We start from the raw sequence: 56,537 nt of genomic DNA, 5'->3' as shown, positions 1-56,537 counted from the left end.
CCAGGATGCCGTCGATGCTCGGGTCATCATTAAGGCTGTCGATCAGGTCGCGCAGCTCAGTCTGGCTGGTGCTGGCCGGCAGATCGTAGGCCCGGGACAGGAAACCGACTTCTTCACAGTCTTTGCGTTTGTGCGAGACATACACCTGAGAGGCGGGGTCGCTGCCTACCAGGATCACCGCCAGGCCAGGGGTGCGAAGGCCCTGCTGGCGACGCTCGGCGACACGTTGGGCGATCTGCTGGCGCAGGCTAGCGGCGATCGCTTTGCCGTCGATTAGTTGTGCGGTCATGACGCTTGGTTAACCATCGGAAATGATTGAAAAAGGACGCGCATTCTCGCATGACAAGCCGGGCGGGCAAAGGCGGCTGGTCAGCAATTTCCCGTAACTCCTTTATCTCACTGAATTTTTTACGTTTTACTGTTGACGGCAGTGAAAGCTGTATATAACATTCGCCCCGCTTGTCGAGCACAGCCAAGTGCCCGTAGCTCAGCTGGATAGAGCATCCGCCTTCTAAGCGGATGGTCGCAGGTTCGAGTCCTGCCGGGCACGCCAATAGGCTGTTTGGCACAAGTAACGCAATATGGTGGGCGTAGCTCAGTTGGTAGAGCACAGGATTGTGACTCCTGTTGTCGTGGGTTCGATCCCCATCGTCCACCCCATATTCGAAAAGACGCCAGACCTCAAAGTCTGGCGTCTTTGCTTCAAAGCCTGTTACGCGGACGTGGTGGAATTGGTAGACACACTGGATTTAGGTTCCAGCGCCGCAAGGCGTGAGAGTTCGAGTCTCTCCGTCCGCACCACCTTATATAGTTTCCCTCCCGTTTTCCTGCCCGCTTCTCAGTGTGGTGACTTCTTCAGTTTGACCCACTAGAATGCATGCCCTTGATTCTGGGGCCGGAAACGGCCGGCTAACGTCTGTGCAACGAGGAATATCCATGCAAGTTTCTGTTGAAAACACTTCCGCTCTTGAGCGTCGCATGACCATTGGCGTTCCGGCTGAGCGCATCGAGGCCGAAGTCAACAAGCGTCTGCAACAGACCGCCCTTAAAGCCAAGATCCCAGGCTTCCGTCCGGGCAAGGTGCCGATGAGCGTGATTCGTCAGCGTTATGAAGCTGACGCTCGTCAGGAAGCGCTGGGCAACGTGATCCAGGCCTCTTTCTACGAAGCCATTGTCGAGCAGAAGCTGAACCCGGCCGGCGCTCCTGCGGTGCAGCCGAAGGTGTTCGAGAAGGGCAAGGATCTGGAATACGTCGCTACTTTCGAAGTGTTCCCGGAGTTTCAGGTCGCTGGCTTTGAAGGCATTGCTATCGAGCGTCTGCAGGCTGATGTGGCTGATGCGGACCTCGACAACATGCTGGAAATTCTGCGCAAGCAAAACACTCGCTTCGAGAAAGCCGAGCGTGATGCCCAGGACGGCGACCAGTTGAACATCGATTTCGTCGGCAAGGTCGACGGCGAAGCATTCGCAGGTGGTTCGGCCAAGGGTACCCAGCTGGTGCTGGGCTCCAATCGCATGATCCCGGGTTTCGAAACCGGTCTGGTCGGCGCCAAAGCCGGTGAAGAGCGCGTGCTCAGCCTGACTTTCCCGGCTGATTATCAGAATCTGGATCTGGCTGGTAAAGAAGCCGAGTTCACGGTCACCGTCAACAGCATCTCTGAGCCCAAGCTGCCGGAGCTGAATGACGACTTCTTCGCCTTGTTCGGCATTAAAGAAGGCGGCCTGGAAGGCTTTCGCACTGAAGTTCGCAAGAACATGGAGCGCGAACTGCGCCAGGCCATCAAATCCAAGGTGAAGAACCAGGTGATGGAAGGCTTGCTGGCCGGCAATCCGATCGAAGTGCCGAAGGCCCTGCTGAGCAATGAAGTCGATCGTCTGCGTGTGCAGGCTGTCCAGCAGTTCGGCGGCAACATCAAGCCGGATCAACTGCCGGCTGAGCTGTTCGAAGAGCAAGCCAAGCGCCGTGTGGTGTTGGGTTTGATCGTCGCTGAAGTGGTCAAGCAGTTCGAACTGAAGCCTGACGAAGCCCGCGTGCGTGAGCTGATTCAAGAGATGGCCTCGGCTTACCAAGAGCCTGAACAAGTCGTGTCCTGGTACTACAAGAACGACCAGCAACTGAACGAAGTGCGTTCGGTTGTACTGGAAGAACAAGTTGTAGATACTGTTCTGCAGAAGGCCAATGTGACCGATAAGCAGGTCTCTTACGAAGAAGCGGTCAAGCCGGCGGAAGCCCCGCAAGCAGCCTGACCCCTACCTTTAGTTCGAGCAACCATAAGCCAGCCTTCGTGCTGGCTTATGTGTATTTGAGACATGACTAGCTAGGGAGCGATCGGAATACATGTCCCGTAATCCTTTTATGCAGCAAATGCCCGACATCCAGGCCGCAGGCGGCTTGGTGCCCATGGTGATCGAGCAGTCCGCCCGTGGCGAGCGCGCCTACGACATCTATTCGCGCCTGTTGAAGGAGCGAGTGATTTTCCTGATTGGCCCGGTAGAAGACTACATGGCCAATCTGGTGGCGGCGCAGCTCTTGTTCCTCGAAGCGGAGAACCCGGACAAGGACATTCATCTCTATATCAACTCGCCGGGTGGTTCGGTGACTGCGGGCATGTCGATCTACGACACCATGCAATTCATCAAGCCAGATGTCTCCACCATCTGCATCGGCCAAGCCTGCAGCATGGGGGCATTGTTGCTGGCGGGCGGCGCGGCAGGTAAGCGCTATTGCCTGCCGCATTCGCGCATGATGATTCACCAGCCGCTGGGTGGTTTCCAGGGGCAGGCGTCGGACATCGAGATCCACGCCCGCGAGATCCTGACCATTCGTGATCGCCTGAACAAGATTCTGGCGGATCACACTGGTCAGCCGATCGACGTTATTGCTCGCGACACTGATCGTGACAATTTCATGAGCGGCGATGATGCGGTCAAATATCGTCTTATCGATCAGGTGCTTAGCAAGCGTCAGTTGGCTGGCTAAATAATCAGTCATGTTGCGGCCTGCAATGCGCGGCCGCGTTGCGGGCTTGAAAATGCCCGCATTTGCCCTCATCTTGTGTTTCAAGCCTACCGGATTGGATTGATCGAATGACTGACACCCGCAACGGCGAGGACAACGGCAAGTTGCTTTATTGCTCCTTCTGCGGCAAAAGCCAGCACGAAGTGCGCAAATTAATTGCCGGCCCCTCGGTCTTCATCTGCGACGAGTGCGTCGACCTGTGCAACGACATCATCCGTGAGGAGGTGCAAGAAGCCCAGGCCGAGAGCAGCGCGCATAAACTTCCTGCGCCTAAGGAAATCAGCACCATCCTCGATCAGTACGTGATTGGTCAGGAGCGGGCGAAAAAGGTTTTGGCGGTAGCGGTATACAACCACTACAAGCGTCTCAACCAGCGCGACAAGAAAGACGATGTCGAGCTGGGCAAGAGCAACATTCTGCTGATAGGCCCGACTGGCTCGGGTAAAACCCTACTGGCCGAGACTTTGGCGCGCTTGCTGAACGTACCGTTCACGATCGCTGATGCCACCACGCTGACTGAAGCGGGTTATGTCGGTGAGGATGTCGAGAACATCATTCAGAAACTGTTGCAGAAGTGCGATTACGATGTTGAGAAGGCCCAAATGGGCATTGTCTACATCGACGAAATCGACAAGATTTCGCGTAAATCGGATAACCCCTCAATCACCCGTGATGTATCGGGCGAGGGCGTGCAGCAGGCTTTGTTGAAGTTGATCGAGGGCACTGTAGCCTCGGTTCCACCGCAAGGTGGACGCAAGCATCCGCAGCAGGAATTCCTGCAGGTTGATACGCGCAACATTCTGTTTATCTGCGGTGGTGCATTCTCTGGGCTGGAAAAAGTCATCCAGGGCCGCTCAACCAAGGGTGGCATCGGCTTCAATGCCGAGGTGCGCAGCATCGATCTGGGTAAAAAAGTGGGCGAATCCTTGCGTCAGGTCGAGCCTGATGACCTGGTGAAGTTTGGTCTGATTCCGGAGTTCGTTGGTCGCTTGCCGGTCATCGCGACTCTCGATGAGCTGGATGAGGCTGCATTGATGCAGATCCTTACCGAGCCGAAGAACGCTCTGACCAAGCAGTACGCCAAGCTGTTCGAGATGGAAGGCGTAGATCTGGAGTTTCGTCCGGATGCGCTGAAGTCTGTGGCTCATCGTGCGCTGGAGCGTAAGACTGGTGCTCGCGGGCTGCGTTCGATCCTTGAAGGCGTGTTGCTCGACACCATGTACGAGATTCCCTCGCAGTCCGAGGTTAGCAAGGTGGTGATCGATGAGAGCGTTATCGCCGGCACGTCCAAGCCGCTACTGATTTACGAAAACAGCGAGCCGCCAGCCAAGGCGGTGCCTGAGGCGTGATCAACTCTGTGACTTGAGTGCAAAGGGGCCTACGGGCCCCTTTGTATTTCCTGCTGCAGTGCTTGTTTTTTCTCAGGGCTGCCCCCATCTTAGGGCCAAGGGTATTCCCATCTGTTTACGGCCGAATGGCCGCCGTAGAGCCGAAATCATGAAGACAACCGTCGAATTGCCTCTCTTGCCGTTGCGCGATGTTGTGGTCTACCCACACATGGTTATCCCGCTATTCGTGGGGCGTGAGAAATCTATCGAAGCCCTGGAAGCCGCAATGACTGGCGATAAGCAGATTCTTCTGCTTGCGCAGAAAAATCCGGCCGACGACGACCCGGTTGAGGATGCGTTGTACCGTGTCGGGACCGTTGCTACCGTGCTGCAGTTGTTGAAGCTGCCGGATGGTACCGTCAAGGTCCTGGTGGAGGGCGAGCAGCGCGGTTCCATCGAGCGCTTTATCGAAGTGGACGGCCATTGCCGCGCCGAGGTTGCGCTGATTGAGGAAGTTGACGCAGCTGAGCGTGAGTCGGAGGTCTTTACCCGTAGCTTGCTCAGTCAATTTGAGCAGTATGTGCAGTTGGGGAAGAAGGTGCCAGCCGAGGTGCTCTCCTCGCTGAACAGTATCGATGAGCCAAGTCGCCTGGTCGATACTATGGCGGCGCATATGGCGCTGAAAATCGAGCAGAAGCAGGAAATTCTGGAAATCACCGATTTGTCGCTGCGGGTCGAGCATGTGCTGGCATTGTTGGATGCGGAGATTGACCTGTTGCAGGTTGAGAAGCGCATCCGCGGCCGTGTGAAGAAACAGATGGAGCGCAGTCAGCGCGAGTACTACCTGAATGAGCAGATGAAGGCCATTCAGAAAGAGTTGGGTGATAGCGAAGAGGGGCATAACGAACTCGACGAGCTGAAAAAGCGCATCGAAGACGCCGGCTTGACCAAAGAAGCGTACACCAAGGCGCAGGCCGAATTGAATAAGCTCAAGCAGATGTCGCCGATGTCTGCTGAGGCGACCGTGGTGCGGTCTTATATCGATTGGCTGGTAAATGTGCCGTGGAAGGCCGAAAGCAAGGTGCGTCTTGACCTGGCTAAGGCTGAGGACATCCTCGATGCCGATCACTATGGCCTGGAGGAGGTTAAGGAGCGCATTCTCGAATATCTCGCCGTGCAGAAGCGGGTAAAGAAAGTCAAAGGCCCGGTGCTGTGCTTGGTGGGTCCACCAGGTGTTGGTAAGACTTCGCTGGCTGAGTCGATCGCCCATGCCACCAATCGTAAGTTCGTACGCATGGCCTTGGGTGGCGTGCGTGACGAAGCGGAAATTCGCGGTCATCGGCGTACTTATATCGGTTCCATGCCGGGTCGTTTGATTCAAAAGATGACCAAGGTTGGTGTTCGCAACCCGCTCTTTTTGCTCGATGAGATCGACAAAATGGGCCAAGACATGCGTGGCGATCCCGCTTCGGCATTGTTGGAGGTGCTCGATCCTGAGCAGAATCACAATTTCAATGACCATTATCTGGAAGTTGATTACGACCTCTCGGATGTGATGTTCCTTTGCACTGCAAACTCCATGAATATTCCCGCCCCTTTGCTGGATCGTATGGAGGTGATCCGTCTGCCGGGCTACACCGAAGACGAGAAGATCAATATCGCGGTCAAATATCTGGCGCCCAAGCAGACACAGGCCAATGGCCTGAAAAAGGGTGAACTGGAATTTGAGGATGCGGCAATCCGCGACATGATTCGCTACTACACCCGTGAAGCGGGGGTGCGTAGTCTCGAGCGGCAGATCGCTAAGGTTTGTCGTAAGGCGGTCAAGGAGCACGTCCGCGAGAAGCGTTTCAAGGTGTTGGTAACGGCTGATTCGCTGGAGCACTTCCTCGGCGTGAGCAAATATCGCTATGGATTGGCCGAGCAACAAGACCAAATTGGCCAGGTTACTGGTTTGGCGTGGACCCAGGTAGGTGGTGAGTTGTTGACCATCGAAGCGGCTGTTGTGCCGGGTAAAGGACAGCTGATCAAGACCGGTTCGCTGGGTGATGTCATGGTTGAATCCATCACCGCCGCGCTCACTGTTGTGCGTAGCCGGGCGAAAAGTCTGGGAGTCGCCCTGGACTTCCATGAGAAGCGTGACATCCATATCCATATGCCCGAAGGCGCAACGCCAAAAGATGGGCCCAGCGCAGGCGTAGGCATGTGCACGGCCCTGGTTTCAGCGTTAACGCAGATACCTGTGCGTGCAGATGTGGCCATGACCGGTGAGATCACTCTTCGCGGCCAAGTTCTGGCTATCGGCGGCTTAAAAGAAAAACTGCTGGCGGCGCATCGCGGTGGAATCAAGATCGTGATTATTCCGGAAGAAAACGTGCGCGATCTGAAAGAAATTCCAGAAAATATTAAGCAAGACCTGCAGATTAAACCGGTTAAATGGATTGACGAGGTCCTGCAAATTGCGCTGCAATACGCCCCGGAGCCCTTGCCTGATGCGGCTCCAGAGATGGTTGCAAAGGATGACAAGCGCGAGACTGATTCCAAGGAGCGAATTAGCACGCATTAGCCGGGGGGCTTCCTTGACACATTTTTAGAGCCCTTGTTATAAAGCGGCTCTTCTTGTGTCAGCAGGCCACCCAGCACCCGCTTTGCTTTCACCCAAAATTAAGAAATAAACTCAAACAGAAATAAGGGGACTTAGAGTGAACAAGTCGGAACTGATTGATGCTATCGCCGCATCTGCTGATATCCCGAAAGCTGTCGCCGGCCGTGCGCTGGACGCAGTAATCGAATCCGTCACTGGCGCTCTGAAGGCTGGTGATTCTGTAGTACTGGTTGGCTTCGGTACCTTTGCTGTTAAAGAGCGTGCAGCTCGCACTGGCCGCAATCCGCAGACTGGTAAGCCGATCAGCATTGCTGCTGCTAAGATCCCAGGTTTCAAAGCTGGTAAAGCTCTGAAAGACGCCGTTAACTAAGCGTCTTTTGGGCCTTTGCCCATCCAGGTCAGGGTCACTCCTGATCAGGCAGCGGAGCGGTAGTTCAGTCGGTTAGAATACCGGCCTGTCACGCCGGGGGTCGCGGGTTCGAGTCCCGTCCGCTCCGCCAGTTACGAGAAGGCGCATCCTCGGGTGCGCCTTTCTTCTATCCGGATTCTACCCACGCGCCACGGCCGCTTATTTCAGTACGGTCGTTTCTGGGGGACGCATGCTGCAGAACATCAGGGACAATTCACAAGGCTGGATTGCCAAGACCATTATCGGTGTCATCGTCGCCTTGATGGCGCTGACGGGCTTCGACGCTATCTTCAATGCCACGGGTAACCGCCAGAGTGCCGCCGACGTTAATGGCGAAGAAATCAGCCAGAACGAGCTGAGTCAGGCGGTGGAAATGCAACGCCGTCAGTTGATGCAAAAGCTTGGTAAAGATTTTGATGCCTCGTTGCTTGACGACAAGTTATTACGCGAAGCGGCCCTCAAGGGGCTGATTGACCGTAAGCTGTTGCTGCAAGGTGCTAAAAATTCAGATTTTGCCTTCTCGCAAGCGGCTATCGATCAACTGATTCTGCAAACGCCGGAGTTTCAGGTGGATGGCAAGTTCAGCTCGGATCGCTTCGACCAAGTCATTCGCCAGATGGGCCATACCCGTCTGCAGTTCCGCCAGATGCTCGAGCAGGAAATGCTGATCGGCCAACTGCGTGCCGGCCTGGCTGGTAGCGGTTTCGTGACCGACGATGAAGTTCTGGCCTTTGCCCGCCTAGAGAAGCAGACCCGCGATTTCGCTACCCTGACCCTCAAGGCTGATGCCGAAGCGGTGAAGCTCACCGATGATGAGATCAAGGCCTACTACGACGAGAACGCCAACCAGTTCATGAGCCCCGAGCAAGTGGTGCTCGACTACATTGAGCTGAAAAAGGAGGCCTTCTTCGACAAGGTTGAAGTCAAAGACGAAGACCTGCAGGCGCTCTATCAGAAGGAAATTTCCAACCTGGCTGAGCAGCGTCAAGCTGCGCACATCCTCGTTGAGGTCAACGATAAGCAGAGTGACGAGCAGGCCAAGGCGAAGATCGAAGAAGTTAAAAAGCGTCTGGCCCAAGGTGAGGATTTCGCGGCGCTGGCCAAAGAGTTCTCCCAAGATCCGGGCTCTGCCGCCAATGGCGGTGACCTGGGTTATGCCGGCCCGGGCGTCTACGATCCAGCCTTCGAAGAGGCACTCTATGCCTTGCAGAAGAACGAAGTATCCGCTCCAGTGCGCAGCACATACGGCTGGCATCTGATCAGGCTGCTGGGCGTGCAGGCTCCGGAAGTCCCGAGCTTCGCCAGTTTGAAAGATAAGCTGGCGCGTGAGCTGAAAGCGCAGCAAGTTGAGCAGCGCTTTGTCGAAGTGACCAAGGAGTTGGAAGACTCTGCATTCGAGGCCTCCGACCTGGCACAGCCTGCGCAAGAGCAAGGGCTGGTAGTCAAGACCAGCGCAGCTTTCGGTCGTGAGGGGGGCGAAGGTCTGACGGCTAACCGCCAGGTCATTCAGGCGGCGTTCAGCCCTGAAGTGCTGGAAGAGGGCGCCAATAGTGGGGCTATCGAGCTAGATCCCGATACGGTGGTGATCTTGCGCGCCAAAGAGCACAAAAAGCCTCAACAGTTGCCGCTCGAGCAGGTTGCCGCCAGTATTCGCGAGCACTTGGCTAAGGTGCGTGCGAGTGAGGCGGTCGAAACCAAGGGTCAGGCCTTGCTCAGCGGTTTGCGCGACGGTAAAACGCCGGTGGCGCAGGCCCAGGACGGTCAGGCCTGGAAGGTCGTGGAAGCGGCGACGCGCAGCCAGGAGGGCGTTGAGCCTGTCGTGCTGCAAGCGCTGTTCCGCATGCCGAAACCCGAGGGCGCCGACAAGCCCAACTTTGCCGGTGTGACGCTGGGCAATGGTGATTACGTGGTATTGCAACTCAAGGGTATCAGTGAGCCGGAAGAGGCCTTGAGCGACGAGGAGAAGGGCATGTATCGCCGCTTCCTGGCTTCGCGCAGTGGCCAGCAGGATTTCGCTGCCTTCCGCAGCCAGCTGGAAGCCAAGGCGAAGATCGAACGCTTCTAAGCGCGCGTTCGTTGCCCAAGAAAAAGGCCGCTCACTGAGCGGCCTTTTTCGTTTGCAGCGTTTATCAGTCTTCGATAGTGCCCATGGCGGTGGTGTTGAAGCCACCGTCCACGTACATGATTTCGCCGCTGATGCCCGACGCCAGGTCAGAGCAGAGGAAGGCGCCGGCATTGCCGACTTCTTCGATGGTCACGTTACGGCGCATCGGAGTCTGCGCCTCGTTGGCGGCGAGCATCTTGCGGAAGCTCTTGATGCCGGAAGCAGCCAGGGTGCGGATCGGGCCGGCCGAGACGGCGTTGACGCGGGTGCCTTCCGGGCCAAGGCTGCCGGCCAGGTAGCGTACACCGGCTTCCAGGCTGGCTTTGGCCATGCCCATGACGTTGTAGTTCGGCATGGTGCGCTCGGCGCCCAGGTAGGACAGGGTCAGCAGGCTGCCGTTGCGGCCTTTCATCATTTCGCGGCCGGCCTTGGCCAGGGCGACGAAGCTGTAGGCGCTGATGTCGTGAGCGATGCGAAAGCCCTCACGGGTGGTGACTTCGGTGAAGTCGCCGTTCAGTTGGTCGCCTGGGGCGAAACCGACCGAGTGGACGATGACGTCCAGGCCGTCCCACTTCTTGCTCAGTGCTTCGAAGACCTTGGCGATCTCTTCGTCGCTGGCCACGTCACAGGGGAAGCACAGCTCGGCGCTGGAACCCCAGCCTGCGGCGAACTCTTCGACACGACCTTTGAGTTTGTCGTTCTGGTAGGTGAAGGCGAGTTCTGCGCCCTCGCGATGCATGGCGGCAGCGATGCCGGATGCGATGGACAGTTTACTGGCGACACCGACGATCAGTACGCGCTTACCGGCGAGAAAACCCATGTGTTATTCCTCTTCCTGCTTTCAAGGATTAATCGGCAGCCACTGGCGCCATAAAAGCGGCTTCCAGCAACTGCTGTGTATAAATGTGCTGTGGCGCGGCGAAGATAGCCTCTGCCGGCCCCTGTTCAACTACCTGACCCTGCTTGACCACCATCAAGTGGTGGCTGAGCGCCTTGACCACCGCCAAGTCATGGCTGATGAACAGGTAAGTCAGGTTGTACTTGCTCTGCAAGGATCGCAGTAGCTCCACCACCTGGCGCTGGACCGTGCGGTCGAGCGCCGAAGTAGGTTCGTCCAGCAAGATCAGCGCCGGTTTCAGCACCAGTGCTCGAGCAATGGCAATCCGCTGCCGTTGCCCGCCGGAAAACTCATGGGGGTAGCGGTGCCGGGTTTCCGGATCCAGACCCACCTCCAGGAGCGCGTCGATTATTGCCTGTTCCTGCTCAGTTTCAGTGCCCATCTTATGGATGCGCAATCCTTCTCCGACAATTTGGCCCACCGACATGCGTGGGCTGAGGCTGCCGAAGGGGTCCTGGAACACCACCTGCATCTGCCGCCGTAGTGGGCGAACCTCGTGCTGCGACAGACCGTTCAAGGTCTGGCCCTGAAAGCGGATGGCGCCCTGACTGCCAAGCAGCCGCAAGATGGCCAAGCCCAGGGTGGATTTACCAGAACCGCTTTCACCGACGATGCCCAGGGTTTGGCCCTGAGGCAGGCTGAAATTGATGCCGTCCACCGCCTTCACGTAATCGACTGTGCGGCGCAGTAGCCCTTTCTTGATCGGGAACCACACCCGCAGGTCATCGACTTCTAACAGTGGTGCGCCGGCAGGGTTGGCTGCAGGCCCGCCGCTGGGCTCGGCGCCAAGCAATTCCTGGGTATAGGGATGCTGTGGCGCATGGAACAGTTCGTCACATGACGCCTGTTCGACGATCCGACCGCGCTGCATGACACATACCCGATGCGCAATTCGCCTGACCAGATTGAGGTCGTGGGTGATTAACAGCAGTGCCATGCCCAGACGGGCCTGCAATTGCTTGAGCAGTTCGAGGATTTTCAACTGCACGGTGACGTCCAGCGCAGTAGTCGGCTCATCGGCAATCAGCAGTTCCGGCTCGTTGGCCAGGGCCATGGCGATCATCACGCGTTGCCGTTGACCGCCTGAGAGCTCGTGGGGGAAGGCCATGAGGCGCTTGTGTGGCTCAGGAATGCCGACCAGCTCCAGCAGCTCCAGGGTGCGCTTGGTGGCGGCCTTGCCGCTCAGGCCCTTGTGCAGGGCGAGCACCTCGTTGACCTGCTTCTCGATGCTATGCAGTGGATTGAGCGAGGTCATCGGCTCTTGAAAGATCATGGCGATGCGGTTGCCACGAATGCCGCGAAGCTTGTTCTCGTTGAGCTTGAGCAGGTCGTCACCGGCGTAGTGGATGCTGCCGGCAGGGTGACGGGCCAGCGGGTAGGGCAGTAAGCGCAGGATCGAATGGGCGGTGACCGACTTGCCCGAGCCACTCTCGCCGACCAGCGCCAGGGTTTCGCCGCGACGAATATCGAAGCTAACGCCTTCCACCACCCGCTGCACGTCCTCGCCCATGACGAACTCGACGGCCAGATCGCGCACTTCAATCAAATTTTCGGCTCGCAGATTCTCGGCCATCTTATTTCCTCGGGTCGAAGGCATCGCGTGCGGCCTCGCCGATAAACACCAATAAGGTCAGCATCAGTCCCAGCACGGCAAAGGCGCTGATCCCCAGCCAGGGAGCCTGCATATTGGATTTGCCCTGGGCGACCAATTCGCCCAGCGAGGGCGAGCCGGGGGGCAGACCGAAGCCAAGGAAATCCAGGGCGGTCAGGGTGCCGATGGCGCCGGTGAGGATGAACGGCATAAAGGTCATGGTCGAGATCATGGCGTTCGGCAGGATGTGCCGGAACATGATGGCGCCGTTCTGCATCCCTAGCGCGCGGGCCGCACGGACATATTCCAGGTTGCGCCCACGGAGGAACTCGGCGCGTACCACATCGACCAGGCTCATCCAGGAGAACAGCAGCATGATGCCCAGCAGCCACCAGAAGTTCGGCTGCACGAAGCTGGCGAGGATGATCAGCAGATAAAGCACCGGCAGCCCCGACCAGACTTCGAGGAAGCGCTGGCCGAGCAGGTCGACCCAGCCGCCATAGAAGCCCTGCAGGGCGCCGGCAATCACGCCGATGATCGAGCTGAGGAGGGTCAGCGTGAGGGCGAACAGCACCGAGATACGGAAGCCGTAGATCACCCGGGCGAGCACGTCGCGGCCTTGATCGTCGGTGCCCAGCAGGTTCTGTGCCGAGGGTGGCGCCGGGGCCGGCACCTTCAAGTCGTAATTGATGCTCGAATAGCCGAAGGGGATCGGCGGCCACAGGATCCAGCCGTCCTTCTCGGCGATCAGCTCACTGATATACGGGCTCTTGTAGTTGGCTTCCAGCGGGAATTCGCCACCGAAAGCGGTCTCCGGGTAGCGCTTGAGGACCGGGAAGTACCACTCGCCGGCGTAATGCACCGCCAGCGGTTTGTCGTTGGCGATCAGCTCGGCACCGAGGCTGAGGACAAACAGTCCGAGGAACAGCCAGAGTGACCACCAGCCGCGCTTGTGGGCCTTGAGGCGTGCGAAGCGGCGTTGATTGAGTGGAGACAGCTTGAGCGTGATGGCCATCTCAACCCTCCCGGTTTTCGAAGTCGATGCGCGGATCGACCAGGGTGTAGGTGATGTCGCCGATCAGTTTCACGATCAGTCCCAGCAAGGTGAAGATGAAGAGGGTGCCGAATACCACCGGATAGTCGCGGTTCAGCGCCGACTCGAAGCTCAAGAGGCCGAGGCCGTCGAGGGAGAAGATCACCTCGATCAGCAGCGAACCGGTGAAAAACATGCCGAGAAAGGCCGAGGGGAAGCCGGCGATGATCAGCAGCATGGCATTGCGGAACACATGGCCGTAGAGTACGCGGCGCTCGGAGAGGCCCTTGGCGCGGGCGGTAACCACATACTGCTTGTTGATCTCGTCGAGGAAGCAGTTCTTGGTCAGCAGGGTGAGGGTGGCGAAGTTGCCGATCACCAAAGCGGTTACCGGCAGCACCAGGTGCCAGAAATAGTCGAGGATTTTGCCGCCGAGGCTGAGTTCGTCGAAGTTGTTCGAGGTCAGCCCCCTGAGCGGGAACCAGTCGAAATAGCTGCCGCCGGCGAATAGCACGATCAACAGGATGGCAAACAGGAAGGCCGGGACCGCATAACCGACGATGATCGCCGAGCTGGTCCAGACGTCGAAGCTGCTGCCGTGGTGGGTGGCCTTGGCGATCCCCAGCGGGATGGACACCAGGTACATGATCAGGGTGCTCCACAGCCCGATGGAGATGGACACCGGCATCTTCTCGATGATCAGGTCGGTGACCTTGGCATCGCGGAAGAAGCTCTCACCGAAGTCCAGTTGCGCGTAGCTTTTTAGCATCAGCCAGAAACGCTCGGGGGCCGGTTTATCGAAGCCGTACATGCGCTCGATCTCATGCACCAGTTCGGGGTCCAGGCCCTGAGCGCCGCGATAGTTGGCGCCGGCTACGGCCACTTCCGCGCCGCCGCCAGCGATGCGGCTGGTGGCGCCTTCGAACCCCTCGAGCTTGGCGATCATCTGCTCCACCGGGCCGCCGGGCGCGGCCTGGATGATGATGAAGTTGATCAGCAGGATGCCAAACAGGGTGGGAATGATCAGTAGCAGCCGGCGCAGAATATAGGCGAGCATTTATTCGGCTTCCTCGGGCGCTGGTTGGGGCTGCGCTTGCGACTGTGGCGGGCCAGGATCGGCTGTTTCGCTGCTTTGCCACCAGGTCATCAGGCCGTAGTCGTAGCGGGGCGTGGTGGCTGGGCGGCCAAACTTATTCCAGTGGGCGACACGCCAGGTATCGACGTAGTAGTTGGGTATCACGTAGTGGCCCCACAGCAACACGCGATCCAAGGCGCGCGTGTGCTTGATCAGGCTCTGCCGGGAGTCGGCACGGATGACCCCCTCGACCAGTTGGTCGATCGCCGGATCGCGCAGACCGATGAAGTTGCGGCTGCCGGGGCTGTCGGCGCTGCTGGAGTGCCAGAATTCGCGCTGTTCGTTGCCCGGCGAGTTGGACTGCCCCCAGGTGGCGTTGGTCATGTCGAAGTCGCGTGAGCGCAGGCGGTTGACGAACTGCGAGGCGTCGACCCGGCGGATCTGCATGTCGATGCCCAGTTCGGCCAGGTTGCGCATGAACGGCAGCAGGATGCGCTCCATGTTGGTCTGGTAGAGCATGAACTCGAATGTCAGCGGTTTGCCGTCCGGGCCGACCATCTTGTCATTTTCGATGCGGTAGCCGGCGTCCAGCAGCAGTTGATAGGCCTTACGCTTCTGTTCCCGAATGATGCCGTCGCCAGTGTTGACCGGCGGCTGGTAGACCTGGCTGAAGACTTCCGGCGGAATCTGCGCGCGCAAGGGTTCGAGAATCTTCAGCTCTTCGGCGTCCGGCAGGGCATGGGCGGCCATTTCCGAGTTTTCGAAGTAACTGCTGTTGCGTTTGTAGGAGCCGAAGAACAGCTGTTTATTCGACCACTCGAAGTCGAACAGCAGGCCGATCGCTTCGCGCACGCGGCGATCCTGGAACAGCGGCCGGCGGATATTGAAGGCAAAGGCCTGCATGCCCACCGAGTTGTGGTTGGCAATGTCTTCTTTGATGATGCGGCCGTCGCGCAGGGCTGGGCTGTCGTAACCGGTCGCCCAGTCCTTGGCGGAATACTCCAGATTCATGTCGAACTGACCGGCCTTGAAGGCCTCCAGGGCCACGGACGTGTCGCGGTAGTAGTCGACGACTATGGCGTCGAAGTTGTAATAGCCACGGTTGACCGGTAGATCCTTGCCCCACCAGTCTTTCACCCGTTCGAAGCGGAGGGTGCGCCCCGCGGCAACGGAGGTAATCCGGTAAGGTCCGCTGCCGAGTGGTGGTTCGAGATTGGACTTGGAGAAGTCGCGGGTGACCCACCAATGTTTAGGCAAGATCTGCAGCTGGCCAAGAATCAGCGGCAGTTCACGGTTACCGGCATGCTTGAAGTCGAAGCGCACGCGCCGCGGGCTTTCGGCGACCACCTTGGCGACGTCCGCATAGTAATTGCGGTACTGCGGGTCGCCGTTCTTGAGTAGGGTCTCAAAGGTAAAGATCACATCCTCGGCCGTGACCGGGGTGCCATCGTTGAAGCGGGCTTTCGGGTGCAGATAGAAGCGCACATGGCTGCCATCTGCCGCCTTCTCGATTTTTTCGGCGAGCAGACCGTACTCGGTAAAGGGCTCGTCCGGTGAGTGATAGGTCAGGCTGTCGTAGATCAGGCCGAGCTGATCCGCCGCAACCCCCTTGGGGATGAAGGCGTTGAGGCTGTCGAAGCCACCGTTACCGGCGAGTCGCAGGGTGCCGCCTTTCGTTGCCTCCGGGTTTACATAAGCGAAGTGCTTGAAGTCGGCCGGGTACTTGGCCGGCTCGTCATACAGGGTAATGGCATGTTTCGGCGCCGCCTGGCCGAGGCTGGCCAGGCTCAAGAGCAGGACGCCGCTGCTATGCAGCAGGGTGCGCAAAGTGCTCGTCATTGGGCGTTCTCCGTAGGCTTCAGCCACCAGGCGCGCAAACCCAAGGTGTAGGGCGGCGTGGTGACGAAGGCGAACCGGTTGCGGTACGCCAGGCGATGATAGTTGAGGTACCAATTGGGAATGCTGTAGTGCTGCGAGAGCAGGACGCGATCCAGGGCACGAGCAGCCGCCACCTGTTCGTCGCGGGACTGCGCGGCCAGCAGTTGCTCGAGCATGCTGTCGATTACCGGGTGGGCGACACCGGCGTAGTTTTTGCTGCCTTTGACACCGACCTGGCTGGAATGGAAATACTGCCATTGCTCCAGGCCGGGGCTGAGGGTTTGCGCCAGGGTCATCAGAATCATGTCGAAATCGAATTGGTCCAGGCGCTGTTTGTACTGGGCGCGATCCACGGTGCGCAGATTGGCCTGAATGCCAATGCTGGCGAGGTTCTCGGTATAGGGCTGGAGGATGCGCTCAAGGTTCGGGTTGACCAGCAAAATCTCAAAGCGCAGTGGTTCACCACGACTGTTCAGCAGGCGTTGCCCGGAGGGTTTCCAGCCGGCTTCGGCTAATAGACCCAGCGCGCGGCGCAGGGTTTCCCGCGGGATGCCGCGCCCATCGGTTTGCGGCACGCTGAAGGGCTCGGTAAACAGGCTTGCGGGCAATTGCTTGCGGTAGGGCGAGAGCAGCAGCCATTCGCGCCCCTCGGGTTTGCCGACAGCGGCGAACTCGCTGTTCGGGTAGTAGCTCTTGGCGCGTGTGTAGGCGTCGTTGAACAGCGTGCGGTTGGTCCACTCGAAATCGAACATCAAGCCCATGGCCTCACGTACCTTGCCCTCGGCAAAGGTGGCGCGGCGACTGTTCATGAACAGCCCCTGGGTCTGTGTCGGGATTTGATGGGGGATCTCGGCGCGGATCACCTCACCGCGCATGACGGCGGGGAAACGGTAGCCGTTGGCCCAGTTTTTTGCCTGGTGCTCGATGTAGAAATCGAATTCGCCGGCCTTGAAGGCCTCGAACGCGACATCGCTGTCCCGGTAGAACTCCACCTCGACCCGGTCAAAATTGTACTTGCCGCGGTTGGCCGGCAACTTCTCACCCCACCAGTCTTTCACCCGTTCGAACAGCAGTTGGCGACCGGGTAGCACTTTGGTGATTTTGTACGGTCCGCTACCCAGTGGCGGTTCGAAGGTGGTGGCTTTGAAGTCTCGGTCTTTCCAGTAGTGCTGCGGTAATACCGGTAGCTCGCCGAGGCGCAGGATCAGCAGGGGATTACCGGCCCGTTTGAAGACGAAGCGGATGCGCTGACGGCCGAGGATATCGACCCGCTGCACTTCCTGCAGCTTGGTGCGGTACTGCGGATGCCCCTCCTTGAGTAGCCGGCGGTAGGAGAACGCGACGTCGTAGGCGGTGATCTGCTTGCCGTCATGAAAGCGCGCTTCAGGACGCAGGTTGAACACTACCCAGCTGCGATCCTCGCTGTATTCCACCGACTGGGCAATCAAGCCATAACTGGAGGCTGGTTCATCACCGGAGGGGTCGTATTGCCCGGTGCCGGCCATCAACGGTTCGTTCAACTCCGTCACCCCATACTGCTGGAAATTGGGCGTGGACGATGGGCTGCTGCCCTTGAACGTGTAGGAGTTGAGCGTATCGAAGGTGCCGAAGGCCATTACCCGGATGGTGCCGGCTTTGGGCGCATCTGGGTTGACCCAGTCGAAATGGGTAAAACTGGCGGGATACTTGAGTGCACCGAACTGGGCATAACCGTGGCTTTCGCTGAGGGTTGCGAAAGCGGGAAAGCTCGTGGCCAGACTGAGGAACAGCAAGAGGAGGGGACGCATCAGGCGAGGGATCCGATCCGTGGCGGCTTTGGGCTTCTTGGTAGGTACAGTAACAGCTTGTATCCGCAGGAAAAAGAGTAAGCCCCGCGGCAGGGGAAATGGGCACTAAGGCGACAGTGGATTGCGCCGTTGCTGGCGGGGCCGCGGCAGATCAGCGAGCTGTATGCCGACAGTCGGGTTTCCGGGCGAGCGCCCAAACATGAGCAGTTCATGGCTTTTCAGCGGGCCACTCGGCTGACTGGGCGCTGCCTGGAGGCGCTGAGTCAGCGTTAGCGGCCGCTGAGATAGAGGGTAATAGTCTGGCCGGGTGTGAGCTCGTGACTGGTGCGGGGGTTCCAGGTTCTCAGGTGTTGCATCTCAACTTTGAAGCGTTTGGCGATCAGGTACATCGAGTCGCCTTTCTGCACCTTGTAGTAGGTGATCGCTTCACGCCCTTTGCTTGCAGGCCCTTTGCTGGTGCTAGGCGTCGCCGCTTTGTTGCCTTGCAACGCGAGCGTCTGTCCGGCCTTCAGTCCGTTGGCGGAGAGCGTGTTCCAGCGCTGCAGGTCTTTGACCTCGACATTGTTGGCTTTGGCGATTTGCCACAGGTTGTCGCCGTTCTTGACGCGGTAGCTGCGCGGCGCTTCTTCGCGGCGGGCGCTGTTCTGGAATAGCGGTTGTGTAGGTTTCACCCCTGGTTGTGCGGGAATACTGAGAACCTGGCCGACGCGCAGGTGATTGCCCGGCAACTGGTTAATCTCCTTGAGGGTGTTCACCGTCAGGTGATAGCGGTTGGCGATGCCATGCAGGCTGTCGCCGGTGCGCACCCGGTATTCCTGCCAGTCCACCAGCTCTTGCGGTTTCATCATGGACAGGTTGGCGGCCAGCAGTTCGGCTTTTTCCGTGGGCACCAGCAGTTGTTGTGGGCCATCCAGGGTGATGCGCTTCTTGAAGGCTGGGTTGAGCTGGTACAGCTCATCCTCGTCGACATCGGCCATGGCGGCGACGCGTGACAGATCCATGCGTTGCTTGATCTCGACCACCTCGAAATACGGCTCGTTGGCGATCGGGTCGAGGTCGATGCCGTAAGCGTCGGGCGCCATGACCAGCTGTGACAAGGCCAGCAGCTTGGGCACGTAGTCCTGGGTTTCCTTGGGCAGTGGCAGGTTCCAGTAGTCGGTCGGCAGGCCGAGTCTCTGGTTGCGCTCAATGGCCCGGCTGACGGTGCCTTCGCCGGCGTTATAGGCGGCGAGGGCAAGTAGCCAATCGCCGTTAAACATCTCATGTAGGCGCGAGAGGTAATTCATCGCCGCGTTGGTCGAGGCGGTGATGTCGCGGCGGCCGTCGTACCAACTGGTCTGCTGCAGGTTGAAGTGGCGGCCGGTGGACGGGATGAACTGCCAGAGGCCGGCAGCATCGCTGCGCGAATAGGCGAAGGGGTTGTAAGAGCTTTCGATGACCGGCAGCAAGGCCAGTTCGAGCGGCATGTTGCGCTCTTCCAGGCGTTCGACCACATAGTGGATATACAGGCTGCCCCGGCCGCTGGCGCTTTCAAGGTAGGAGGGCTTGCTGGCGAACCACAGGCGCTGCTGCTCGATGCGCGGGTTGATGCCGATCTCGTCCTGTAGCTTGAAGCCGGCGCGCATCCGATCCCAGATGTCCTGGGGTTTTTCAGGTTCAGGCGTGTCCGTCAGCCATTGCGAATGTGGTTGCGGTTGCAGCTCGACCGCCAGATCGGTGTCGCGGCCGGGGTCATCATCGCGGCTACTGCCCAGGTTCTGACAGCCGGCGAGGGCCGCCGCGCAGACCACCACAAGCGTTCGTGCGGCCCGTGCCAATGCGTCTAAATCGAGAGTCTTGCGCGCTGATGACGACATTGGCTAGGAGGTTATTCCAGGCGAAAAGGTCGGGCGATTCTAGGAAGGGTACTCAAGGTGGTCAAGTTTTAACCGGCTCGCGGGTCCGTAGCCAAAGGCCTTAAAACTGATCCTTCCAGGCCCGCAGGCTAGCGAAGACCGCGCTCGGTGTCCGGTTTCTGGCGCCGTCCCGCTCGTCGGCTTTCGCTATGACGCTGGTTTCGCTACTGCGTAAAAAGGGATTGGTCGCCCGCTCCAAGGCCAGATTGGAAGGCAGGCTGATGCGCCCGGCAGCCCGCCAGGCGCTGACTTCGGCCAGGCGTTGGGCGATGCTGAGGTTCTCCGGCTCTACCGCCTGGGCGAAGCGCAGGTTGCTGAGGGTGTATTCGTGGGTGCAGTAGACCTGTGTGTCATCCGGCAGGGCGGCCAGGCGGCTGAGGGAGTGGTACATCTGCTCGGGCGTGCCCTCGAACAAGCGGCCGCAACCCGCGGCAAACAAGGTGTCGCCACAGAACAACCAGGGTCGCTGCGGGTCGGCATGGTAGTAGGCGATATGCCCGAGGGTATGCCCCGGGACCTCCAATACCCGAAACTGGCGGCCGAGCACCTCGACCTGATCGCCCTCACGCAGGGCGACATCGCGGGCCGGGATATTTTCCTGGGCGGGGCCTAACACCCGTGCGCCCGTCACGGCTTTGAGCTGTTCGACGCCGCCGACGTGGTCAAAGTGATGGTGGGTGACCAGAATATCGCTGAGCTGCCAGCCCGGGTGCGCGGCCAGCCAGGCCAGCACCGGGGCCGCGTCACCAGGGTCGACCACCGCGCAACGCTGTTTGGCAGTGTCTTGTAACAACCACAGGTAGTTGTCGTTGAAAGCAGGGAGGGCGTCGATCTGTATCATGGTCTGAATCGCTAAGCTGAGCATATTGGCGCATCTTAGGCTGCAATTGTCTCGCCAAGCGTTTTTTGTTCAGCCACGCAAGCAAGGCTTATTGACGGAGAGGCTCTTATGACCGATCAGGCTTTCGCTCAGGCCGACCCCGAGTGGCTCGCGCTGATCAGTGCCGCGCGTGGCTGGTTTGCCGGGCCGCTGGGCCAGCTCTTGCTGGAAGAAGAGCGGCGCTTACTGGAAGACGAACTGGCCCGCTTCTTCGGCGGTTATTTGGTGCATTACGGGCCATCGGCCGAGCTGCCGCCGGGCGCCAAGCAGATTCAGCGCAGTGTGCGTCTGGGCGCACCGTTGCCGGGGGTCGAGATCGTTTGTGAGGAGCAGGCCTGGCCGCTTACCGAGTCCGCGGCGGATGTGGTGCTGTTGCAGCATGGCCTGGACTTTTGCCTGTCGCCCCACGGGTTGCTTCGTGAAGCGGCGCGCAGCGTGCGCCCGGGCGGGCACCTGCTGATCATCGGCATCAATCCGTGGAGCAGTTGGGGCTTGCGCCATGTGTTCGCCCGCGATGCCTTGCGTGAGGCGCGTTGCATCGCGCCGACGCGAGTCAGTGACTGGTTGCACCTGCTCGGCTTTGCGCTGGAGAAACGCCGCTTCGGGTGCTATCGTCCGCCGCTTGCTTCGAGTGCCTGGCAATCGCGTCTGGGCCATTTGGAGACTTGGGGCCGTGCCTGGCAAACGCCTTGCGCAGGCTTCTATCTATTGGTGGCGCGCAAGCTGGTGATCGGCTTGCGGCCACTGCGTAAGGCCCAGCGAGTACCCATAGGTAAGCTGGTGCCAATGCCGGTGGCCAAGGTCAGCCGGCGTGATTCTGAAAAGTGACACCTGAGCAGTAAGACTAATGAGCGAACAGATCGAGATTTTCACCGACGGCGCCTGTAAAGGTAATCCCGGTCCTGGTGGTTGGGGCGCATTGCTGGTTTTTAAGGGCGTGGAAAAAGAATTGTGGGGCGGTGAAGCCGAGACCACCAATAATCGCATGGAGCTGACCGCGGCAATCCGCGCGCTGGCAGAGCTCAAACGCCCGTGCGATGTGCGTTTGGTCACCGACTCAGAGTATGTGATGAAGGGCATGAAGGAGTGGCTGCCGAACTGGAAGAAGCGCGGCTGGAAAACCGCGGCCAGGCAACCGGTGAAGAACGCCGACCTTTGGCAACAACTGGATGAACAGGTCAACCGCCATCAAGTCACCTGGAAGTGGGTGCGCGGGCATACTGGCCATCACGGCAACGAGCGCGCCGATCAATTGGCCAACCGTGGTGTGGACGAAGTAAGAGGCATCAAGCATGCGTAGTGTCGTACTCGATACCGAAACCACCGGTATGCCGGTCACCGACGGCCACCGGATCATTGAGATCGGTTGCGTCGAGTTGATCGGCCGGCGCCTGACCGGGCGGCATTTCCATGTGTATTTGCAGCCGGATCGGGAAAGTGATGAGGGCGCCATCGCGGTGCACGGCATCACCAATGAGTTTCTCGCCGACAAGCCACGTTTCCGTGAGGTGGCGCAAGAGTTCTTCGAGTTCATCAAAGACGCGCAGCTGATCATCCATAACGCGGCGTTCGACATCGGCTTTATCAACAACGAATTTGCCCTGCTCGGCCAGCAGGAGCGCGCCGACATCACCGAGCATTGCTCGGTGCTCGACACCCTGCTGATGGCCCGCGAGCGCCATCCGGGGCAGCGCAACAACCTCGATGCCTTGTGCAAGCGCTACGGGGTCGACAACTCCGGGCGTGAGCTGCACGGCGCCTTGCTCGACGCCGAGATTCTCGCCGACGTCTACCTGAACATGACGGGTGGCCAGACCAGCCTGTCCCTGGCCGGCAATGCTTCGGACGGCCATGGCGCCAGCGGCGGGAGTCAGGCCAGTGAAATTCGTCGCTTGCCGGTGGATCGTCAGCCTACGCGGGTGATCCGCGCCAGTGCCGAAGAGTTGGCCGCACATGCCGCACGGCTAGCGATTATCGAAAAGGCCGCCGGCGCTCCGCCGCTCTGGGTGCAGATGGAACAGCCGAAAATCGAAGCCTGATGCTGGCGTCGACTTATCGGCGTGCGATCTTTTCGCACAGCGTGAAGCAGTGGGGTTATGTCCAATCGGGCGAGCCCCAGGTTCTGTAACAGAGCCTAAGCTGAGGGCATAGGCGGACCTGGCTCCGCCACTCTTAGGGCGCTGCGGCAATGTATAAAGACCTAAAATTCCCCGTCCTTATCGTGCACCGTGACATCAAGGCCGACACCGTGGCCGGTGATCGGGTGCGCGAGATCGCTCGCGAGCTGGAGCTGGAAGGTTTCACCATCATCGCCACCGGCAGTTCGGCCGAAGGGCGCATCGTCGCGTCGACCCACCATGGCTTGGCCTGCATCCTGGTCGCTGCCGAAGGCGCGGGCGAGAACCAGCGCCTGCTGCACGATGTGATCGAGCTGATCCGGGTGGCGCGGGTGCGCGCGCCGCAACTGCCGATCTTCGCCTTGGGTGAGCAGGTGACCATCGAGAACGCGCCGGCCGAAGCCATGGCCGATCTCAATCAGCTGCGTGGTCTGCTCTATCTGTTCGAGGACACCGTGCCTTTTCTCGCCCGCCAGGTGGCCCGCGCGGCGCGCAATTATCTGGACGGCCTGTTGCCGCCGTTCTTCAAGGCGCTGGTGCAGCACACGGCAGAGTCCAACTATTCCTGGCACACCCCCGGCCACGGCGGTGGTGTGGCCTATCGCAAGAGTCCGGTGGGGCAGGCCTTCCACCAGTTCTTCGGCGAGAACACCTTGCGCTCCGACCTCTCGGTGTCGGTGCCGGAGCTTGGCTCGCTGCTCGATCACACCGGCCCCTTGGCGGAAGCCGAGGCCCGCGCGGCGCGTAACTTTGGTGCCGATCACACCTACTTCGTGATCAACGGCACCTCGACGGCGAACAAGATCGTCTGGCATTCGATGGTCGGGCGCGACGATCTGGTGCTGGTGGATCGCAACTGCCACAAGTCGGTTCTGCACTCGATCATCATGACCGGCGCGATCCCGCTCTATCTGACGCCTGCGCGCAACGAGCTGGGCATCATCGGGCCAATTCCGCTGAGCGAGTTCACCCGCGAGTCGATCCAAGCCAAGATCGACGCCAGCCCGCTGGCCAAGGGGCGGGCGCCCAAGGTCAAGTTAGCGGTGGTGACCAACTCGACCTACGACGGCCTGTGCTACAACGCCGAGCTGATCAAGCAGACCCTCGGCGACAGCGTCGAGGTGCTGCATTTCGATGAGGCCTGGTACGCCTACGCCGCCTTCCATGAGTTCTACGCCGGTCGCTATGGCATGGGCACCTCGCGTGAGGACAACGGCCCCCTGGTGTTCAGCACCCACTCGACCCACAAGCTGCTCGCCGCCTTCAGCCAGGCCTCGATGATCCATGTGCAGGACGGCGGCATCCGGCAGCTGGATCGCGATCGCTTCAATGAGGCCTTCATGATGCACATCTCGACCTCGCCGCAGTACGGCATCATCGCCTCGCTGGACGTGGCCTCGGCGATGATGGAGGGCCCGGCCGGGCGTTCGCTGATCCAGGAAACCTTCGACGAGGCGCTGAGCTTCCGCCGCGCCCTGGCCAATCTGCGGCAGAACCTCACGGCGGACGACTGGTGGTTCAGCATCTGGCAGCCGCCGTTGGCGGAAGGCATCGATCATGTGGCCACCGGCGACTGGCTGCTCGAGCCGCAAGCCGATTGGCATGGCTTCGGGGAGGTGGCGGATGACTACGTGCTGCTCGATCCGATCAAGGTCACCTTGGTGACGCCAGGCCTGACCGCCGGCGGGGGGCTCAGCGAGCGCGGTATTCCCGCGGCGGTGGTCAGCAAGTTCCTCTGGGAGCGTGGGCTGGTGGTGGAAAAGACCGGTCTGTATTCCTTCCTGGTGCTGTTCTCCATGGGCATCACCAAGGGCAAGTGGAGCACGCTGCTCACCGAGTTGCTGGAGTTCAAGCGGCATTACGACGCCAATCTGTCGTTGCTGGAGGCTTTGCCTTCCATCGCCAAGGCCGATGCGCGCTACAACGGCATGGGCCTGCGCGATCTGTGCGACGCGCTGCATGCGTGCTACCGCGACAACGCTACCGCCAAGGCGCTGAAACGCATGTACACCGTGCTGCCGGAAATCGCCATGAAACCGGCGGATGCCTACAACCAACTGGTGCGCGGTGAGGTCGAGGCGGTGCCGATCGACCAGTTGCAAGGGCGGATTGCCGCGGTGATGTTGGTGCCTTATCCGCCGGGTATTCCGCTGATCATGCCGGGCGAGCGCTTTACCCAGGCGACGCGCTCGATCATCGATTACCTGGAATTCGCGCGGACCTTCGATTGCAGCTTCCCGGGCTTCGTTGCCGACGTGCATGGCCTACAGCATCAGGACAGCCCGAGCGGGCGCTGCTATACCGTGGATTGCATCAAGGAGTAACTCAGGCGGGGCGGAGTAAGGCTCTAGGGGCCGACATCAGGCTGCATCGACTCACAGCCAGTGGCTAACGGCCCACCAGCCGAGCAGGCTCATGACGATGGTGTAAGGCAGCGCCATCCACGCCATGCGCCCGTAAGACAAGCGCACCAGCGGTGCGATCGACGAGGTCAGCAGGAACAGGAAGGCCGCCTGGCCATTCGGCGTGGCCACGCTCGGCAGGTTGGTACCGGTGTTGATCGCGACGCTCAGCACCTCGAAGTGCTCACGGCTCATCTTGCCGGCGAGGAAGGCCTGCTTCACTTCGGTGATGTAGATGGTGGCGACGAAGACGTTGTCGCTGATCGCCGAAAGCAGCCCGTTAGCGATAAACAACATGCCCGGTTGCTGCTCTGCCGGTAGCGCCAGTACTGCGTGAATGATCGGGGTGAACAGCTGTTGCTGGTGAATCACCGCCACCACCGCGAAAAACACCACCAACAGGGCGGTAAAGGGCAGGGCGTCCTGAAAGGCTCTGCCGATCTGGTGCTCATCGGTGATTCCGCTAAAGGCGGTAATCAACACTATGACCAGCAGGCCGATGAGGCCAACCTCGGCCACATGAAAGGCCAAACAGAGAATCAGGATCAGTGCCGCCAGCGCTTGCACGGTCAGCGCGGCTCGATTGGCGCTGGTGCGGCGTTCGCTCTCCTCCGCGGCATAGTCGGCCAGCACCTTGCGTACACTTGTCGGTAGCTGGGCGCCGTAGCCGAACCAGGAGAGTTTTTCCAGCAGTACACAGGTCAGCAGTCCGGCGGCGAGTACCGGCATGGAGACCGGCGCGACTGCGCGGAAGAAACTCACGAAGTTCCAGCCGACCTCGTGGCCGATCAGCAGGTTCTGCGGCTCGCCGACTAGGGTGCAGACCCCACCCAGCGCCGTGCCGACCGCGCCGTGCATCAACAGGCTGCGCAGAAAAGCGCGGAACTGCTCCAGATCCTCGCGATGCAACTCGACCACGTCTTGATCGGAGCTGTAACTCGCCTCGTCGCGTGGGCTCTTGCCCGAGGCCACGCGGTGATAAACCGAGAAGAAGCCGACACTGACGCTGATAATCACCGCGATGACGGTCAGGGCGTCGAGAAAGGCCGAGAGAAAAGCCGCCAGCAGACAAAACAGCAGCGCCAACAGCGGCTTGGAGCGCACCCCCAGCAGCAGGCGGGAGAACGCCAGCAGCAGCAGGTCTTTCATGAAATAGATGCCCGCAACCATAAACATCAGCAGCAGAATCACCGGAAAGTTGTGCACCAGCTCCTTATACAGCACCTCCGGATTGGCCAGATCGAGCAGCAGGGCTTCCAGCACCAGCAAGCCGCCAGGCTGGAGTGGATAGCACTTGAGCGCCATGCCCAGGGTGAAGATGAATTCGCCGACCAGTAACCAGCCGGCAGCGGCGGGACCGAGGCTCCACAGCGCCAGTGGGTTGATGAGCAGAAAAAACACGATGCACTGCTTATACCAACGCGGTGAGTGGCCGAGGAAGTTTTGCCGGAAGGCGGAGGCTATCGACTTAGACATCGACTGATCCTTGTACGGAAGTGGGCGCTGATTGCTGGCGGGAATCTAAACAGATCAATAGTTTAACTCGGCTACTCAAAAGTGTTTTGAAGTCTGGCTGCGTGTCCTGCGTCACAGAGGCCGGCATCGACATTTATGGCACGCTTGTTATAGTTGGGCGGTTTTAGCCATAACAATATTTTTATGCGCGCCCGCGCCGTCTGTGCCGAGGATGACTGTCGTGTCCGACTACAAAGCTTTTCGTGTCGAGTTGGCAGATAAGATCGCCCATGTGGTGATTAATCGCCCGGAAAAGATCAACGCCATGAACGCCGACTTCTGGACGGAGATCATCGAGATCTTCCGCTGGATCGATGTGACCGACGAAGTTCGGGTGGTGGTGCTGTCGGGGGCCGGCAAGCATTTCTCCTCCGGTATCGACCTGATGCTGTTGGCTCAGGCTGGTAGCCAGTTGGGCAAAGACGTCGGTCGCAACGCAGAAGCGCTGCGGCGCAAGATTCTCGAGTTGCAGGCCTCGTTCAATGCCGTGGATGCCTGCCGCAAACCGGTGCTGGCGGCTATTCAAGGTTATTGCCTGGGTGGCGCCATCGACCTGATTTCGGCGTGCGACATGCGCTATGCGACGGTTGATGCGCAGTTCTCGATCAAGGAAATCGACATGGGGATGGCCGCCGATGTCGGCACCCTGCAGCGCCTGCCGCGGATCATTGGTGACGGCATGATGCGCGAACTGGCCTTTACCGGGCGTACCATTGGCGGTGAGGAGGCGCGCAGCATTGGCCTGGTCAATCGCACCTTTGCCGATCCGGCGGCACTCCTCGACGGGGTGTTGGCCATCGCCCACGAGATTGCCGGCAAGTCGCCGATCGCCATCCGCGGCACCAAGAAGATGATTGACTATATGCGCGACCACCGGGTCGACGATGGCCTGGAGTACATCGCGACCTGGAACGCCGCGATGTTGCAATCCGCTGATTTACGTGTGGCAATGACCGCGCATATGAGCAAGCAAAAGCCGGAGTTCGCCGACTGATGCAGCACCAGCAACTGTTTTCATCATCGGCGCGGGAGGCGCACTAGGCCATGGTTTCTGGAGCCACGTCCCTTAGTCTGGTGCGCGACGAATTGTTCGCCACCATGGAAGAAGCCGAGCTGAGTCTCGAGCGGTTTATTGCGGAGCGGCACAACGGCAGCCTTTTGCAGCAGGCCGTCGAATACCTGCAGCAAGTGCGCGGCACGCTCAATTTGATTGAGCTGGCCGGTGCCGAGTTACTGGCACAGGAGGTGCTGCAACAGGCGACCGACATTCCCGCCGGCGCGGGTGAAGAGCGTGATGTGCAGTTGTCGGCGTTAAGTAATGCGCTGCATGTGCTGCGCCGCTATCTGGAAAACGTCGAGATCCATCGCCAAGAGCTGCCGGAGCTGCTGCTGCCGGCGATCAACGATCTGCGTCAGGCCGGCGCCCAGCCAGCCTTGCCGGAGAGCTTTTTCTTCAGCGCGCGGCTCGACCAGGTGCGCCCGCAGACTACCGCTCCGGCCCCCGATGCTGTGGCGCAAAACGCAGAAGCTCGACGTCTGCGGCATATGTATCAAATCGGTTTGCTCGGCTTCATTCGTGAACAAAACCAGCAGGCTAGCCTGAGGCTCATGGGTCGCGCCCTGAGTCGCCTGGATAACCTGTTTGCCGGTGAAGCCCGTGGGCGCCTGTGCTGGATTGGTGCCGCCGCGCTGGAAGCGCAGGTCGATGGCCAACTGTTGCCGCGTAAGTCGCGCAAGCAGCTGTTTGCGCGGATCGATCGCGAACTCAAGCTACTGCTTGGCAATGCTCAGTACGAAGCGCCGCGCAGCCTGCTCAAGGAACTGCTTTACCTAGTGGCGCTGGCCGATAGCCGCGGCCCGCTGGCGACCCAGATGTGCGAGATATTCGGGTTGACGGCGCTGCCGTTCACCGATCAGTTACTGGAGGAGGAATACCAGCGTCTGGCTGGCCCGGGTCGGGCGGTGATGCGTTCGCTGTCTTCGGCGATTCGTGAGGAGCTGACCAGTGTCAAAGACCTGCTCGACCTGATCGAACGCGGCACCGTAGACAGTGAACGGCTGAGTAATCTGCATGCGCTGCTGGGCAAACTGGCGAAGACCCTCGGCATGGTCGGCTTGAGTTCTGCTGGCGCGACTCTTGGCAGCCAGCTGCAAGTGGTCGCCGGCTGGACTGAAGCCACTCCGGCAGAGCCGCAGATGCTGCTCAAGTTGGCCGATGCGGTGCTCTATGTGGAAAGCATGGTCGCCAGCCTGGAGCGCGGCGAGGGGCGTGACAGCCGCCTACTCGAGGCGCAGCCCGGCGACGAGGCGACCTCCTTTGCCCAGCATCAGCTTACCGAGGCGCGCATCGTGGTGGTCGACGAGGCTCAGGCAGGCTTGGCATTGGCCAAGCGGGCGATCACTTCTTATCTCGAATCGAATGGCGACAAGCTGCACTTGGCCAATGTGCCGTTCAGCCTGCAGGCAGTGCGCGGTGGGCTGTGGTTCCTAAATCAGGAGCGCGCGGCACTCCTGGTCGGGGCCTGTGGCGAGTACATCCAGAAGCAGATGCTCGAGACCCCGCAGATGCCGTCCGAGCAGATGTTGGAAACCCTGGCCGATGCCCTGACCAGCTTGGAATACTACCTGGAAGGCGGTGCGGTGCTGCGCCCGGAGACCAGTCCCAGTGTGCTGGATCTGGCCGCCGACAGCGTGCGCGCTTTGGGCCTGCCGGTGGCAGCCTGATGAGTCGGCGCTGGCAGCCTGCGGTACTAGACCCCCAGCAAACCGGCGGTTGGGCCCTGGCGCATTATCGGCAGAATTTTCTAGCCGACAGTAACGGGGTGTTGTTCCCTCGCGATTGGCTCAAGCGCCAGGATCTGCCGATCAGCGATGAGCAGGGCCTCGGCTATTTCGATGGCGAGCCGATCTATCTGCTCGATTTCGACCAGGCAACGGACGTGTCCGGTTGTGCCTGGCAAGGGCTGCGGCAGTTCCTGCTGCAGGCCGATTTCGACACGTTCAGGCTGCTTGGATTTGCCGCCCAGGTCGCGACTTGGGCCGATCAGTACCGTTTCTGCGGCAGTTGCGGTGCTCGCATGCAGCGCTCGGCCACTGAGCGGGCGATGTACTGCCCGAGCTGCGAGCAGCAGCATTACCCGCGTCTCTCGCCGAGCATGATCGTGCTGGTGACGCGCGGGGATGAGATCCTGTTGGCGCGCTCTCCGCGTTATGTCCCGGGCATCTACAGCACCCTGGCGGGTTTCGTCGAGCCGGGGGAGTCGGTCGAGCACTGCGTGACGCGCGAGGTTCGCGAGGAAGTCGGGCTGGAAATTCAGAATCTGCAGTATCTGGGCAGCCAGGGCTGGCCGTTTCCACATTCGCTGATGCTGGGTTACCACGCCGAATATGCCGGTGGCGAGATCGTCATGCAGCCCGACGAGATCGAGGATGCGCGTTGGTTTAGGCTGGATAATCTGCCGCCCCTGCCGGCCGCGCGCTCGATTGCGCGTTACCTGATCGACCTCTATGTGGCACGCCGCCTAGGCCATGCCGAACCAGTGTTGCCAGGCTAGCCGCGCAGTCAAGGCCAACACCACCAGAATGAAGACCGGGCGGATAAACTTCGATCCGCCCTTGATGGCCGTGCGCGCCCCGAGAAAGGCTCCGGCCATCAAGGCGATGCCCATGCTGATGCCGAGCAACCAGGCAACCTGCCCCGAGACGATAAATACCGCCAGCGCCGCGGCATTGCTGACGAAGTTCATGCTGCGCGCCACGCCGCTGGCGCGTAGCAGGTCGAGCGGGTAGAGCAGTAGGCTGCTGACCGTCCAGAAGGCGCCGGTGCCGGGCCCGGCAACACCATCGTAAAAGCCCAGGCCCAGACCCTGTAACCACTGACGGCCTGTGGCGATGGGTGCATCCGGGTTAAGCGGGGCGGCTGGCGTGCGGCCGAACAGCAGATAAAGCCCGCAAGCGAAGACCACTGCCGGCAGCATCTGATTCAGCCAGGCGGCTGGCAGCCAATGGGCCAAACCGGCGCCGAGCAGGGCGCCAATCGCGGTGCCGATCAGCGCGTTACGCCATTGCCGGGGAGCGAACAACTTGCGGCGGTAGAAGGTGTAGCTGGCGGTAGCCGAACCAAAGGTGGCGCACAGCTTGTTGGTGCCGAGCACCAGATGCGGTGGCAGCCCGGCGGTGAGTAGTGCTGGAATGGTCAGCAGGCCGCCGCCGCCGGCAATGGCGTCGATAAAACCGGCTAAAAAAGCCACGGCGGCAAGAATCGTCAGGGTGGCGGGGTCAACCACGAGCTCGAAAGGAAAGGGCATAAAGAGTCGACTAGTGTCCGATTGTGCAGCGAGCTGGCTGTTCGGCTGCGGGGTTGCTGCGCATAATGCCGGCTATTTCAGGCGGAAGGAATTGGGCTTATGCAGTACGACGGTTTGGCTTGGGGCATAGCGCTGCTGGCATTGCTGGCCGTGTTGGTCGCTGCGCGCATCCTGTTCAATCGGCATTGGTTTCTCGGCTGGTTTCTCGGCTGGTTGCGCGGCACCTTTGGCTTGGCTGTTCTGGCGTTAGCGGGGCTGGTCGGGCTGGTCGCCTATGATTTGCTCGGTTACACACCGCTGCCCGAAGGCAAGCCGCTGGTGACCCTGAGCTTTCAGGCGGACGGCCCGCAACGCTATCGCGTCAACCTGCTGGAGGGCGCAGAGGAGCGCACTGTGCCCCTGGAAGGCGATCTCTGGCAGCTGGATGCGCGGATGTTTCAATGGAAAGGCTTGGCGGCGCTGATCGGCTTGCAACCGGGTTACCGTCTGGAAACACTCTCCGGCCGTTTCCTCGCTATCGAACAGCAGGAACTGGCCCAGCATGCGCAGGCAACCTTGGCACAGAGCCCGTATGGCGTCGATCTCTGGCGCTGGCTGCGGCTGGGGCAGCACGATCTCTTTCTGTTCAAGCCGCAGGCATTGCGGGTGACTTACCTGCCGATGGCGGATGGCGCCGTGTATGCCGTCAGCCTGTCGCCGACGGGCTTGCTGGCGCAGCCGCTGAATCAGGCGGCGGATCAGGCGTTGAAAGACTGGCAATAACCGGATTGGTTTTGCACATTGTAAAAAAAAGGGACCTTAAGGTCCCTTTTTCGATGGTTGCGATCACTCAGAACCTCTTCAATATCTGCTGCGCTTGACCATGCTGCGTTGAAAACAGGCTCGGACTGCTCATTTACCACTCGTAAACTCCGCTTCCTCGCCTGTTTTCGCCTTGCCTGACCTGCGCTCGCGACGATCTTGAACAGGTTCTCAGGAGAGGAAGCCGCCATCCACGTTCAGCGCCACGCCGGTGGTGTAGCTGGACGCATCGCTGGCCAGGTACAGCACGGTGCCGGCCATTTCGCTGGGGTCTGCCACGCGCTTGAGCGGAATCTGCTGCAGTGCGGTATTCAGGATCGCGTCGTTCTTCACCAGCGCCGAGGCGAACTTGGTGTCGGTCAGGCCGGGCAGCAGCGCGTTGCAGCGGATGCCGAACTGCGCGCATTCCTTGGCGAAGACCTTGGTCATATTGATCACCGCGGCTTTCGTCACGGAGTAGATGCCCTGGAACATTCCCGGCGAAACGCCGTTGATCGAGGCCACGTTGATGATGCTGCCTTTGCCGTTCTCACGCATCAGCTTGCCGGCTTCGATAGACATGAAGAAGTAGCCGCGGATGTTCACATCCACGGTCTTCTGGAAGGCCGACAGGTCGGTGTCCAAGACATTGCAGAACTGCGGGTTGGTGGCGGCGTTGTTGACCAGGATGTCCAGGCGACCGAACTGCTCGCGGATTTGCGCGAACACGCTCTGAATCTGTTCCATCTCGCCGATATGGCAGGCAATAGCCGTGGCTTTGCCGCCAGCCGCGATGATCGCGTCGGCCACAGCCTGGCAGCCTTCGATCTTGCGGCTGGAGACGATCACATGGGCGCCTTGCTGCGCCAGCAGTTTGGCGATGGCTTCACCGATGCCGCGGCTGGCACCCGAGACGAAGGCGATTTTGCCGTCGAGGTCGAACAGTGTGGTCTTGGACATGGGGTTCCCCTTGTTATGAAGCGAGAGCTATGGGCCGAGAGTTCTAAGCCGGATTACAGCGTCGATTTGTCGATGACTTGCAGGCTCATGTGCTCCAGCAGTTTGTTCATCTGAATGAACTGTGCGAAGCGTTTGTCCTGGGTTTGGCCGTGGAAGAACCGGTAGTAAATCTGCTGCACTATGCCGGCCAGGCGGAACAGGCCGTAGCTGTAGTAGAAGTCGAAATTCTTGATCTCGATGCCCGCGCGCTCGGCGTAGTAGTCGACGAATTCCTGGCGGGTCAGCATGCCTGGCGCATTGCTCGGCTGGCGGCGCATCAGCTGCACCGGCGGCGGGTCATTGGCTTCGATCCAGTAGGCCAGGGTGTTGCCCAGATCCATCAGCGGGTCGCCGATAGTGGTCAGCTCCCAGTCCAACACGCCGATGATGTTCATCGGGTTGGCCGGGTCGAGGATGACGTTGTCGAAGCGATAGTCGTTATGCACGATGCTCGACTTGCGATGGTCGGCCGGCATCTTGTCCTGCAGCCAGGCTCTGGTGGTTGCCCAGGTCGGCGCGTCGGGGGTCAGGGCCTTCTCGTAGCGGTCGCTCCAGCCGCCGATCTGGCGCCGTACATAGCCTTCAGGCTTGCCCAGGTCGCCGAGGCCGCAGGCGTGGTAGTCGACGTTGTGCAGGTCGACGAATTTGTCGATGAAGCTTTTGCACAGGGCGCGGGTCTTGTCGGCATCGAAGTTCAGCTCAGCCGGCATGTCCGAGCGCAGGATGATGCCGTTGACCCGCTCCATCACATAGAACTCGGCGCCAATCACCGACTCGTCGGTGCAGTGCACATAGGCTTTCGGGCAGTAGGGGAAACCGGCGTTGAGCTGGTTGAGAATGCGGTACTCGCGGCCCATGTCGTGCGCCGATTTGGCTTTATGGCCAAAGGGTGGACGCCGCAGGACGAACTCCTGATTCGGGTATTCGAGCAGGTAAGTCAGGTTTGAGGCACCGCCGGGGAACTGGCTGATGCGTGGCTCGCCAGTCAGGCCGGGAATATGCGCCTTGAGGTACTGGTCAATGATGGCGGAGTCGAGCTCTTCGCCATTGCGGATGCGGGTGGACTGGTCAGTAAGCGCCATGCTTATCCCTTCTACTTATGATGGGGGCCTTCGACTATTGGTTAATCTAATGCCGCTAGCGATGCGTCACAAGCTACGAGGTCCCTTATTGGCGAGCGTGTTGCCAGTTAATCAGCCTGCCTGATTGCTGTTTGAAGGCGGATTCGCGGCGAAAAAAAACCGGAGTCCCAAGACTCCGGTTTTTATCGTGCCGCACCAGCTTAGATGCTTAGACCGGGAACAGCTCGCCCAGCTTCATCGCCAGCATCATGTCGCCTTCGGCGCGCAGTTTGCCGCCCATGAATGCCTGCATGCCGTCGGTTTCGCCGCTGGTGATGCCTTGCAGGGTTTCGGTGTTCATGATCAGGGTCACGTTGGCGTTGGCCGATTCACCTTGGCTCAGCTCGCAAGCGCCATCCTTGACGGTCAGGAAGAAATTCTCGCCATCCTCGATTTTGAAGCCGAATACCAGGTCCAGGCCAGCAGCGGCGGCGGAGTTGAACTTGGATTGCATGGTTTGGGCGATGTCAGCAACTGTGGTCATGGTTCGATCCTTTATAGTTTTCAGGTTTTTCTCGCGGCCTTGCGGGCCACAGTGGGCCGGAACTCAGCGGAAGGTGATGAGTTCCGGCGCCTTCAACAGTTGCAGATGCACATGGCTGTTGAAGGAAGCCAGGGCCACCTCGCGACCGCGGAACTTCAGGCGGTTGAGAGAGGTGTTGACGATTTGCCAGTTAAGCTCGAAGGCCTTGTCGGAAGGCACTCCAGTAATCAGCCGCAGCAGCGCGGTGATGGTGCCGCCGGAGGTGAACACGCCAACGTTATCCTTGCTGGAAGCTTGTTCGAGAATGCGTTCGAGGCCCGCCTGCACGTTGTCGACGAAGCCTTGCCAGCTTTCCAGGCCCGGCTGGTCATGCTCGCCGGAGATCCAGCGACCGATCAGGCGTGCGAACAGGCGCTGAAATTCGGCGCGGTTCTGCGCAGCATTCCGTAATACATGCAGGGCTTCGGGTTCTTCTGGAAGCAAGTCCGGGAGCAGGGCGCGGATCACCGCGTCGGCATCGAATTCGTTGAAGGCGGTGTCCGTTTCGATTTCCGGCACGGCCAGGCCAGCGGCGCTGAACTGGGCGAGGGCGGCCTTGGCGGTATGCTGCTGGCGGAGCAGATTGCCACTCAGGCAACGATCGAAGCGCACGCCGAGCTCGACCAGGTGCTTGCCCAATATTTCGGCCTGGCGAATGCCAATCTCAGAGAGCACATCATAGTCGGCCGCGCCGAACGAGGCTTGGCCATGGCGAATCAGGTAAATGCTGCCCACGTCAGCGTCATCCTGCTACGGTGAAAGTTTCGCGAGGGTATGAGGATAGATTGGGCCTGTCAACGAAAAAACATACGCTTGTTTGAATTGCGTGGCGCTGGTTTACGTCTGTTTGCTGCCACTAAGCTTGCGCATGCTCGCCGCTGGTCGGCGATAGGCAGCGTCGGTATGCTTGGTTGACATGAATGCCGCCCAAAGCCGGGCGGTCGCAAGGAAACTTGAGGGGGAACGCGTGGAGTTTTTAGCCGAGTACGCTGGTTTTCTGGCCAAGACGGTAACGCTGGTTGTGGCCATTGTGGTGGTGTTGGTGGCGATTGCCGTCCTGCGCGGCAAGGGTCGCAGGCACGGTGGTCAACTGGATGTACATAAACTCAATGACTTCTATAAGGCGCTGCATGAGCGTTTGCAGCAGTCGGTGTTGGATAAGGAGCAACTGAAGGCCATTCGCAAAGCAGAGGCTAAGGCTGCCAAGCTGGGCAAAAAAGTTGGCAAGCACAAGCCGCGCGTCTTCGTGCTGGACTTCGATGGTGATATCAGGGCTTCGGCTACCGAGCACCTGCGCCATGAAGTAACCGCGCTGTTGAGCCTGGCGACGGCGCAGGATGAAGTGGTACTGCGCCTGGAGAGCGGTGGTGGCATGGTGCACAGCTACGGCTTGGCCTCTTCGCAACTGGCGCGTATCCGTCAGGCTGGGGTTCCGCTGACGGTCTGTGTGGACAAGGTCGCTGCCAGCGGCGGTTACATGATGGCCTGCATCGGCGACAAAATTATCTCTTCACCCTTTGCCATCCTCGGTTCCATCGGCGTGGTGGCCCAGTTGCCGAACGTCCATCGCTTGCTGAAAAAGCACGAAATCGATTTCGAAGTGCTCACCGCCGGTGAGTACAAGCGCACGCTGACGGTGTTTGGCGAGAACACTGAGAAGGGTCGCGAGAAGTTTCAGGAAGACCTGGAGATCACTCACGAGCTGTTTAAGAACTTCGTTGCCCGTTACCGCCCGCAACTGACCATCGCTGAGGTCGCCACCGGCGAGATCTGGCTTGGCCAGGCTGCGCTAGGCAAGCAACTGGTCGACGAGCTGAAGACCAGCGATGAGTACCTCGCCGAGCGCGCCAAAGTGGCCGAGGTGTTCCAACTGCACTACGCGCAGAAGAAAAGCCTGCAGGAGCGTGTCGGCCTGGCGGCCAGTGTCGCGCTCGATCGGTTGCTGCTGAGCTGGTGGAGCCGGCTCCAGCAGCAGCGGTTTTGGTGATCATGCTGCGGCTAATAGGTGCCGGCTACTTGGGTTTCTAGTAAGGAGAGCGGGATGAGCAAATTCAAGGCGTTACTGGTCAGCGAAGGCGCGGCCGGTGCGTTCGAGCAGAAGCTGGTCGAGCGCGACACCTCCGAGCTGCCGCCCGGCGAGTTGTTGATCCGCGTGCAGTACTCTTCGCTCAATTACAAAGATGCCCTCTCCGCCAGCGGTAACCGCGGTGTGACCCGCAACTACCCGCATACGCCAGGCATCGATGCGGCGGGCGTGGTGGCTGAGTCGAGCGTGGCCGAGTTCGCTAGTGGCGATGAAGTGATAGTCACCGGTTACGATCTGGGGATGAATACCGCGGGTGGTTTTGCTCAGTACATTCGGGTACCGGCGGCCTGGGCGATCAAGCGTCCGCAAGGCCTATCGCTGCGTGAGGCGATGGTGTTGGGAACGGCTGGCCTGACTGCTGCTCTGTGTATCGACAAGCTGGAGCAGGCTGGATTGAACCCTGACGCCGGTCCGGTTCTGGTCACCGGTGCTACTGGTGGCGTCGGTAGCCTGGCCGTCGCGCTGTTGTCGAACCTCGGCTATAAGGTCGCCGCCTCTACCGGCAAGGCCGGGCAAGGCGAGTTTCTCAAAGGCCTTGGCGCCCAGCAGATAGTCGAGCGCAGCGAGCTGCAGGCAGGCACGGACAAACCGATGCTCAAAGAGCAGTGGGCCGGGGCGGTGGATACCGTTGGCGGCGATATCCTGTTTAACGTGGTCAAGTCCCTGCAATACGGTGCCAGTGTGGCGTGCTGCGGGCTGACTGCCGGCGTCGCGTTCAAGGGCAGTGTGTTGCCGTTTATTCTGCGCGGGGTCAATCTGCTGGGTGTTGACTCGGTCGAGTTGCCGCTGCTGGTCAAGGCCGCCATGTGGGACAGGCTATCCGTGCAGTGGAAATTGGATAATCTCGGCGCACTGGCGCATGAAGTGGGTCTTGAGCAGCTACCGGAAGCGCTTCGGCAGATTCTCGCGGGTAAGCTGGTAGGCCGCGTGCTGGTAAGCCTCGGCTGAGTTGCTGGCGCCATTAGAAGCCAATAAGCCCCGCAGCAGTGCGGGGCTTTTTATTAGGCTCGATGCTTCAGACTTGCCGGCGACGGAACAGCGGTAGCGGTTGGTCGGCGGCAGTCTGGTAGAACTCGGAGAAGTCCTTGAGGCCTTCCAGGGCGTCATACGGGTCGCGATCCGGGCGCACGGCGAAGGCATCGAAGCCGCAGCGGCGCATAAAGAACAGTTGATCGCGCAAGACGTCGCCGATCGCGCGCACTTCGCCTTTGTAGCCGTAGCGCTCACGCAGCAGGCGCGCACTGGAGAAATGGCGACCGTCGGTGAATGCCGGGAAGTTCAGGGCGACCACTTGGAAGTGGGCGAGGTCGTCAGCGATCTCCTCCACTGCTTCATCACTGTCCAGCCATACGCCCAGGCCGCCATCGCGGGCTTTGAGTGCGTGGCTGTGCTCGCGCCAGAGGGATAGCGGCACGAGCAGGTCGTCGCAGTTGGACAGGCCCTCAAGCAATGCGTCCTTGGGCAGCAGGTGCCAGGTTTCGTCGATGACTTGGTCGTTTTTAATTATTCGCTGCATAAACACGTTCCTTGAAGGGGTCGATGCCGATACGGCGGAAAGTGTCGATAAAACGCTCGTCTTCGGTGCGCTTCTCAACGTACACATTGATCAGTTTTTCGATCACATCCGGCATTACGCCCTGGGCGAAGGAGGGGCCAAGGATCTTGCCGAGGCTGGCGTCACGGCTGGCGCTGCCGCCGAGGGACACCTGGTAGAACTCTTCGCCTTTCTTGTCCACGCCAAGGATGCCGATATGGCCCACGTGGTGGTGGCCGCAGGCATTCATGCAGCCGGAGATGTTCAGGTCGATTTCACCGATGTCGAACAGGTAGTCCAGATCATCGAAGCGACGCTGGATGGCTTCGGCGATCGGAATCGACTTGGCGTTGGCCAGCGAGCAGAAATCGCCACCCGGGCAGCAGATGATGTCGGTCAGCAAGCCGATATTCGGCGTGGCGAAACCGTTCTCACGCAGTTCGCCCCAGAGCTGGAACAGCTTGGCCTGTTCGACGTCGGCGAGAATGATGTTCTGCTCGTGGGAGTTGCGCACTTCACCGAAGCTGAAGCGATCGGCCAGGTCGGCGATGACATCCAACTGCTTGTCGGTGACATCTCCCGGCGCGACGCCAGTAGGTTTCAGCGACAGGGTGACGGCGGCATAGCCCGGCTTCTTGTGGGCGACCACGTTGCGTGCGCGCCAGCGGGCAAACCCCGGGTGTTCGGCATCCAGTTGGGCGAGGGCGGCGTCTTCGTCCGTTAGGGCTTGGTAGCCGGGGTCGACGAAGTGTTGGCTCACCCGTTCGACTTCTGCGTCGGTCAAGGTGCTCGGGCCGTCCTTGAGGAACGCCCACTCGGCCTCGACCTTCTCGGCGAAGACTTCCGGGCCGAGTGCCTTGACCAGAATCTTGATCCGCGCCTTGAACTTGTTATCGCGGCGGCCATAGCGGTTGTACACCCGCAGAATGGCGTCCAGATAAGTCAGCAGGTGCTGCCAGGGCAGGAATTCATTGATAAAGGAGCCGACGACGGGCGTACGACCGAGGCCGCCCCCCACGGAAACCCGGAAGCCCAGTTCGCCGGCAGCGTTGTGTACGGCTTCCAGGCCGATGTCGTGCACTTCGATCGCCGCGCGGTCGCTGACCGCACCATTCATGGCGATCTTGAATTTGCGCGGCAGATAAGCGAATTCGGGGTGGAAGGTCGACCACTGACGGATGATTTCGCACCAGGGGCGCGGGTCGATCAGCTCGTCCTTGGCGACGCCGGCGAACTGGTCGGTGGTGGTGTTGCGAATACAGTTGCCGCTGGTCTGGATCGCGTGCATCTGCACGGTCGCCAGCTCGGCAAGGATATCGGGTACGTCTTCCAGCTCTGGCCAGTTGAACTGGACGTTTTGCCGGGTACTGATGTGCGCGTAGCCTTTGTCGAAGTCGCGGGCGATTTGCGCCATCTTGCGAACTTGGGTCGAGGACAGCAGGCCATAAGGCACGGCAACGCGCAGCATCGGCGCATAGCGCTGGATATAGAGGCCGTTCTGCAAGCGCAGCGGGCGGAACTCTTCGCCTGACAGCTCGCCAGCCAGATAACGGCGGGTCTGATCACGGAACTGCTTAACGCGGCTCTCGATGATGTGTTGATCGTATTTATCGTAGACGTACATGAAGTGTCCTGTTTTCAGGCTGCTTACAGCTAATCAGCGCGCACGGCCGCGCACTCCTGGCGGAGCCGGGGGGAAGATACCAGCTCAGAGTTATGCGCAAAAGTGATGTTTTAGTATATGAACAGAACTTGGAGTGATAAGAGGTGGCGAGAGCATAACTGCACAGCTTGAGCGAGCGGCCTACCTGGTCTTAACTGCAAAGGCGAACCACCTATAACCACAACAACAGGGGAAGCCATGACCGACCATTCCGAACCCGATAACCGCGACAGCGTGGTGGATGCACGCGCCATCTTCGTCTTAATTCTGCTGGTAGTGACCACCGCAGTGTTCTGGGTCAGCCACCAGTAAGCAACTATCCATTCGAGCTTCACCGACGCCGCCCCTGGCTATAAAGCAGAGGCGGCGCCTTTGTTTTGGACATCCTGAGGTGCGCCTACGACAGCTGGCCTACAGCGAGTGGGATGGGTAGCGCGCCTATGATCAGGCCCCTGTGCTGTTGCCGCGTTATCCGCGGTCAGCTGGATCTGGACAGCGGATTCAGAGAAAAGCTTGCGCGCTGGATTCTCGCCGCTGCAGCGCCCTCACTCGGCCGACTAGGCGCGATTACAAGTTCTCGCTGCAGCCGCTGCTCGACTGAGGGTTAAAGCCCAGCTAAATGCAGCACTAGCTTGACCACGCCGAAGATCACCAGCACGAACAGCGTCGTAAAGAGCACGCCCAGAATGATGAACTGGCTGGGCTTGCCGCGAGTGAAGTCGCGGGCGCGATTCTTCCCGCTCTGCACGCCGAACGCGGCTGCCAGCACGCTGTGGAGCATCTGCCAGAAGCTTGGCGGCTTGTCGTCGTCATACTTGTCCATGGACACCTCCTTGCCAGCAGCTTAGCCGCTAACGCTCGATTTGCGTCCAACTGTGTTTCTGCCCTCTCAGCGCGAAGTCGGCCTACCGAGTTTTATCAGTTTAGGCCGGAGGGAATAACCCGCGCGGCCGAGCAGGGGCGTTGGGCAAGGGTGATGAGTTGCTGGATGACCTGGAGCGCGAGCCGGTGACGGGCTTGACCTATTGGCTCAAATGACTGCTTACAAGCTGCTGTCGAGCGCCCGCACACGCAGCCGCTCCTGCGGATCGAAGCGTTGCTCGAGCATGCTGGCGATCGCGGTTTGCTGATCCGTGTCGCTGAGTCCTGAACGGCGAATCTGCTCGCGTTCCTCGGCATAGCTGGCCAGTCGCTGTTTCCAGGCCAGTCGCTGCTGGTCCAGCTCGGCCAGCTTGGCCGCGGCATCCGCACCCAATGCCTGTGCCCGCCGGCGATAGATGTCCTCGGCGCTGGCCCCGGCCTGGCGCAGGCTCTGGGTGGTGGCGTAGAGCTCGGCGTGACGGGTCACTCGCGCGCGGGCCTCGCGCATCTCGGGGGGCAACTGGTCATCCAGTGCGGCCAGGGCCTGCTGGCGCTGCTGTTCGGACAAGCCCTGTTGTTGCACTATCTCCAGGCGCTGCAGCATGTAGTTGTCCTGCACGGCCTCCAGGGCAAAGAACGCCTGGTTTTCCTCGGCCGAGAAGTATTGGCCGCGCAAGCCAAGGACAGTCTCCAGCCGCTCGCGTAAGGCCGCAGCGGACAAGTCCCGGCTGGAAGGGGGTAGGTCCATCAGGGCGATCCGGTAATCCACGTAGCGGCGCAATAGATCGCGGGCCTCGTCCAGCGCCATGCCCTGCAACTGCCTGGCCAGCTCCCAATGGATGCGCGCTAGCACTTGCTCGACCGGCTCATCCTCCAGTGCCGACAGATAAAAGTCGAACAGGTGCAGGATGCCATCCTCGATCAGCAGGTGGCCGTGCTCATCCAGGCGCAGCCTGACGTCATGCTGAGCCCCTTGCAGAGCGCGTGGCAATGGACCGGGAGCGGCCAGTTGGGCCGGCGGACGCTGGTGCAAGCGGGCGTTGACACTCAGGGCTGCGGCGCCGCGCTGATCCGCTATGGGGGCAGTGGTGCTCGCCTGGTCGCGAGGGGGCTGTGCTGCAGCCGGTGCCTGCAGGCTGAGCGCCGACCATAGAGTCAGCCCTGACAGGCCCGCGATAACCACCAGGCCGAGTCCGAGTTTCTTGAGCATGGGGGTTCTCCTGCCTCTGGCTGAGTGACGCGGGCAAGCGCCGGCCCGCGTCACTCAGGTGCCTACAGGCCGAGGTTTTTCAGGCGGTTGGCGTGGTTCTTCAACAGGGTTTTCGGGTTGGTTTCGAACAAGGACACCAGGCCCAGTACCTGGTTGGTCGCGTCCAGGTGGTTCATGCTGTAGTTGTCCTTGAGCACCTTGCCGAAGTGGCTGGAGCAGCGGCCGGTGACGCCATCGTTGGGCTCGCTGTGGGCGAGGGCGGTAATGGCGAAGAGCGGATCGGAAATATCGATGCCGGTGGTGATCTGCCCGGTGCCGCTCCAGGAGTACAGGCGGATGGCGTTGCCAGCGATGCTCACGGTTTCCGGACCTTCACCGCAGGAGTTGGTTGGTATGCCGATCGGGAAGGCCTGGTTGTTGGCCGCAGCGCCGTTCTTGTTGAACTCGGCGAGCATGGCGCGGATATCCGAGTCGCTCTTGCGGTTGTTCGACAGCAGGTTGACCAGATTACCCACGGCATTGGCAAACCCATCGAAGGCAATGCCCTGCAGGGTGCCGGGCGGGGCGACGCCGGTCACCACATCGGCCAGCGGCGAGCCCTTGTGCGGGGAGTGCAGGGTAGTCACCGAGGCGACCAGATCCGGGCGCACGTTCATCACGTAGCGCGAGGTCACGCCGCCCTGGCTGTGGCCGATTAGGTTGAATTTCGTGATGCTGCCGCCGGAGGTCGCGCGGATCTCCTCCAGTTGCCCGATCAGGTCCTCGCCACGCTTGGCCGAGCTGTCGAAAGCATTGATCTTCGGTACGTAGACCTTGGCCCCCTGGCTCTCCAGGGCGCTGGGGATCTGATACCAGTAGTCGATGCTGGCAATGCTGTCGAAGGCGAAGATGCCGGGCACCAGGACGATGGGGTGCTTGGTTTGCGATTGGGTGTTGCGGGTGGAGAACCAGCCGGCCTGGCTGGGCAGAGCGGTGCAAAGGCTGAGTGCAGCCAGTGCCGAGACGAGCAGCTTTTTCATGGTGGGCAACCTGTGTGTTCTGTTTTTGTTTTTGTCGCCCCGCACACTGCAGCGGAGATGGCAACTATCTGAACACTTGTGCCTGGGCTGGGCTTGTATGAACTGATGAAAGCGTGCGAATGGCAGGCAAATAACTGTGATGCATATCACATAAGCGCCTTGCTGGGTGCGCCGCTGCTTCGGGCTTGTGCTAACCCTCCGGCTACAAGAACAAACAGAGCAGCCGCTCCGGGCCGGCTGCCACGCGGAAATGCCTATGCTGCCGATTGACGTCTCCGTCCTGCTTTATCTGTGGGACAAGCGAACCTTCTATCTCGGTCCCCTGGAGGAGCCGCTGCAGCTCTCCCAAGCCGCCGCCATGCTGGTGGTCAGCCTGGACGGCCCGCTGCATATCTACAGCCAACAGTCTGAGGTGGTCTGCCGCAGCGCCTTGCTGCCGGCGGGTCTGGAGTTGTCCGTCGACACTCGGCAGGCCAGGGTCGCGGTCTGCTATCTGGATGTGTTCGGCGAGGACTTCGCCCGGCTGGCCACGCGCATGGCCGAGGAGCAGGCGGGTGTGCTGTTCGGGCTGGACAACGAGGCAGTGTGCGCCCGGCACTTCGACGAACTGCACCGCAGCAGCGCCGCGCCGGCACAGGTCTATGCCTGGCTGGACAGTCTGATCAATCCGCAGCAGATCCCCGCGGCCGGGTTCTCCCTCGACCCGCGCATCGTCAGGGCGGTGAGCCTGATCAAGGACGACGTGTCCTGCAACCAGTCCATCGACTACCTGGCCGCGCAGATCGGCCTCTCGGTACCGCGCCTGATCCAGCTGTTCCGCCAGAAGGTCGGCATTCCGATCCGCCGCTACCGCCAGTGGCATCGCCTGTTCGTCACCACCGCCGGCGTGGCCCGCGGCCTGACCCTGACCGAGGCGGCCGCGGCGGCCGGCTTCACCGACTCGGCACACTTCAGCCACACCTTCCGCAGCATAGTCGGCATGAAGCCCTCGACAGTGCTGGCCCATCCGCAGCGGATTCGGTTGTTTGCTGAGTAGGGGCGACGGCTTCGGCACGACGTGACGCCTTCAAGCGGGAAAGCTCGAGCCGCAAAGGGCTCAGCGCACGCGCTTGTACAGATGCCGGGTGTTCACCAGATCGACCGCCCGTGCGCGCAACTGCCCGCAGCCACCGTCGATATCCTGGCCCGCCGAGTTGCGCACCTTGGTCAGCACGCCGTGGCTATGCAGGTAGTGCACCATCTGCACTATCCGCTCGCCCTCTGGCCGCTGGTAGTCGTCGGCTTCCAGGCTGTTATAGGGGATCAGGTTGAGCACCGCGAACTTGCCCTTGAACAGGCGCAGGATGCCGTCCATTTCCTCCTGGCTGTCGTTGATGCCGGCGAGCAGCGTCCACTGGTACTGGATCGGATAGCCGGTCTGGCGTGCATAGGCTTCGCCCAGTTCGACCAGCTCCTCGGGGTCGATGCGCGGTGCGCGCGGCAGCAGTTGCTGGCGCAGGTCGGCATGGGTGGTGTGCAGGGACAGGGCCAGGGCCGGCTTGACCCGTTGTAGCGGCAGGCGCTCGAACACCCGCGGGTCGCCCACCGTGGAGAACACCAGGTTCTTGTGACCGATGCCGCCGTCGGTGCCGAGCAGGTCGATGGCCTCCAGCACGTTATCCAAGTTGTGCGCCGGCTCGCCCATGCCCATGAACACCACCTTCTTCACCGGGCGGAAGCGCCGAGCCAGGGCCACCTGGGCGACGATTTCCGCGCTGCTCAACTGACGCAGCAGGCCACTCTTGCCGGTCATGCAGAACACGCAACCCACCGCGCAACCGACCTGGGACGACACGCAGAGCCCATCGCGCGGCAGCAACACGCTTTCCACCATCTGCCCGTCGCCCAGCTCGACCAGCAGGCGCGCCGAACCATCGGCGGCCGGGTGTTCCGAGCGCAGCCGCGCCAGGCCGGTGATCTCCTCGGTCAGCGCCGGAAGCCCCTCGCGCACGCTGAGCGGCAGGAAATTCTCGGTGCGCTGATGGCGAGTGCCGCTATCGAGTGGCTTGCCTTGCAGCCAGGCACGGGTGATCCGCCCGATATGCTGGGGCTTGGCGCCTAGGTCGGCGAGGCGTTGGTGGATTTCGGGGATTCGCATGGGGCGCGCATGCTACCACTGGAGAGCGCCGAGACGTAGGGTGGTGGGGCTGGGTACGGTGGATATCCAGGCCACTGACTAACAGGCGGTCATGAGTCCTGGCCTTGCGCGCATGTTATCGTCTTGATTTGGCTGAAAAAGCTGCGTGGAGCCGTAGATGAAATTCATACACCAGCGCGAACATCTGAATGAAGACGATATTGTCGTCATCGAATGCTCGCAGACCTGCAACATCCGCCTGATGAGCGATGCGAATTTTCGCAGCTTCAAGAATGGCGGACGCCATGTCTATCACGGCGGCGCATTCGACAAGTTTCCGGTGAAAATCACCGTACCCAGCACGGGTTTCTGGAACATCACCATCGACACCGTCACCCGCAGGGCGATCAGCGTGACCCGCAAGCCGAACCTGAAACACTCGATCAAGATCATCCGCAGCTCAAGCACTCGCTTGAGCTGAGTTCACCGCCAAGGGCTATTCGACGCCAACTCGCTGCTGGGTGTCGCTGCCCAGGCGGTATTGGTCTTCGCCGCTGCGCTTGGCCTCGTACATCGCCAAGTCGGCGATATGGATGAGCCTGTCCATGCTCGGTGCGTGATCCGGGAACACCGCGATCCCCAGACTGGCTCCGATGCGCTGCTGGTGGTTGCCGACACAGAGCGGTGCCGACAGCGCGTCGAAAATCTTCTTGCCGATGCCCTGCGCTTCTTCTTCCAGGGTTCTGCCTGGAGCCAGCCCTTCGAGGATGGCGACGAACTCGTCGCCGCCGATGCGCGCCACGCTGTCCGACTCGCGCAACGCTTCCTTCAACCTCAGTGCCGTGGCGACCAGCACCTGGTCGCCGGCGGCATGGCCATGGGCATCGTTGATCGCCTTGAAACCATTGAGGTCGATGAATACCAGCGCCCCCCGCGTGTTGCTACGCCGCGCCCGCTCCAGGGCATTGCGCAGGCGATCCTCGAACACCAGGCGGTTGGGCAGGCCGGTCAGCGGGTCGTGATGGGCGAGCTGATGCATCTGGCTGGCCCAGGCTTTTTCCTCGGTGATATCGCGCACTACGCCCATCATCTTCACCGGCATGCCCTGCGCATCCTTGACCACGTTGCCGGTCTCGCGCAGCCAATGCACGCTGCCGTCCGGCCAGACCACGCGGTATTCCTCGTCGTGGTTCTCGCCGCTCTCGATGCAGCGCAACTCGCCAGCACGCACATGCTCGCGGTCGTCCGGATGCACGCAGGCGCAGAACAGCTGGTAACTCGGTGTCACCGCGCCGACTTGGTAACCGAACATGGCGTAGATCGCCTCCGACCAGTACAGGTGGTTGGTGTCGATATCCCAGTCCCAGGTGCCGATACGGGCGAAATACTGGCTGCGCTGGAAGCGCTCGGCATCTGTCTGCGCAGCCACGGGCTGGATTAGCAATAAGTAGCTCTGCGCATCGCCAGCAGCCAGGCGGGTGATCTCCAGCGGTCGTTGCACACCGTCGGCCCCCAGGACCTGGGCGCGTTGGCGCGCATCGGTTGCACTATCGCCTGGCTGCGGCAGCCAGTCAGTCAGCCGCGCACCGGCCAATGTCATCTCCGCGCAACCCAGCAAGGTTGTGGCCGCCGCGTTGTGCTGGCGGATACGCCCGTCATGCCCGACCCGCAGCACCCCATCCGACAACCGCTCGACCAGCGACTGCTGCTGCGCTTGCAATTGGCGCACCTGGTGTTGATGACGAAGCAGAAGCGCCGGTAAGGCTAGGCAGGTGAGGGCGGCGATGAGAAACAGCAAGATAAAGGTCATCGGATAGCAGGCAGGCCGGCGAGCGGGAGTATTTAGGTAGGGCTATGCCGGCATTATGCACTCCCGCTGCTTACAGGTGGCTTTCGGCTTGTATCGGTTCGGCAAAGGTCCTCTGCATCGGTGGATAACCGCAAAATGCCGGGCGCCAGAAGGGACCCACTGTAGCGAGTGGCATCGGCCTTACTCGCTCGGTGCAGTGCGACGCTGAGGAGAGAGTCCCAGCGGCACGAGTGGATAGCCCATCAGCCCACGGATATCGTGCTCGCCGGGCTGTTGTGGGCAGACTTTCACGCCCACCTCGTCGGGCTCGGTGCGGCCATCGCTGTGCAGGCGAAAAGTGCCGAACAACTGATCCCAGAATGGCAGCACGGTGCCGAAATTCAGCGCTTCGTCGACCTTCACGCTGTGGTGCCAGCGATGCAACTCGGAGCTGCCGATCAGGTAGTTCAGCCAGCTCAGGGTGCCACGGGTGTTGGCGTGGGTGGCAAAGGATTGGGTCTGCGAAAACAGCGCCGCCAGGGCGATAGCTGTGGGCTCGAAGCCGAGCAGCCAGAGCGGCAGAACGTGCACCGACTTGCGCAGCAGTAGATCCAGCGGATGGGTGGTGAAATTATTGGTCACGTTCAACACGCTGGGCCGATGATGCACGAAGTGCACGCGCCACAGCCAACCGCCGCGATGTTTCAGGCGGTGCAGCCAGTAATCGCCAAACTCGCCGAGCAGCGCCGCCGCGGGCACGGCGAGCCACAGCGGTAGACTCGCGGCGGGGCCGTTTGCATCCGCGTTCAGCAGCATCAGCAGGCCACGGATCAGTACATCGGCCAGTCCATCGGCGGCAAACAGCGCAACCATGAACAGCGCATCGCGCTTGCGGTCGAGGCGTTGCGCCTGCCACTCCTGGCGGTGCGGCCAGCGCCATTCCCAGAGGGCAAACCAGGCCAGCGCCAGCAACAGGCCGCCGATCAGCAGCGCGAAGCTGCTCCAGCCGGCGAGCAGCGCAAGCGCCGCCCAACTGGCTACCAGCAGCAGGGCGCCCAGATGTGCCCAGTTCAGGGGGGCGTGTTGCGGGTTCTTGTCGGTGTGTAGCCGTGCTGCTTGCTTTGGCGTGTGCATGCGGGGGGGTGTCATCCAGAACGAGGTGGTGCTAGCTTCATGCCTCCGCCCCGACCGCGCATTAACCTCGGTTTATCGATGACCTCCAGTTCCTTGTACGACTGCCTGGCTTGCGCCCCGCAACTGCTCGGCATGCTCGATCAACATCCGCAACTGGCCGAGCTGTGGCGGGCGCTGCCGCGTCAGACCTACGCCGCCAACCAGCAACTGCTGGCGCCGGGCCAACTGGTTGATCGCACCTGGTTCATCGTTAGTGGGCTGGTGCGTGTGGTGCATCTGTCCGAACAGGGGTTGGAACGCAATGCGGCGTTCCAGGCCGAAGGCAGTTGGGTAGGCTGGGGCACGCCGCCCTATGCCACCGCCAGCCCGGTGGGCATTGTGGCGCTGGAGCCGACGGTGGCGCTGGAGCTGCGTTATGAGGTGTTGCGTCGCTGGCAAAGCGACCTGCCGGTGGTTCAGGAAATCCTCAGCGATGCCATCCGCGCGGTGCTGGAGCGCAGCGCCCAACGCGAAGCCGAACTCCTGCTGCTGGATGCCAGCGAGCGCTACAGCCTGTTTTTGCAGCAACGCGGGGCCTTGGTGCCGCGTATCCCCCTGCACCATATCGCCAGTTACCTGGGCATCACCAATGTGGCGCTGTCGCGCATTCGCGCGCGCATGGGGCTGGTGCAGGGGCGGCGCGGCAAGTAGCTGGCAGCGACAATCACCAAACGTGGTTGGCGCAGGGTGGAAAACAGCGCAGTATTTTCCACCGGACGATACCCAGGCTACTCGTTAATCAAGGTTGGCAAGGTGCGTCTTGGTGCAGCAAATCGATCGGTCAAGGCAGCAGAGCATGGCAATTGCTAACAGCAGTTTGGGCATGGCTAATCCGCGCTAGGGTAATGAACGGGTGGGGAAGGCTGGCAATCAGGGACAAGTGAATGGCGTCGGCTTTTCTAGATATTCTCTAGACTCTGGATATGGCGCTTTTCAAACTCCAGAGGCAATAGCTGCTTAGCGAAGCTATGCCGGCGAAAGCAACAAGGCCCGTCGATTGGTGGGCCTTGCGCTAGAGCGGCACAGCTCAGTTATCGTAACCAAGATTCGGCGCCAACCAGCGCTCACTCACCGCCAAATCCTGCCCCTTGCGCGCGGTATAACTCTCCACCTGATCCTTATCGATCTTGCCAACGGCGAAGTACTGCGCCTGTGGATGGGCGAAGTACCAACCGCTGACGGCCGCCGCCGGGAACATGGCGTAATGCTCGGTGAGGAATACGCCGCTCTGACCGTCCTTATCCAGCAACTCAAACAGGGTGCCTTTCTCGGTGTGATCCGGGCAGGCCGGGTAGCCGGGAGCGGGGCGGATGCCGGCGTACTGCTCCTTGATCAGCGCTTCGTTATCCAGTTGCTCATCGCTGGCATAACCCCAGTAGTGCTTGCGCACCTGTTGGTGCAGCCACTCGGCGCAGGCTTCGGCAAGTCGGTCGGCCAGGGCCTTGACCATGATCGAGTTGTAGTCGTCGCCTTGGTTCTGGTAGGCCTTGGCGACTTCTTCGGCGCCAATCCCGGCGGTGGTGATAAAACCGCCGACGTAGTCGGTCACGCCGCTCTCTTTCGGCGCCACGAAGTCGGCCAGGGAGAAGTTCGGTTTGCCGTCCGGCTTGATCGTCTGTTGGCGCAGGTGATGCAGCTTGGCCAGCGGTTGGCCGTCATCGCCATAGACTTCCAGGTCGTCATCCTGCACCTGATTGGCCGGCCAGAAACCGAACACCGCGCGGGCCTTGATCAGCTTGCCGTCGATCAGCTTCTTGAGGATGTCCTGGGCGTCGGCGAACAGTGCGGTCGCCGCCTCGCCGACCACTTCATCGGTGAGGATGCGCGGGTATTTGCCGGCCAGGTCCCAGGCGATAAAGAACGGCGTCCAGTCGATGTACTCGGCCAGAACGTTGAGGTCGATATCGTCCAGCACCTTGGCGCCGGTGAAGGTCGGCACTGTCGGCTGATAAGTCGCCCAGTCGAACTTCGGCTTATGGGCGACCGAGGCCGCATAGCTCAGGCGCTCGGTACGGGCGCTGCGGTTGGCGGTGCGCTCGCGCACTTCGATGTAGTCGAGACGGGTTTTCTCGACGAAACCGGCTTTCAGTTCCTTGGACAGCAATTGCGTGGCCACGCCAACGGCGCGCGAAGCGTCGGTGACGTAGACCACGGCATCGTTCTGATACTTGGGCTCGATCTTCACCGCGGTGTGGGCTTTCGAGGTCGTCGCACCACCGATCATCAGCGGCAGAGTGAAGCCCTGGCGCTGCATCTCACGGGCGACGTGGACCATTTCATCCAGCGACGGCGTGATCAAGCCGGACAAGCCGATGATGTCGCACTTTTCGCTGATGGCGGTTTGCAGGATCTTCTCCGCCGGCACCATCACCCCCAGGTCGACGATGTCGTAACCGTTGCAGCCCAGCACCACGCCGACGATGTTCTTGCCGATGTCATGCACGTCGCCCTTGACCGTGGCCATGAGGATCTTGCCCTTGGCTTCCGGTTTGTCGCCTTTTTCCAGCTCGATGAAGGGGATCAGGTGCGCCACCGCCTGTTTCATCACGCGGGCGGACTTGACCACCTGCGGCAGGAACATCTTGCCGGCGCCGAACAGGTCGCCGACCACGTTCATCCCGGCCATCAAGGGCCCCTCGATCACTTCGATCGGGCGTGCGCACTGCTGGCGGGCCTCTTCGGTGTCTTCGACGATGTTAGTGGTGATGCCTTTGACCAGCGCATGCTCGAGACGCTTGTTCACGTCCCAGGTACGCCACTCCTCGGTTTCCGCTTCCTTGACGCTGCCGTCGCCCTTGTACTGGTCGGCGATGGCCAGCAGCGCATCGGTGCCGTGCGGGGTGCGGTTGAGCACCACGTCTTCGACCTTTTCCCGCAGCTCGTTTGGAATCTGGTCGTAGATCTCCAGCTGGCCGGCGTTGACTATGCCCATGGAGAGGCCGTTCTTGATCGCGTAGTACAAGAACACCGAGTGGATAGCTTCGCGCACCGGGTTGTTGCCGCGGAAGGAGAACGACACGTTGGATACGCCGCCGGAGGTCAGGGCGTAGGGCAGGTTGTCGCGGATGTAGGCGCAGGCGTGGATGAAGTCGACGGCATAGTTGTTGTGCTCTTCGATGCCGGTGGCGACGGCGAAGATGTTCGGGTCGAAAATGATGTCCTGCGGCGGGAAACCGACCTGATTGACCAAAATATCGTAGGAGCGCGCGCAGATTTCGATCTTGCGCTTCTCGGTGTCGGCCTGGCCGTCTTCGTCGAAGGCCATCACCACCACGGCGGCGCCGTAGCGCTTGCACAGCTTGGCGTGGTGAATGAACTGCTCGACGCCTTCCTTCATGCTGATCGAGTTGACGATGCCCTTGCCCTGGATGCATTTCAGGCCGGCCTCGATCACCTCCCACTTGGAGGAGTCGATCATGATCGGCACGCGGGAGATGTCCGGCTCGGAGGCGATCAGATTGAGGAAGGTGACCATGGCCTTCTTCGAATCCAGCATGCCCTCGTCCATGTTGATGTCGATCACCTGGGCGCCGGCTTCCACCTGTTGCAGCGCCACTTCCAGGGCTTCGGTGTAATTGTCCTCGCGGATCAGCCGGGCGAATTTGGCCGAGCCGGTGATATTGGTGCGCTCACCGACGTTGACGAACAGCGACTGGCGGTCGACGGTGAACGGCTCGAGCCCGGACAGGCGGCAGGCCTTGGGGATGTCCGGAATCACTCGCGGCGGATATTTGCTGACCGCCTCGGCAATCGCCTTGATATGTGCAGGCGTGGTGCCGCAGCAGCCGCCGACGATATTGAGGAAGCCCGACGCCGCGAACTCTTCGACCACCACGGCCATTTCCGCCGGGCTTTCGTCGTACTCGCCGAAGGCGTTCGGCAGGCCGGCGTTGGGGTGCGCGGAGACGCGGGTATCGGCCTTGGTCGACAGCTCTTCCAGGTACGGGCGCAGCTCTTTGGCGCCGAGGGCGCAGTTCAGGCCGACCGAAATCGGCTGGGCGTGGCTGATCGAGTTCCAGAACGCCTCGGTAGTCTGCCCCGACAGCGTGCGCCCGGAGGCGTCGGTGATGGTGCCGGAAATCATAATCGGCAATTCGAAGCCCAGTTCTTCATACACCCCTTGCACGGCGAAGATCGCCGCCTTGGCATTCAGGGTGTCGAAGATGGTTTCGATCAGGATCAGGTCCGCGCCGCCCTCGATCAGGCCGCGGGTGGCTTCGGTGTAGTTCTCCACCAGTTCGTCGAAGCTGACGTTGCGGTAGCCGGGGTTGTTCACATCCGGCGACAGCGAGCAGGTGCGGCTGGTCGGGCCGAGCACGCCGGCCACGAAGCGTGGGCGATCGGGGGTTTCCAGGGTCTTGGCATCCGCCACTTGGCGGGCCAGGCGCGCGCCTTCGACGTTCAGCTCATAGACCAGGCTCTCCATGCCGTAGTCGGCCTGGGACACCTGGGTGGCGTTGAAGGTGTTGGTTTCGAGGATGTCGGCGCCGGCATCCAGGTAGGCCTTCTCGATCGCGCCGATCACGTCCGGGCGGCTGAGGATCAGCAGGTCGTTGTTACCCTTCACATCGCTCGGCCAGTCGGCAAAGCGGCTGCCGCGATAGTCCTGTTCCTCCAGCTTGTAGCTCTGGATCATGGTGCCCATGCCGCCGTCGAGGATCAGGATGCGCTCTTTGAGGGCTTGCTGGAGAGCTTGGAGGCGAGCGCTACGATCGGACATGGGTGAATTACCTGATAAAGCACGGAGAAAAAGGGTGGGCGGATGATACCAAAGCTGTACGGCTTTGGAGCGTTATGCCTTTTTGCATGAGCGGCGCTCATGTTGGTGAGGGTCGCTTTGCCGCAGCTGGGCCGGCTAAACTCACGGCCATTGCCACGCGCCGCTCGATAAGCCGCGCGCCTGCAGCCCGGAATGATGATCGGGCTGCGGTCGTTACATTTGTCCGACTAAATTACTGGGACTTTGCCCGGCAGGGCTGAGTGGCGTACACTGCGCCCAAGTTTGCGAGGAGTTACCATGAGCGCCATTACCATTACCGAAGCTGCCCACGACTACCTGGCTGATCTGCTGAGCAAGCAGAACACCACGGGCATCGGCATTCGCGTTTTTATTACCCAGCCGGGCACGCAGTATGCGGAAACCTGCATCGCTTACTGCAAGCCGGGTGAAGAGAAACCTGAAGACACCGCTCTGGCGCTGAAAAGCTTCACGGCCTATATCGACGCCTTCAGCGAAGCCTTTCTGGAAGATGCGGTAGTCGACTACGCGACCGATCGCATGGGCGGCCAACTGACCATCAAAGCACCGAACGCCAAAGTGCCGATGGTCAATGCCGACAGCCCGATCAACGAGCGCATCAGCTACTACCTGCAGACCGAGATCAACCCCGGTCTGGCGAGCCATGGCGGTGAGGTCAGTCTGATCGATGTGGTCGAAGACGGTATCGCGGTCCTGAAGTTCGGCGGCGGCTGCCAGGGCTGTGGCCAGGTCGATCTGACGCTCAAGGAAGGTATCGAGAAAACCTTGCTGGAACGCATCCCGGAGCTGAAAGGTGTGCGTGACGTGACGGACCACACCAACAAGGAAAACGCCTACTACTAAGTAAGGCGTGCTCCGACAAAAAGGCGGCTTGTGGGCCGCCTTTTTTATGGGTGTCTGCCGCGCGTTTTACGCCGCCAGTGGTCGGCGTGCGGGAATCAGCATCAGCAGGGCAATCACAACCAAGGGCAAGATGCCGAGGTTGATCGCGACCCAGCCGATCCCGCTGATCAGCGCGCCGGATGCGAAGGAGGCGCAGGCCGCCACCGAACCGTTAGCCAGTTCCATCAAGCCCTGGGCATGACCGCGTTCATCGCTGCTGTAGCCTTCAGCCAAGAGTGTAGTGCCGGCGACCAACATCAGGTTCCAGCCTAGCCCGAGCAGGAAGGAGCTGATTAGGAAGTGCGTCTGATCCAGACCAGTGAGAGCCACGCTGGCGCTGATCAGCAGAATGCTGCTGCCCAGCAGCGCAATGCGCCGGCTGCCGAGTCTGTCCACCAGTGGCCCGGCAATGAATGCCGGCAGGAACATGCCGAGCATATGCCATTGAATCACCTGCGAGCTGGCCTCCAAGCCCAGCCCGCAGAAACTCATCGCCAGCGGCGTGGCATTCATGACGAAAATCATCAGCCCGTGGCCAATCGCAGTGGTGGCGATAGCCGCGCGCACCAACGGGCGCGCCAACAGTTCGCGCATAGCCGCTAACCCGGCTTTGCCTGGTTTTGGCGCGGCACCTTCGCGCAGTTGTGTCATCAGCAGCAGACCAAGCAGGGCCAGCAGCGCAATCAGCAGGTAAGCGCCGACAAAGGGCGTTGCCAGGGCATTGCGTGACCAGAGCGCCAGGCTCGGCGCAATCAGCGCAGCCAACACGCCACCGCCGATCACATAAGCGGTGGCACGACCTTTTTGCGGCTCATCGACGGCTTCCAGTGCGGCAAACCGGTAATACATAGCCGAAGCCTGATAGGCACCAATCGGCAATGCGCCGAGGCAGAAGATGGCGAAGTCGCCGAGCCCCACACCGAGCGCACTGATCAGTCCACCAACCACGCCACAGCCGGCGCCGAGCATCAACCCAGGGCGGCGGCCGTGGCGCTGCATAAATAGCGATAGCGGCTGCACGGCAAGCAAATTGCCGAGTACCAGCAAGGCCAGCGGCAGGGTCGCCAGCGCATTCAACGGCGCTAGCTGCAGACCTACCAGCGCGGTGAGGGTGATGCCGATCATCGAGCAGGACCAATACAGCGCCTGGCCGGCAAATAGCAGGCGGATCGACGGGTTACGCAGTAGCAGCATGGGATTCTCCGGCAGAGCGACAGTCGGCTACCAGTACTTGGGGTAGTGGGCACTACGCACTGTGTTGTTAAAAATCAGCGCGACCACCACCAGCAGCAGTGCGCCAATCAGCGTGGGATAGAGCAGGAAGTCCCAGCCCGGTAGGGTCAGGAAAATGATCACCGGGTTGGAACCGGCCGGCGGATGTACGGTGCGGGTCAGCATCATCACCGCGATGGCCGTGCCGACGGCCAGCGCCAAGGCCCACCACTGTGGCCCGCATAGCTGGAGGAAGATCAGCCCGATCAGCGAGCTGAGCAGATGCCCGGCCAGTACGCTGCGCGGCTGGGAAAAGGGTGCCTCGGGGAAGCCGAAGATCAGCACGCAGGACGCGCCGAACGAACCCAGCAGCAGGGCCATGGACAGCATGTCTCCCAGTTGGGCGACCGCTGCAATGGCCAGCACGCCGCCCAGCCAGGCGAGGGCAATGTCTTTGATCGGCGCGCGCGGCGGCACTGCGGCGCCGGCGCCTTGGAGTTTCTTGAACAAAAGCATCGTGGCTACCCCCAAGTTCAGCGGTTAGCGGCACAACCGGCGGGCTTGAGCACCCGTTCGGTCGAGGCCGGGAATTTACCGAGCGCGGCTGCCGAGCGCCGCGGCCGGGTTAGCAGTTCACCGCCGCAGTTCGGACAGATGCCATGCAGAACCTGGTTGCTGCAGTCGCGGCAAAAGGTGCATTCGAATGAACAGATCAATGCCGCGTCGGATTCCGGCGGCAAGTCGCGGTCGCAGCATTCGCAATTCGGGCGTAGTTGCAGCATTAGGTGCTCCTTCTCGAGGTTTCAGCCGAAGCGCTCGGCATATTCCTGTGGGCTGACGGACAGGTGTTTGTGAAAGGTGCGGCGCAGGTTCTCGGGGTGGCCAAAGCCGGTCAAGCGCGCCACCGTGCTGATCGATGCCTGGGCGTCCTGCAGGAGTGCGCGGGCAGCTTCCAGGCGCAGACGCTCGACATAACGGCCCGGCCCCATTCCCAGTTCCTGCACGAACACCCGCGACAGCGTGCGCGGTGCCAGCCGCGCCTGTGCAGCCAGTACTTCCAGCGATAGATCGTCGCCGAGATGCGCGGGAAGCCAGTCGAGCAGGGCTGCCAGCCGCGGGACGCGGCTTGGCTCGGGCGTCAGCAGCGCACTGAACTGCGTCTGCCCGCCGGGGCGGCGCAGAAACATCACCAGCCGGCGAGCCACGGCCAAGGCTGTCGCCCGCCCGAGATCGGCCTCCACCAGCGCCAACGCCAGATCTATGCCCGCGGTTACCCCGGCGGAGGTGAATACATGGGCGTCGCCATCCTGATTGCGCGGGTCGTAGGTGTGCAGACGATCGCCCTGGACCTGCACCGCCGGGTGGCCGTCGCGAAGCTCATCGACGTCCGCCCAATGGGTGGTCGCCAGCCGTCCATCCAGCACGCCGGCCGCCGCGAGAATCAGCGCGCCGGAGCAGACCGAACCGAGCCGGCGCACCTTGGGTTCGGCGCTGTGCAACCACTCCAATAGGTCCGCGTCCTGGCATTGCGCGCCAACGCCCAGGCCGCCAGGCACCAGCAGGGTATCCAGGTGGGTCGGGTCGAGCTGTCGCCAAGTCTGATCGACACAGATTCGCAGGCCGGCCGATGTGGCAACTGGGTCTTCCGTATTACCGATCAGGCTCAACTCATAGGTCGCAGGGAGCCCCTGGCGCTGACGCTCGACATTCGCCGAGGCGAATACCTGCATGGGGCCCGTGACGTCCAGGCTCATGACATTCGGGTAGATCAGACAGGCAATCCGGCGTAGGGCTTCCATGGCGCACCTCGCTATTCGAGGCCGTCAGTGTGCAGTGGCGCAGCAGTGGCGACAATGTCATTGATCGCACAGATATTGCCAAATTGGGGTGTTGCAGAGCGCAGAGAAAGGGCGATTCAGGGTGCCCAGTTTCACTGTTCGAGCAGGATGAGAGGGGAAGGCAGGGGG

The 56,537-nt window shown here is 60.8% G+C and carries 48 protein-coding genes, 4 tRNA genes and 1 pseudogene (1 of these 53 running past the window's edge); 25 read left to right on the top strand and 28 right to left on the bottom strand.

Going from position 1 to position 56,537, the window contains the following annotated elements:
- Positions 1-289, bottom strand: the 5' end (the start) of a protein-coding gene (gene folD, locus FFS13_RS00265; protein WP_137817128.1) for a bifunctional methylenetetrahydrofolate dehydrogenase/methenyltetrahydrofolate cyclohydrolase FolD. Its footprint begins 566 nt before the window's first position; 289 of the gene's 855 nt are visible here — the first part of the coding sequence; its start codon is at positions 287-289; its stop codon lies off the left edge, out of view.
- 187 nt (positions 290-476) lie between these two features.
- On the opposite strand from folD, the gene FFS13_RS00260 reads away from it, so the two are divergent.
- From FFS13_RS00260 to FFS13_RS00215, 10 genes are all read left to right on the top strand, one after another.
- Positions 477-553: transfer RNA gene (locus FFS13_RS00260), tRNA-Arg, on the top strand.
- Between the two features lie 31 nt (positions 554-584).
- Positions 585-660: transfer RNA gene (locus tag FFS13_RS00255), tRNA-His, on the top strand.
- Between the two features lie 56 nt (positions 661-716).
- Positions 717-801: transfer RNA gene (locus tag FFS13_RS00250), tRNA-Leu, on the top strand.
- A 135-nt stretch (positions 802-936) separates the two neighbouring features.
- Positions 937-2,247, top strand: coding sequence for a trigger factor (gene tig / locus FFS13_RS00245; RefSeq protein ID WP_137817127.1), 1,311 nt, complete (start codon positions 937-939; stop codon positions 2,245-2,247).
- Between the two features lie 91 nt (positions 2,248-2,338).
- On the top strand, positions 2,339-2,980 hold the full coding sequence (clpP, locus tag FFS13_RS00240) for an ATP-dependent Clp endopeptidase proteolytic subunit ClpP (RefSeq protein ID WP_137817126.1): 642 nt from the start codon (positions 2,339-2,341) through the stop codon (positions 2,978-2,980).
- A 107-nt stretch (positions 2,981-3,087) separates the two neighbouring features.
- On the top strand, positions 3,088-4,368 hold the full coding sequence (clpX, locus tag FFS13_RS00235) for an ATP-dependent Clp protease ATP-binding subunit ClpX (protein ID WP_137817125.1): 1,281 nt from the start codon (positions 3,088-3,090) through the stop codon (positions 4,366-4,368).
- 148 nt (positions 4,369-4,516) lie between these two features.
- Positions 4,517-6,913, top strand: coding sequence for an endopeptidase La (gene lon, locus FFS13_RS00230; protein WP_137817124.1), 2,397 nt, complete (start codon positions 4,517-4,519; stop codon positions 6,911-6,913).
- Between the two features lie 136 nt (positions 6,914-7,049).
- Positions 7,050-7,322: a nucleoid-associated protein HU-beta gene (gene hupB, locus FFS13_RS00225; RefSeq protein WP_003239952.1), complete on the top strand. Its 273-nt coding sequence runs from the start codon at positions 7,050-7,052 to the stop codon at positions 7,320-7,322.
- 53 nt (positions 7,323-7,375) lie between these two features.
- Positions 7,376-7,452: transfer RNA gene (locus FFS13_RS00220), tRNA-Asp, on the top strand.
- Between the two features lie 99 nt (positions 7,453-7,551).
- The gene (locus FFS13_RS00215; RefSeq protein ID WP_137817123.1) at positions 7,552-9,426 is read left to right on the top strand and encodes a SurA N-terminal domain-containing protein; all 1,875 of its coding nucleotides are present in this window, start codon (positions 7,552-7,554) and stop codon (positions 9,424-9,426) included.
- Positions 9,427-9,490: 64 nt separating this feature from the next.
- On the opposite strand, the gene fabI is transcribed toward FFS13_RS00215, so the two are convergent.
- Genes fabI through FFS13_RS00185 form a run of 6 tightly spaced genes read right to left on the bottom strand, consistent with a single transcriptional unit; the run spans position 9,491 to position 17,727 of the window.
- Entirely contained in the window at positions 9,491-10,285 is a 795-nt protein-coding gene (gene fabI, locus FFS13_RS00210) for an enoyl-ACP reductase FabI (protein ID WP_137817122.1), read from the bottom strand.
- A gap of 28 nt (positions 10,286-10,313) precedes the next feature.
- The gene (locus tag FFS13_RS00205; RefSeq protein ID WP_171006381.1) at positions 10,314-11,936 is read right to left on the bottom strand and encodes an ABC transporter ATP-binding protein; all 1,623 of its coding nucleotides are present in this window, start codon (positions 11,934-11,936) and stop codon (positions 10,314-10,316) included.
- Position 11,937: 1 nt separating this feature from the next.
- A complete protein-coding gene (locus FFS13_RS00200) occupies positions 11,938-12,969 on the bottom strand; it encodes an ABC transporter permease (RefSeq protein WP_137817121.1) in 1,032 nt (343 codons plus the stop codon).
- Position 12,970: 1 nt separating this feature from the next.
- Positions 12,971-14,044 carry a microcin C ABC transporter permease YejB gene (locus FFS13_RS00195; RefSeq protein WP_137817120.1) on the bottom strand — a complete coding sequence of 358 codons (1,074 nt, stop codon included), beginning with the start codon at positions 14,042-14,044 and terminating at the stop codon, positions 12,971-12,973.
- Positions 14,045-15,901, bottom strand: coding sequence for an extracellular solute-binding protein (locus FFS13_RS00190; RefSeq protein ID WP_137817119.1), 1,857 nt, complete (start codon positions 15,899-15,901; stop codon positions 14,045-14,047).
- Positions 15,898-17,727, bottom strand: a complete 1,830-nt coding sequence (locus tag FFS13_RS00185; protein ID WP_137817118.1) for an extracellular solute-binding protein — start codon at positions 17,725-17,727, stop codon at positions 15,898-15,900. Before FFS13_RS00185 ends, FFS13_RS00190 begins: the two co-directional genes overlap by 4 nt.
- Before the next feature lie 117 nt (positions 17,728-17,844).
- Between FFS13_RS00185 and FFS13_RS19920 the strand changes: the two are divergent.
- Positions 17,845-18,000, top strand: a pseudogene (locus tag FFS13_RS19920) (histidine kinase); the annotation flags it as partial.
- On the opposite strand, the gene FFS13_RS00175 reads toward FFS13_RS19920, so the two are convergent.
- Both FFS13_RS00175 and gloB read right to left on the bottom strand, forming a co-directional pair.
- On the bottom strand, positions 17,997-19,583 hold the full coding sequence (locus tag FFS13_RS00175; protein WP_137817117.1) for a lytic transglycosylase domain-containing protein: 1,587 nt from the start codon (positions 19,581-19,583) through the stop codon (positions 17,997-17,999). The pseudogene FFS13_RS19920 and the gene FFS13_RS00175 sit on opposite strands and share 4 nt — an antisense overlap.
- A gap of 100 nt (positions 19,584-19,683) precedes the next feature.
- Complete coding sequence (gloB, locus tag FFS13_RS00170) at positions 19,684-20,463, bottom strand: hydroxyacylglutathione hydrolase (protein ID WP_137817116.1); 780 nt, start codon at positions 20,461-20,463, stop codon at positions 19,684-19,686.
- Between the two features lie 108 nt (positions 20,464-20,571).
- Between gloB and FFS13_RS00165 the strand changes: the two genes are divergently transcribed.
- From FFS13_RS00165 to FFS13_RS00150, 4 genes are all read left to right on the top strand, one after another.
- On the top strand, positions 20,572-21,330 hold the full coding sequence (locus FFS13_RS00165; protein ID WP_137817115.1) for a methyltransferase domain-containing protein: 759 nt from the start codon (positions 20,572-20,574) through the stop codon (positions 21,328-21,330).
- Positions 21,331-21,349: 19 nt separating this feature from the next.
- Positions 21,350-21,802, top strand: a complete 453-nt coding sequence (rnhA, locus tag FFS13_RS00160) for a ribonuclease HI (protein ID WP_137817114.1) — start codon at positions 21,350-21,352, stop codon at positions 21,800-21,802.
- Complete coding sequence (gene dnaQ, locus FFS13_RS00155) at positions 21,795-22,541, top strand: DNA polymerase III subunit epsilon (RefSeq protein WP_137817113.1); 747 nt, start codon at positions 21,795-21,797, stop codon at positions 22,539-22,541. Before rnhA ends, dnaQ begins: the two co-directional genes overlap by 8 nt.
- A gap of 149 nt (positions 22,542-22,690) precedes the next feature.
- Positions 22,691-24,943, top strand: a complete 2,253-nt coding sequence (locus FFS13_RS00150) for an arginine/lysine/ornithine decarboxylase (RefSeq protein WP_137817112.1) — start codon at positions 22,691-22,693, stop codon at positions 24,941-24,943.
- A gap of 51 nt (positions 24,944-24,994) precedes the next feature.
- Here FFS13_RS00150 and nhaB read toward each other — a convergent pair whose 3' ends face one another.
- Positions 24,995-26,497: a sodium/proton antiporter NhaB gene (gene nhaB, locus FFS13_RS00145; protein WP_137817111.1), complete on the bottom strand. Its 1,503-nt coding sequence runs from the start codon at positions 26,495-26,497 to the stop codon at positions 24,995-24,997.
- 220 nt (positions 26,498-26,717) lie between these two features.
- On the opposite strand from nhaB, the gene FFS13_RS00140 reads away from it, so the two are divergent.
- The 3 genes from FFS13_RS00140 to nudC are packed head-to-tail and all read left to right on the top strand — an operon-like array spanning position 26,718 to position 30,090.
- Positions 26,718-27,530 (top strand): crotonase/enoyl-CoA hydratase family protein, encoded by an 813-nt coding sequence (locus tag FFS13_RS00140; protein WP_137817110.1) that lies wholly within the window; start codon positions 26,718-26,720, stop codon positions 27,528-27,530.
- A 50-nt stretch (positions 27,531-27,580) separates the two neighbouring features.
- Entirely contained in the window at positions 27,581-29,260 is a 1,680-nt protein-coding gene (locus tag FFS13_RS00135; RefSeq protein ID WP_137817109.1) for a ferrous iron transporter B, read from the top strand.
- Complete coding sequence (gene nudC, locus FFS13_RS00130) at positions 29,260-30,090, top strand: NAD(+) diphosphatase (protein ID WP_137817108.1); 831 nt, start codon at positions 29,260-29,262, stop codon at positions 30,088-30,090. The genes FFS13_RS00135 and nudC overlap by 1 nt, the downstream gene beginning before the upstream one ends.
- Here nudC and FFS13_RS00125 read toward each other — a convergent pair.
- Positions 30,058-30,843 (bottom strand): TSUP family transporter, encoded by a 786-nt coding sequence (locus FFS13_RS00125; protein WP_137817107.1) that lies wholly within the window; start codon positions 30,841-30,843, stop codon positions 30,058-30,060. The genes nudC and FFS13_RS00125 overlap by 33 nt on opposite strands.
- 99 nt (positions 30,844-30,942) lie before the next feature.
- Between FFS13_RS00125 and FFS13_RS00120 the strand changes: the two genes are divergently transcribed.
- Complete coding sequence (locus tag FFS13_RS00120) at positions 30,943-31,605, top strand: hypothetical protein (protein ID WP_137817106.1); 663 nt, start codon at positions 30,943-30,945, stop codon at positions 31,603-31,605.
- 210 nt (positions 31,606-31,815) lie between these two features.
- Here FFS13_RS00120 and FFS13_RS00115 read toward each other — a convergent pair whose 3' ends face one another.
- The 4 genes from FFS13_RS00115 to FFS13_RS00100 form a co-directional block, all read right to left on the bottom strand.
- Positions 31,816-32,583, bottom strand: coding sequence for an SDR family oxidoreductase (locus FFS13_RS00115; protein WP_137817105.1), 768 nt, complete (start codon positions 32,581-32,583; stop codon positions 31,816-31,818).
- Between the two features lie 53 nt (positions 32,584-32,636).
- The gene (locus FFS13_RS00110; protein WP_137817104.1) at positions 32,637-33,704 is read right to left on the bottom strand and encodes a phosphotransferase family protein; all 1,068 of its coding nucleotides are present in this window, start codon (positions 33,702-33,704) and stop codon (positions 32,637-32,639) included.
- A 208-nt stretch (positions 33,705-33,912) separates the two neighbouring features.
- Positions 33,913-34,227 (bottom strand): SCP2 sterol-binding domain-containing protein, encoded by a 315-nt coding sequence (locus tag FFS13_RS00105; RefSeq protein WP_137817103.1) that lies wholly within the window; start codon positions 34,225-34,227, stop codon positions 33,913-33,915.
- Positions 34,228-34,290: 63 nt separating this feature from the next.
- Positions 34,291-35,001: a histidine phosphatase family protein gene (locus FFS13_RS00100; protein WP_137817102.1), complete on the bottom strand. Its 711-nt coding sequence runs from the start codon at positions 34,999-35,001 to the stop codon at positions 34,291-34,293.
- 232 nt (positions 35,002-35,233) lie between these two features.
- On the opposite strand from FFS13_RS00100, the gene sohB reads away from it, so the two are divergent.
- Both sohB and FFS13_RS00090 read left to right on the top strand, forming a co-directional pair.
- Positions 35,234-36,253 (top strand): protease SohB, encoded by a 1,020-nt coding sequence (gene sohB / locus FFS13_RS00095; protein ID WP_137817101.1) that lies wholly within the window; start codon positions 35,234-35,236, stop codon positions 36,251-36,253.
- A gap of 54 nt (positions 36,254-36,307) precedes the next feature.
- On the top strand, positions 36,308-37,300 hold the full coding sequence (locus FFS13_RS00090; protein ID WP_137817100.1) for a YhdH/YhfP family quinone oxidoreductase: 993 nt from the start codon (positions 36,308-36,310) through the stop codon (positions 37,298-37,300).
- 67 nt (positions 37,301-37,367) lie between these two features.
- On the opposite strand, the gene FFS13_RS00085 is transcribed toward FFS13_RS00090, so the two are convergent.
- The 5 genes from FFS13_RS00085 to FFS13_RS00065 form a co-directional block, all read right to left on the bottom strand.
- Positions 37,368-37,868: a DUF934 domain-containing protein gene (locus FFS13_RS00085; protein ID WP_137817099.1), complete on the bottom strand. Its 501-nt coding sequence runs from the start codon at positions 37,866-37,868 to the stop codon at positions 37,368-37,370.
- Entirely contained in the window at positions 37,852-39,510 is a 1,659-nt protein-coding gene (locus FFS13_RS00080) for a nitrite/sulfite reductase (protein WP_137817098.1), read from the bottom strand. The genes FFS13_RS00085 and FFS13_RS00080 overlap by 17 nt, the downstream gene beginning before the upstream one ends.
- Before the next feature lie 643 nt (positions 39,511-40,153).
- The gene (locus FFS13_RS00075) at positions 40,154-40,372 is read right to left on the bottom strand and encodes a DUF2970 domain-containing protein (RefSeq protein WP_137817097.1); all 219 of its coding nucleotides are present in this window, start codon (positions 40,370-40,372) and stop codon (positions 40,154-40,156) included.
- Positions 40,373-40,591: 219 nt separating this feature from the next.
- A complete protein-coding gene (locus FFS13_RS00070; protein WP_137817096.1) occupies positions 40,592-41,620 on the bottom strand; it encodes a lipase secretion chaperone in 1,029 nt (342 codons plus the stop codon).
- Between the two features lie 62 nt (positions 41,621-41,682).
- Entirely contained in the window at positions 41,683-42,639 is a 957-nt protein-coding gene (locus tag FFS13_RS00065) for a triacylglycerol lipase (protein ID WP_137817095.1), read from the bottom strand.
- A gap of 256 nt (positions 42,640-42,895) precedes the next feature.
- Here FFS13_RS00065 and FFS13_RS00060 point away from each other — a divergent pair, with 256 nt between their 5' ends.
- Positions 42,896-43,675, top strand: coding sequence for a helix-turn-helix domain-containing protein (locus FFS13_RS00060; protein WP_171006380.1), 780 nt, complete (start codon positions 42,896-42,898; stop codon positions 43,673-43,675).
- 60 nt (positions 43,676-43,735) lie between these two features.
- Here the strand turns inward: FFS13_RS00060 and FFS13_RS00055 are convergent, their stop codons facing one another.
- Positions 43,736-44,776, bottom strand: a complete 1,041-nt coding sequence (locus FFS13_RS00055; RefSeq protein WP_137817093.1) for an RNA methyltransferase — start codon at positions 44,774-44,776, stop codon at positions 43,736-43,738.
- Between the two features lie 157 nt (positions 44,777-44,933).
- On the opposite strand from FFS13_RS00055, the gene FFS13_RS00050 reads away from it, so the two are divergent.
- Positions 44,934-45,236, top strand: a complete 303-nt coding sequence (locus FFS13_RS00050; protein WP_137817092.1) for a DUF1883 domain-containing protein — start codon at positions 44,934-44,936, stop codon at positions 45,234-45,236.
- A gap of 15 nt (positions 45,237-45,251) precedes the next feature.
- Here the strand turns inward: FFS13_RS00050 and FFS13_RS00045 are convergent, their stop codons facing one another.
- Both FFS13_RS00045 and FFS13_RS00040 read right to left on the bottom strand, forming a co-directional pair.
- Positions 45,252-46,475 carry a sensor domain-containing diguanylate cyclase gene (locus FFS13_RS00045; protein WP_256657786.1) on the bottom strand — a complete coding sequence of 408 codons (1,224 nt, stop codon included), beginning with the start codon at positions 46,473-46,475 and terminating at the stop codon, positions 45,252-45,254.
- Between the two features lie 270 nt (positions 46,476-46,745).
- Positions 46,746-47,678, bottom strand: a complete 933-nt coding sequence (locus FFS13_RS00040) for a sterol desaturase family protein (RefSeq protein ID WP_171006379.1) — start codon at positions 47,676-47,678, stop codon at positions 46,746-46,748.
- A 78-nt stretch (positions 47,679-47,756) separates the two neighbouring features.
- On the opposite strand from FFS13_RS00040, the gene FFS13_RS00035 reads away from it, so the two are divergent.
- Complete coding sequence (locus tag FFS13_RS00035; protein WP_171006378.1) at positions 47,757-48,368, top strand: Crp/Fnr family transcriptional regulator; 612 nt, start codon at positions 47,757-47,759, stop codon at positions 48,366-48,368.
- A gap of 376 nt (positions 48,369-48,744) precedes the next feature.
- On the opposite strand, the gene metH is transcribed toward FFS13_RS00035, so the two are convergent.
- Positions 48,745-52,437, bottom strand: a complete 3,693-nt coding sequence (metH, locus tag FFS13_RS00030; protein ID WP_137817088.1) for a methionine synthase — start codon at positions 52,435-52,437, stop codon at positions 48,745-48,747.
- Between the two features lie 297 nt (positions 52,438-52,734).
- On the opposite strand from metH, the gene nfuA reads away from it, so the two are divergent.
- Positions 52,735-53,319, top strand: coding sequence for a Fe-S biogenesis protein NfuA (gene nfuA / locus FFS13_RS00025; protein ID WP_119957028.1), 585 nt, complete (start codon positions 52,735-52,737; stop codon positions 53,317-53,319).
- 66 nt (positions 53,320-53,385) lie between these two features.
- On the opposite strand, the gene FFS13_RS00020 is transcribed toward nfuA, so the two are convergent.
- Genes FFS13_RS00020 through FFS13_RS00005 form a run of 4 tightly spaced genes read right to left on the bottom strand, consistent with a single transcriptional unit; the run spans position 53,386 to position 56,369 of the window.
- Complete coding sequence (locus tag FFS13_RS00020) at positions 53,386-54,549, bottom strand: MFS transporter (RefSeq protein WP_256657794.1); 1,164 nt, start codon at positions 54,547-54,549, stop codon at positions 53,386-53,388.
- 30 nt (positions 54,550-54,579) lie between these two features.
- Entirely contained in the window at positions 54,580-55,086 is a 507-nt protein-coding gene (locus FFS13_RS00015) for an HPP family protein (RefSeq protein WP_137817086.1), read from the bottom strand.
- Between the two features lie 17 nt (positions 55,087-55,103).
- A complete protein-coding gene (locus FFS13_RS00010; protein ID WP_137817085.1) occupies positions 55,104-55,352 on the bottom strand; it encodes a DUF1272 domain-containing protein in 249 nt (82 codons plus the stop codon).
- 21 nt (positions 55,353-55,373) lie between these two features.
- On the bottom strand, positions 55,374-56,369 hold the full coding sequence (locus FFS13_RS00005) for a GlxA family transcriptional regulator (protein WP_137817084.1): 996 nt from the start codon (positions 56,367-56,369) through the stop codon (positions 55,374-55,376).
- Positions 56,370-56,537: the final 168 nt, after the last annotated feature.

It is taken from the genome of Pseudomonas sp. 2FG (assembly GCF_005502935.1).
In the GTDB taxonomy this organism is placed as follows: domain Bacteria; phylum Pseudomonadota; class Gammaproteobacteria; order Pseudomonadales; family Pseudomonadaceae; genus Aquipseudomonas.
The sequence above is the reverse complement of the archived record's forward strand: the minus strand, read 5'-3'. Positions and strand labels throughout refer to the sequence as shown.

What these genes read in the sequence shown, in the direction of transcription:
- clpP (WP_137817126.1), top strand. Translation starts at nt 2,339, where the DNA reads ATGTCCCGTAATCCTTTTATGCAGCAAATGCCCGACATCCAGGCCGCA.
- FFS13_RS00215 (WP_137817123.1), top strand. Translation starts at nt 7,552, where the DNA reads ATGCTGCAGAACATCAGGGACAATTCACAAGGCTGGATTGCCAAGACC.
- FFS13_RS00015 (WP_137817086.1), bottom strand. Translation starts at nt 55,086, where the DNA reads ATGCTTTTGTTCAAGAAACTCCAAGGCGCCGGCGCCGCAGTGCCGCCG.
- FFS13_RS00175 (WP_137817117.1), bottom strand. Translation starts at nt 19,583, where the DNA reads ATGTCGTCATCAGCGCGCAAGACTCTCGATTTAGACGCATTGGCACGG.
- nhaB (WP_137817111.1), bottom strand. Translation starts at nt 26,497, where the DNA reads ATGTCTAAGTCGATAGCCTCCGCCTTCCGGCAAAACTTCCTCGGCCAC.
- FFS13_RS00105 (WP_137817103.1), bottom strand. Translation starts at nt 34,227, where the DNA reads ATGACCACAGTTGCTGACATCGCCCAAACCATGCAATCCAAGTTCAAC.
- nudC (WP_137817108.1), top strand. Translation starts at nt 29,260, where the DNA reads ATGAGTCGGCGCTGGCAGCCTGCGGTACTAGACCCCCAGCAAACCGGC.
- FFS13_RS00165 (WP_137817115.1), top strand. Translation starts at nt 20,572, where the DNA reads ATGACCGATCAGGCTTTCGCTCAGGCCGACCCCGAGTGGCTCGCGCTG.
- gloB (WP_137817116.1), bottom strand. Translation starts at nt 20,463, where the DNA reads ATGATACAGATCGACGCCCTCCCTGCTTTCAACGACAACTACCTGTGG.
- FFS13_RS00120 (WP_137817106.1), top strand. Translation starts at nt 30,943, where the DNA reads ATGCAGTACGACGGTTTGGCTTGGGGCATAGCGCTGCTGGCATTGCTG.
- FFS13_RS00005 (WP_137817084.1), bottom strand. Translation starts at nt 56,369, where the DNA reads ATGGAAGCCCTACGCCGGATTGCCTGTCTGATCTACCCGAATGTCATG.
- FFS13_RS00010 (WP_137817085.1), bottom strand. Translation starts at nt 55,352, where the DNA reads ATGCTGCAACTACGCCCGAATTGCGAATGCTGCGACCGCGACTTGCCG.
- rnhA (WP_137817114.1), top strand. Translation starts at nt 21,350, where the DNA reads ATGAGCGAACAGATCGAGATTTTCACCGACGGCGCCTGTAAAGGTAAT.
- FFS13_RS00195 (WP_137817120.1), bottom strand. Translation starts at nt 14,044, where the DNA reads ATGCTCGCCTATATTCTGCGCCGGCTGCTACTGATCATTCCCACCCTG.
- FFS13_RS00200 (WP_137817121.1), bottom strand. Translation starts at nt 12,969, where the DNA reads ATGGCCATCACGCTCAAGCTGTCTCCACTCAATCAACGCCGCTTCGCA.
- fabI (WP_137817122.1), bottom strand. Translation starts at nt 10,285, where the DNA reads ATGGGTTTTCTCGCCGGTAAGCGCGTACTGATCGTCGGTGTCGCCAGT.
- FFS13_RS00115 (WP_137817105.1), bottom strand. Translation starts at nt 32,583, where the DNA reads ATGTCCAAGACCACACTGTTCGACCTCGACGGCAAAATCGCCTTCGTC.
- FFS13_RS00055 (WP_137817093.1), bottom strand. Translation starts at nt 44,776, where the DNA reads ATGCGAATCCCCGAAATCCACCAACGCCTCGCCGACCTAGGCGCCAAG.
- clpX (WP_137817125.1), top strand. Translation starts at nt 3,088, where the DNA reads ATGACTGACACCCGCAACGGCGAGGACAACGGCAAGTTGCTTTATTGC.
- dnaQ (WP_137817113.1), top strand. Translation starts at nt 21,795, where the DNA reads ATGCGTAGTGTCGTACTCGATACCGAAACCACCGGTATGCCGGTCACC.
- FFS13_RS00040 (WP_171006379.1), bottom strand. Translation starts at nt 47,678, where the DNA reads ATGCACACGCCAAAGCAAGCAGCACGGCTACACACCGACAAGAACCCG.
- FFS13_RS00060 (WP_171006380.1), top strand. Translation starts at nt 42,896, where the DNA reads ATGCTGCCGATTGACGTCTCCGTCCTGCTTTATCTGTGGGACAAGCGA.
- tig (WP_137817127.1), top strand. Translation starts at nt 937, where the DNA reads ATGCAAGTTTCTGTTGAAAACACTTCCGCTCTTGAGCGTCGCATGACC.
- FFS13_RS00085 (WP_137817099.1), bottom strand. Translation starts at nt 37,868, where the DNA reads ATGCAGCGAATAATTAAAAACGACCAAGTCATCGACGAAACCTGGCAC.
- FFS13_RS00075 (WP_137817097.1), bottom strand. Translation starts at nt 40,372, where the DNA reads ATGGACAAGTATGACGACGACAAGCCGCCAAGCTTCTGGCAGATGCTC.
- FFS13_RS00190 (WP_137817119.1), bottom strand. Translation starts at nt 15,901, where the DNA reads ATGACGAGCACTTTGCGCACCCTGCTGCATAGCAGCGGCGTCCTGCTC.
- metH (WP_137817088.1), bottom strand. Translation starts at nt 52,437, where the DNA reads ATGTCCGATCGTAGCGCTCGCCTCCAAGCTCTCCAGCAAGCCCTCAAA.
- FFS13_RS00185 (WP_137817118.1), bottom strand. Translation starts at nt 17,727, where the DNA reads ATGCGTCCCCTCCTCTTGCTGTTCCTCAGTCTGGCCACGAGCTTTCCC.
- FFS13_RS00205 (WP_171006381.1), bottom strand. Translation starts at nt 11,936, where the DNA reads ATGGCCGAGAATCTGCGAGCCGAAAATTTGATTGAAGTGCGCGATCTG.
- FFS13_RS00065 (WP_137817095.1), bottom strand. Translation starts at nt 42,639, where the DNA reads ATGAAAAAGCTGCTCGTCTCGGCACTGGCTGCACTCAGCCTTTGCACC.
- nfuA (WP_119957028.1), top strand. Translation starts at nt 52,735, where the DNA reads ATGAGCGCCATTACCATTACCGAAGCTGCCCACGACTACCTGGCTGAT.
- FFS13_RS00090 (WP_137817100.1), top strand. Translation starts at nt 36,308, where the DNA reads ATGAGCAAATTCAAGGCGTTACTGGTCAGCGAAGGCGCGGCCGGTGCG.
- FFS13_RS00080 (WP_137817098.1), bottom strand. Translation starts at nt 39,510, where the DNA reads ATGTACGTCTACGATAAATACGATCAACACATCATCGAGAGCCGCGTT.
- FFS13_RS00110 (WP_137817104.1), bottom strand. Translation starts at nt 33,704, where the DNA reads ATGGCGCTTACTGACCAGTCCACCCGCATCCGCAATGGCGAAGAGCTC.
- FFS13_RS00125 (WP_137817107.1), bottom strand. Translation starts at nt 30,843, where the DNA reads ATGCCCTTTCCTTTCGAGCTCGTGGTTGACCCCGCCACCCTGACGATT.
- lon (WP_137817124.1), top strand. Translation starts at nt 4,517, where the DNA reads ATGAAGACAACCGTCGAATTGCCTCTCTTGCCGTTGCGCGATGTTGTG.
- FFS13_RS00135 (WP_137817109.1), top strand. Translation starts at nt 27,581, where the DNA reads ATGGTTTCTGGAGCCACGTCCCTTAGTCTGGTGCGCGACGAATTGTTC.
- FFS13_RS00035 (WP_171006378.1), top strand. Translation starts at nt 47,757, where the DNA reads ATGACCTCCAGTTCCTTGTACGACTGCCTGGCTTGCGCCCCGCAACTG.
- FFS13_RS00050 (WP_137817092.1), top strand. Translation starts at nt 44,934, where the DNA reads ATGAAATTCATACACCAGCGCGAACATCTGAATGAAGACGATATTGTC.
- FFS13_RS00070 (WP_137817096.1), bottom strand. Translation starts at nt 41,620, where the DNA reads ATGCTCAAGAAACTCGGACTCGGCCTGGTGGTTATCGCGGGCCTGTCA.
- FFS13_RS00150 (WP_137817112.1), top strand. Translation starts at nt 22,691, where the DNA reads ATGTATAAAGACCTAAAATTCCCCGTCCTTATCGTGCACCGTGACATC.